This is a genomic window from Bacillus sp. FSL K6-0069 (assembly GCF_038007785.1).
GTDB lineage: Bacteria > Bacillota > Bacilli > Bacillales > Bacillaceae_G > Bacillus_A > Bacillus_A mobilis.
In genome coordinates, this window is sequence record NZ_JBBOXN010000001.1 from 495,515 (window position 1) to 540,000 (window position 44,486).

The 44,486-nt window shown below is 36.0% G+C and carries 44 protein-coding genes (1 of these 44 cut by a window edge); 30 read left to right on the forward strand and 14 right to left on the reverse strand.

Annotated features, from left to right (window positions below):
• The first annotated feature begins 228 nt into the window (after window positions 1–228).
• From MHB74_RS02515 to MHB74_RS02525, 3 genes are all read left to right on the forward strand, one after another.
• Entirely contained in the window at window positions 229–483 is a 255-nt protein-coding gene (locus MHB74_RS02515; protein WP_000859483.1) for a biotin/lipoyl-containing protein, read from the forward strand.
• Between the two features lie 98 nt (window positions 484–581).
• Window positions 582–2,003, forward strand: a complete 1,422-nt coding sequence (locus tag MHB74_RS02520) for an amino acid permease (RefSeq protein WP_061676728.1) — start codon at window positions 582–584, stop codon at window positions 2,001–2,003.
• Between the two features lie 108 nt (window positions 2,004–2,111).
• Window positions 2,112–3,386 (forward strand): acetylornithine deacetylase, encoded by a 1,275-nt coding sequence (locus MHB74_RS02525; protein WP_061676729.1) that lies wholly within the window; start codon window positions 2,112–2,114, stop codon window positions 3,384–3,386.
• A gap of 99 nt (window positions 3,387–3,485) precedes the next feature.
• Here MHB74_RS02525 and MHB74_RS02530 read toward each other — a convergent pair whose 3' ends face one another.
• A complete protein-coding gene (locus tag MHB74_RS02530; RefSeq protein WP_061676730.1) occupies window positions 3,486–4,139 on the reverse strand; it encodes a DUF1232 domain-containing protein in 654 nt (217 codons plus the stop codon).
• Window positions 4,140–4,268: 129 nt separating this feature from the next.
• Here MHB74_RS02530 and ytaF point away from each other — a divergent pair, with 129 nt between their 5' ends.
• Window positions 4,269–4,880, forward strand: a complete 612-nt coding sequence (ytaF, locus tag MHB74_RS02535) for a sporulation membrane protein YtaF (RefSeq protein ID WP_061676731.1) — start codon at window positions 4,269–4,271, stop codon at window positions 4,878–4,880.
• Between the two features lie 122 nt (window positions 4,881–5,002).
• On the opposite strand, the gene MHB74_RS02540 is transcribed toward ytaF, so the two are convergent.
• Window positions 5,003–5,344 carry a DUF3969 family protein gene (locus tag MHB74_RS02540; RefSeq protein WP_000766602.1) on the reverse strand — a complete coding sequence of 114 codons (342 nt, stop codon included), beginning with the start codon at window positions 5,342–5,344 and terminating at the stop codon, window positions 5,003–5,005.
• 174 nt (window positions 5,345–5,518) lie between these two features.
• Entirely contained in the window at window positions 5,519–6,448 is a 930-nt protein-coding gene (glsA, locus tag MHB74_RS02545; RefSeq protein ID WP_061676732.1) for a glutaminase A, read from the reverse strand.
• A 69-nt stretch (window positions 6,449–6,517) separates the two neighbouring features.
• Here glsA and MHB74_RS02550 point away from each other — a divergent pair, with 69 nt between their 5' ends.
• From MHB74_RS02550 to MHB74_RS02610, 13 genes are all read left to right on the forward strand, one after another.
• Window positions 6,518–6,631, forward strand: a complete 114-nt coding sequence (locus MHB74_RS02550) for a transcriptional regulator (RefSeq protein ID WP_071724377.1) — start codon at window positions 6,518–6,520, stop codon at window positions 6,629–6,631.
• Between the two features lie 141 nt (window positions 6,632–6,772).
• Complete coding sequence (gene nagE, locus MHB74_RS02555; protein WP_061676733.1) at window positions 6,773–8,266, forward strand: N-acetylglucosamine-specific PTS transporter subunit IIBC; 1,494 nt, start codon at window positions 6,773–6,775, stop codon at window positions 8,264–8,266.
• A gap of 262 nt (window positions 8,267–8,528) precedes the next feature.
• A complete protein-coding gene (locus tag MHB74_RS02560) occupies window positions 8,529–9,770 on the forward strand; it encodes a serine hydrolase domain-containing protein (protein ID WP_061676734.1) in 1,242 nt (413 codons plus the stop codon).
• Between the two features lie 190 nt (window positions 9,771–9,960).
• The gene (locus MHB74_RS02565; RefSeq protein WP_061676735.1) at window positions 9,961–10,776 is read left to right on the forward strand and encodes a hypothetical protein; all 816 of its coding nucleotides are present in this window, start codon (window positions 9,961–9,963) and stop codon (window positions 10,774–10,776) included.
• Window positions 10,777–10,943: 167 nt separating this feature from the next.
• Window positions 10,944–11,345: a hypothetical protein gene (locus MHB74_RS02570; protein WP_000335520.1), complete on the forward strand. Its 402-nt coding sequence runs from the start codon at window positions 10,944–10,946 to the stop codon at window positions 11,343–11,345.
• Between the two features lie 16 nt (window positions 11,346–11,361).
• Window positions 11,362–11,556, forward strand: a complete 195-nt coding sequence (locus MHB74_RS02575; RefSeq protein WP_002166988.1) for a hypothetical protein — start codon at window positions 11,362–11,364, stop codon at window positions 11,554–11,556.
• Window positions 11,537–13,117, forward strand: a complete 1,581-nt coding sequence (locus tag MHB74_RS02580; protein WP_179885526.1) for a glycosyltransferase family 2 protein — start codon at window positions 11,537–11,539, stop codon at window positions 13,115–13,117. The genes MHB74_RS02575 and MHB74_RS02580 overlap by 20 nt, the downstream gene beginning before the upstream one ends.
• Window positions 13,107–14,351, forward strand: coding sequence for a nucleotide sugar dehydrogenase (locus MHB74_RS02585; protein ID WP_061676736.1), 1,245 nt, complete (start codon window positions 13,107–13,109; stop codon window positions 14,349–14,351). The genes MHB74_RS02580 and MHB74_RS02585 overlap by 11 nt, the downstream gene beginning before the upstream one ends.
• Window positions 14,348–15,313 carry an NAD-dependent epimerase/dehydratase family protein gene (locus MHB74_RS02590; protein WP_061676737.1) on the forward strand — a complete coding sequence of 322 codons (966 nt, stop codon included), beginning with the start codon at window positions 14,348–14,350 and terminating at the stop codon, window positions 15,311–15,313. Before MHB74_RS02585 ends, MHB74_RS02590 begins: the two co-directional genes overlap by 4 nt.
• Entirely contained in the window at window positions 15,306–16,853 is a 1,548-nt protein-coding gene (locus MHB74_RS02595; RefSeq protein WP_061676738.1) for a glycosyltransferase family 2 protein, read from the forward strand. The genes MHB74_RS02590 and MHB74_RS02595 overlap by 8 nt, the downstream gene beginning before the upstream one ends.
• Window positions 16,854–17,193: 340 nt before the next feature.
• Window positions 17,194–19,443: a formate C-acetyltransferase gene (pflB, locus tag MHB74_RS02600; protein ID WP_061676739.1), complete on the forward strand. Its 2,250-nt coding sequence runs from the start codon at window positions 17,194–17,196 to the stop codon at window positions 19,441–19,443.
• A gap of 68 nt (window positions 19,444–19,511) precedes the next feature.
• The gene (gene pflA / locus MHB74_RS02605; RefSeq protein ID WP_061676740.1) at window positions 19,512–20,243 is read left to right on the forward strand and encodes a pyruvate formate-lyase-activating protein; all 732 of its coding nucleotides are present in this window, start codon (window positions 19,512–19,514) and stop codon (window positions 20,241–20,243) included.
• 412 nt (window positions 20,244–20,655) lie between these two features.
• On the forward strand, window positions 20,656–21,822 hold the full coding sequence (locus tag MHB74_RS02610; protein WP_061676741.1) for a diglucosyl diacylglycerol synthase: 1,167 nt from the start codon (window positions 20,656–20,658) through the stop codon (window positions 21,820–21,822).
• 371 nt (window positions 21,823–22,193) lie between these two features.
• Here the strand turns inward: MHB74_RS02610 and MHB74_RS02615 are convergent, their stop codons facing one another.
• The 4 genes from MHB74_RS02615 to MHB74_RS02630 all read right to left on the reverse strand — a co-directional run bounded on the left by MHB74_RS02615 (window position 22,194) and on the right by MHB74_RS02630 (window position 25,399).
• Entirely contained in the window at window positions 22,194–22,313 is a 120-nt protein-coding gene (locus MHB74_RS02615) for a YfhE family protein (protein ID WP_000358484.1), read from the reverse strand.
• Between the two features lie 110 nt (window positions 22,314–22,423).
• Window positions 22,424–22,981 (reverse strand): GNAT family N-acetyltransferase, encoded by a 558-nt coding sequence (locus MHB74_RS02620; protein ID WP_000914737.1) that lies wholly within the window; start codon window positions 22,979–22,981, stop codon window positions 22,424–22,426.
• Window positions 22,982–23,222: 241 nt separating this feature from the next.
• Window positions 23,223–24,353 carry an amidohydrolase gene (locus MHB74_RS02625; RefSeq protein WP_061676742.1) on the reverse strand — a complete coding sequence of 377 codons (1,131 nt, stop codon included), beginning with the start codon at window positions 24,351–24,353 and terminating at the stop codon, window positions 23,223–23,225.
• 140 nt (window positions 24,354–24,493) lie between these two features.
• Window positions 24,494–25,399 carry a TIGR01777 family oxidoreductase gene (locus tag MHB74_RS02630; protein ID WP_061676743.1) on the reverse strand — a complete coding sequence of 302 codons (906 nt, stop codon included), beginning with the start codon at window positions 25,397–25,399 and terminating at the stop codon, window positions 24,494–24,496.
• Window positions 25,400–25,480: 81 nt separating this feature from the next.
• Between MHB74_RS02630 and recX the strand changes: the two genes are divergently transcribed.
• A complete protein-coding gene (gene recX, locus MHB74_RS02635; RefSeq protein ID WP_061676744.1) occupies window positions 25,481–26,299 on the forward strand; it encodes a recombination regulator RecX in 819 nt (272 codons plus the stop codon).
• Between the two features lie 10 nt (window positions 26,300–26,309).
• Window positions 26,310–26,627: a YfhH family protein gene (locus MHB74_RS02640; protein WP_061676745.1), complete on the forward strand. Its 318-nt coding sequence runs from the start codon at window positions 26,310–26,312 to the stop codon at window positions 26,625–26,627.
• A gap of 64 nt (window positions 26,628–26,691) precedes the next feature.
• On the opposite strand, the gene MHB74_RS02645 is transcribed toward MHB74_RS02640, so the two are convergent.
• Together MHB74_RS02645 and MHB74_RS02650 are read right to left on the reverse strand one after the other, a co-directional pair.
• Complete coding sequence (locus MHB74_RS02645) at window positions 26,692–26,844, reverse strand: YpzG family protein (RefSeq protein ID WP_000122093.1); 153 nt, start codon at window positions 26,842–26,844, stop codon at window positions 26,692–26,694.
• 37 nt (window positions 26,845–26,881) lie between these two features.
• Complete coding sequence (locus tag MHB74_RS02650) at window positions 26,882–27,040, reverse strand: small, acid-soluble spore protein K (RefSeq protein ID WP_000517891.1); 159 nt, start codon at window positions 27,038–27,040, stop codon at window positions 26,882–26,884.
• A 122-nt stretch (window positions 27,041–27,162) separates the two neighbouring features.
• Between MHB74_RS02650 and MHB74_RS02655 the strand changes: the two genes are divergently transcribed.
• A complete protein-coding gene (locus MHB74_RS02655) occupies window positions 27,163–27,429 on the forward strand; it encodes a YfhJ family protein (RefSeq protein WP_061676746.1) in 267 nt (88 codons plus the stop codon).
• Between the two features lie 24 nt (window positions 27,430–27,453).
• Here the strand turns inward: MHB74_RS02655 and MHB74_RS02660 are convergent, their stop codons facing one another.
• Window positions 27,454–28,434: a metal-dependent hydrolase gene (locus MHB74_RS02660; RefSeq protein WP_061676747.1), complete on the reverse strand. Its 981-nt coding sequence runs from the start codon at window positions 28,432–28,434 to the stop codon at window positions 27,454–27,456.
• 150 nt (window positions 28,435–28,584) lie between these two features.
• Between MHB74_RS02660 and mutY the strand changes: the two genes are divergently transcribed.
• Window positions 28,585–29,682 (forward strand): A/G-specific adenine glycosylase, encoded by a 1,098-nt coding sequence (gene mutY / locus MHB74_RS02665; RefSeq protein WP_061676748.1) that lies wholly within the window; start codon window positions 28,585–28,587, stop codon window positions 29,680–29,682.
• 187 nt (window positions 29,683–29,869) lie between these two features.
• Here mutY and MHB74_RS02670 read toward each other — a convergent pair whose 3' ends face one another.
• Window positions 29,870–30,094 carry a hypothetical protein gene (locus tag MHB74_RS02670; RefSeq protein WP_061676749.1) on the reverse strand — a complete coding sequence of 75 codons (225 nt, stop codon included), beginning with the start codon at window positions 30,092–30,094 and terminating at the stop codon, window positions 29,870–29,872.
• 125 nt (window positions 30,095–30,219) lie between these two features.
• Between MHB74_RS02670 and MHB74_RS02675 the strand changes: the two genes are divergently transcribed.
• The 4 genes from MHB74_RS02675 to MHB74_RS02690 all read left to right on the forward strand — a co-directional run bounded on the left by MHB74_RS02675 (window position 30,220) and on the right by MHB74_RS02690 (window position 33,546).
• Window positions 30,220–30,501, forward strand: coding sequence for a gamma-type small acid-soluble spore protein (locus tag MHB74_RS02675; RefSeq protein WP_061676750.1), 282 nt, complete (start codon window positions 30,220–30,222; stop codon window positions 30,499–30,501).
• Window positions 30,502–30,688: 187 nt separating this feature from the next.
• On the forward strand, window positions 30,689–30,949 hold the full coding sequence (locus MHB74_RS02680) for a YgaB family protein (protein ID WP_000997582.1): 261 nt from the start codon (window positions 30,689–30,691) through the stop codon (window positions 30,947–30,949).
• Between the two features lie 251 nt (window positions 30,950–31,200).
• Complete coding sequence (ntdP, locus tag MHB74_RS02685) at window positions 31,201–31,731, forward strand: nucleoside tri-diphosphate phosphatase (protein WP_061676751.1); 531 nt, start codon at window positions 31,201–31,203, stop codon at window positions 31,729–31,731.
• A gap of 54 nt (window positions 31,732–31,785) precedes the next feature.
• Window positions 31,786–33,546, forward strand: coding sequence for an ABC transporter ATP-binding protein (locus MHB74_RS02690; RefSeq protein ID WP_061676752.1), 1,761 nt, complete (start codon window positions 31,786–31,788; stop codon window positions 33,544–33,546).
• A 15-nt stretch (window positions 33,547–33,561) separates the two neighbouring features.
• Here MHB74_RS02690 and MHB74_RS02695 read toward each other — a convergent pair whose 3' ends face one another.
• The 3 genes from MHB74_RS02695 to hemL form a co-directional block, all read right to left on the reverse strand.
• Window positions 33,562–34,650: an aromatic acid exporter family protein gene (locus MHB74_RS02695; RefSeq protein ID WP_061676753.1), complete on the reverse strand. Its 1,089-nt coding sequence runs from the start codon at window positions 34,648–34,650 to the stop codon at window positions 33,562–33,564.
• Window positions 34,651–34,908: 258 nt separating this feature from the next.
• Window positions 34,909–39,345, reverse strand: a complete 4,437-nt coding sequence (locus MHB74_RS02700; RefSeq protein WP_061676754.1) for a glutamate synthase-related protein — start codon at window positions 39,343–39,345, stop codon at window positions 34,909–34,911.
• A gap of 199 nt (window positions 39,346–39,544) precedes the next feature.
• Window positions 39,545–40,843, reverse strand: coding sequence for a glutamate-1-semialdehyde-2,1-aminomutase (gene hemL / locus MHB74_RS02705; protein ID WP_061676755.1), 1,299 nt, complete (start codon window positions 40,841–40,843; stop codon window positions 39,545–39,547).
• Window positions 40,844–40,970: 127 nt separating this feature from the next.
• Between hemL and MHB74_RS02710 the strand changes: the two genes are divergently transcribed.
• The 5 genes from MHB74_RS02710 to bcp all read left to right on the forward strand — a co-directional run.
• The gene (locus MHB74_RS02710; protein ID WP_061676756.1) at window positions 40,971–41,984 is read left to right on the forward strand and encodes an ABC transporter ATP-binding protein; all 1,014 of its coding nucleotides are present in this window, start codon (window positions 40,971–40,973) and stop codon (window positions 41,982–41,984) included.
• Entirely contained in the window at window positions 41,977–42,768 is a 792-nt protein-coding gene (locus MHB74_RS02715; protein WP_000521523.1) for an ABC transporter permease, read from the forward strand. Before MHB74_RS02710 ends, MHB74_RS02715 begins: the two co-directional genes overlap by 8 nt.
• A gap of 4 nt (window positions 42,769–42,772) precedes the next feature.
• On the forward strand, window positions 42,773–43,558 hold the full coding sequence (locus MHB74_RS02720; RefSeq protein ID WP_061676757.1) for an ABC transporter permease: 786 nt from the start codon (window positions 42,773–42,775) through the stop codon (window positions 43,556–43,558).
• Window positions 43,559–43,630: 72 nt separating this feature from the next.
• Window positions 43,631–44,035, forward strand: a complete 405-nt coding sequence (locus MHB74_RS02725) for a potassium channel family protein (protein WP_061676758.1) — start codon at window positions 43,631–43,633, stop codon at window positions 44,033–44,035.
• 44 nt (window positions 44,036–44,079) lie between these two features.
• Window positions 44,080–44,486, forward strand: the 5' portion of a protein-coding gene (gene bcp / locus MHB74_RS02730) for a thioredoxin-dependent thiol peroxidase (RefSeq protein ID WP_000633720.1). Its footprint extends 49 nt past the window's final position; 407 of the gene's 456 nt are visible here — the first part of the coding sequence; it begins with the start codon at window positions 44,080–44,082; the stop codon falls past the right edge of the window.

The following is a 44,486-nucleotide window of genomic DNA, read 5'->3' on the forward strand; positions in this document are numbered from 1 at the left end:
ATTTTATTAAAATTCTTATAAAATCGCAAAATTTTTTTGCTATTTTCCTTTTAAAACTTCTCAAATGATAGAAAAATTTTGCGGTTATAAAGATTTTTTTTTGAGAAACCTTCATTTTAAATAGGAATTGAAGATTGGTACGCATTTTGCATAAATAATAGTTGAAATCTCTAAAGGAGGGATATGCAACGTTTCAGTAGCGATTAATAAGAAGGAGGAGTTTATAAAGTGAAGACGGTTATAGAAGGCGTGTATAGTCCTTGTTACGGGAAAGTAGAGAAGCTATTTGTTGCGGAAAGCTCATACGTATACGAGTGGGAGAAATTAGCGTTGATTGAAACAATAGATAAACAGAAAGTAGAAATTAAGGTAGGAATCAGTGGGTATATCGAATCATTAGAAGTAGTAGAAGGACAAGCTATCGCTGATAAAAAGTTATTAATAACAGTGAGGGATGATCTTTTAATAACAGGTAGTGATTAATCTATGTATTTTGCTCTTTTCAATAATTATTTTTAATATGAATGATTTTAAAAACGCTTACATGGAGCGGGTTTCCAAAGGGAAAAGGGGGGATTTATATGATGGATCAAAACCAAGGGTTAAAACGGGAATTGAAAAGCAGGCACATATTTATGATTGCACTTGGAGGAGTTATTGGTACTGGTCTTTTTTTAGGATCTGGGTATACAATTCATGAAGCTGGGCCTGGAGGAGCGATTGTAGCTTATCTTGTTGGAGGATTTGTTATGTATTTAACGATGCTCTGTCTTGGAGAGTTAGCTGTTGCGATGCCCGACGCAGGATCTTATCAAACGTATGCTACAAAGCACATTTCCCCTGCAGCGGGTTATGTAGTCGGATGGATGTCGTGGCTAAACTGGTCTGCTACGATAGGTATTGAACTGATTGCAGTTAGTATTTTAATGAAACGATGGTTTCCTGATGTACCGTCATGGATTTGGTGTGTAGCATTTGCGGTGCTTCTCTTTGCTATCAATGCATTATCTTCAAGAAGTTTTGCAGAAGTTGAATTTTGGTTTGCAAGTATTAAAGTCATTACAATTATTGCATTTATTATTTTGGGCGGGGCAGCGATGTTTGGTTTTCTAGATATGAAAGGAAATGAACCAGCACCGATGTTCTCCAGCTTTACTGATTATGGTGGGTTATTCCCAAATGGATTATCAGCTATTTTAATTACGATGATTGCAGTTAATTTTTCTTTCCAAGGCACGGAACTAGTTGGTATTGCGGCTGGAGAGAGTGAAAATCCAGAAAAAACGATCCCGAAGGCAATTAATAATACAGTTTGGCGTATACTGGTGTTCTTTGTATTATCTATTTTTATTCTTGCAGGACTATTCCCTTGGCAGCAAGCGGGAGTAATAGAAAGTCCATTCGTAGTTGTATTTGATAAAATTGGTATTCCTTATGCGGCTGATATTATAAATTTCGTTATTATTACAGCAGTTCTATCTGTTGCGAATTCAGGGTTATATGCAACTTCTCGTATGCTATGGTCTATGTCTAATCAAGGAATGATTAGTCCAATTTTCGGTAAGTTATCTAAAAATGGTGTTCCTATTTATGCATTGATTGTAAGTACAATTGTAGGTTGTCTTTCATTACTATCAGGTATTTATGCGGAAGATACAGTTTATTTATGGCTACTTTCTATTGCCGGATTTGGGGCAATATTAGTTTGGGCATCTATTGCTCTATCTAACTTATTAGCTAGAAGGTCATATATTAAGCAGGGTGGGGATGTGAAGGACTTGAAATTTAAAACCCCGCTATATCCATTCGTACCACTCCTTGCATTAACATTAAATGTAACAGTTATAGTTGCTATGGCTTTTATCCCAGAGCAAAGAATGGCGTTATATTGTGGAATTCCATTTATGATTGTTTGTTTACTGTTTTACCGTGCGACAAAGAATAAGGGAAGCAAGATAGAACATGTTGAAAAAGTAAATACAACAGAAGCAGAAAGTTTATAAATATATTAGAAACTTATGCTGAAAAAAGAGACTGTAAAATTGTAAACAGTCTCTTTTTTTGTGACAATAAAGCTGCAAATATACTATGTATGCAAAGGGGAATTAGCGATGAATCAAGAAGTTTCACAGCTATTAGAACAGATTGATTTACGAAAAGACGAGTTACTAGAGCTTACAAAGAATTTAATCCGTTTTGAAACACCAGCACCGCCGGCGAGAAACACAAATGAGGCACAAGAATTTGTTGCGGATTTTCTAAGAAAACGAAATTTTAGTGTTGATAAATGGGATGTATATCCGAATGACCCGAACGTTGTTGGGGTGAAAAAAGGGATAGAAAGTGACACACATAAAAGTCTTATTATTAACGGACATATGGATGTAGCTGAAGTGTCAGCAGATGAGGCGTGGGAGACTAATCCGTTTGATCCGTTTATAAAAGATGGTTGGCTAGTTGGACGTGGTGCGGCAGATATGAAAGGTGGACTGGCTGGAGCGCTATTTGCTATTCAGATTTTACAAGAAGCAGGCATTGAATTACCTGGAGATTTAATCTTTCAATCCGTAATTGGGGAAGAAGTTGGAGAGGCAGGTACACTTCAATGCTGCAAAAGAGGTTATGATGCTGATTTTGCAGTCGTAGTGGATACGAGCGATTTACATATGCAAGGACAGGGCGGCGTAATTACTGGATGGATTACTGTGAAAAGCCCTCAGACGTTTCATGATGCAACACGCAGGCAAATGATTCATGCTGGAGGGCGTCTATTCGGAGCGAGTACAATTGAAAAAATGATGAAAATTGTGCAAAGTTTACAAGAATTAGAGCGTCATTGGGCAGTTATGAAAACATATGAAGGTTATCCATTTGGAACAACAACAATTAACCCAGCTGTTATTGAAGGCGGACGGCATGCAGCGTTTATTGCGGATGAGTGCCGGTTATGGATAACAGTGCACTTCTATCCAAATGAAACACATGAACAAATAATAAAAGAAATTGAAGAGTATATTGGGAGAGTAGCAGCAGCCGATCCATGGTTAAGTGAAAATCCACCACAATTTAAATGGGGCGGAGAATCAATGATTGTGGATCGTGGCGAAATTTTTCCTTCTTTAGAAGTAGATAGTGAACATGCAGCAGTAAAAAAACTTAGCTCAGTACACGAATCCATTCTATCTAAACATGCAATTTTAGATATGTCTGCAACGGTAACGGATGGTGGTTGGTTTAGTGAATTTCATATTCCAGCCGTTATTTACGGACCAGGTACATTAGAAGAAGCCCATTCAATAAATGAGAAAGTTGAAGTAGAACAGTTAATTGAATTTACAAAAGTAATAACAGCATTTATGTATGAATGGTGTCATACAAAAAAATAGATTAGTATGTTGAAATCGTACAAGTATGTATACTTGTACGATTTTTTAGTGAACTATTTCAGAGTTGAACAAAAACAACTGAAATAGTTCTTTGTTTTTCTATGTCTTTCGTTTTAGTTCGATTAATTTCTCTTTCGCTAATTCAACAGCAATTGCATCATCTAAATAGCCAATTGGAAAGAGATAATCAGGGATAATGTCTGTTGATAAAATGAAATACAGTAATGCGCCTCCGAGAACCGCACGTTCCTCGTTTGAAATAGTCTCATTGCAAAATTGTTGATACATATCTGTTAATTGTTCAATAAAAGGGCCAGCGCTATCAATTTGTTCTAATTTACTTGCAAAACTTTCATGAATACGTTTCTCACCTTCTGTTGTTTGAGCATAGCGTTCATAGTTTTCAAGTTCTTGTTTTACGCGCGTTGTTGTATAGTCGAAATCGAATAAATTAGAGGATTGCAGCGTTTGCTGAATGGTATCAAGAGATGTGTACATATCCGTCTTTTCTTTATTTATGTGAGGGGAATCAGGATACATTTCATCAAATAATAATTGGGGTGGAACTTGCAAACAGTCTGCAAATTTTTGTAGATGTTTTTGTTTTGGCGGTTGTTTACCATTCATAATTCTTGAGATTGTTGCGGGATCAATATTTGTATGCATTCCTAATTGGCGCATGGATAAGGCACGTTCTTTTAAAAGTTTTTTTATTAATATACTAAGCCGCTCATTGGGATTTTCTTTAGGCATAGTGAAGGCACTCCTTTTTATTGTTGAAAGAATGTTGAGCATTTATTACATGTATATGAAACAGACAGGCACAGTTGCTCAACATTTTCATAAGATGCATGGAAAAGTGAGAAAAAGGGGTGGCTGTTTATGAGTACGGCAGGTCTATTTTCAATTTTTTTAATCGGAATTGCTTCTAATTTAGATAATGCAGGTGTTGGGATTGCTTATGGCATTCGTAAAATTCGAATTTCGTGGTTTAATAATTTTATAATTGCATTTTTTGGATTTTTATTTACTTTATTGGCTGGATTTTTTGGGAATTGGATTGCATTATTTATTTCAGATTTTACGGCAAATTTGATTGGGGCAATTGTTTTAGGAATAATTGGGGTGTTTATTTTATGTCAGCCTTTCTTGAGTAAAAAAGAGACCGTAGACTCTAAAGATGATAGTGTACTTATTGGAATTTTACGTGATCCAGAAAAAGCAGATTTTGATGGATCTAAAACAATTAGTTTTTCTGAAGCAATTGTTTTAGGCGTTGCGTTGTCTATTAATAATATCGCAGGTGGATTTGATGCTGGGGTAACAAACTTGAATCTGTGGCTTACGGCGTGTATTTCTGGGGTGTTTAGTTTTATTTGTATTAGTGGTTTTGCGTATGTAGGAAAACGATTTTTAGCAGCATACTTAGGGAAATGGGCTACTGTTATTGCGGGCGTGCTATTAATTCTTATTGGGATAGATCAGTTATTGTAACATACAACGTTCGAGCATTTCCTCGGAAATACTCGAATGAATTGCATATATCGACATCGGATGCGCAATTACCGAAACGTTACTGTTTTTATAAATATGAAAGCACCTACATAGGTGCTTTTTTAACGTATATCTTCAATTAATTGTTCCGATTCTTCATGCATACTGTACTCACTTAAAACTTGAATACAGAGCCACTTTAGTTCTTCGATAGTATGTTCAAGTTCTTCAGGAAGCACGTGATGAATGTCTTCAAGTCCCATTCCGAAATGAATAAGTTCAAGCACTTGATCATCGATGTTCCGATCCATGAGTAGTTCAAGTACTTCTAAATTGAATATGTATCGGTGAGCTTCATCGAGTGAAACCACTTTTAACTTCAAGCTTTCTACAATACTTAATATAAAGAGAAGAATTGTTTTTTCAAGAACAGGCTGTTTTTCCATTTGAAATATTAGTTTCATCTTTCACACCTCCACATATAGCGCTAGGTTGTACTATATTATTCAGGAGGGGGGAGCAAATATGCATGATATAGAGAAACTTTTGTACGGTTTTTGTGAAGGGACGGATAGCTGATACAGTTGAGTGTTTTATGAAATGAAAAAATCCTGCTAGTATAGCAGGATAACTCAGAATTAAAAAATGCTCCATCCTTCTTGAGCAGAAAGAAGTTCAAGAATTTTAAAACCAGCGATACTATTTCCGTTTGCATCTAAAGCTGGTCCGAAAATACCAATTCCCATTTCTCCTTTTACGCAGCCGAAAATGCCACCAGCTACACCACTTTTTGCTGGAATACCAACGCGGATCGCAAATTCCCCAGACTCGTTATACATACCGCATGTAACCATAAATGTTTTACAGATTTTTGTAATATGTTTAGGGATAATTTGTTTTTTCTTATATGGATCATATCCATCCATCGCAAAAATTAAGCCGATACGCGCTAAATCGATACAGTTTACTTCAACTGCACATTGACGAGTGTATAAATCCATAAGTTCTTCGATGTCACAATCGATAATTCCGTTTTGTTTCATATAGTAACAAAGTGAACGATTTAAGTAAGCTGTCTCTAATTCTGAATTGGCAACTTTAGAAGAATAATTAATAGTAGGATTATCTGTTATTTCACGTACAAAATGAAGGATACGCTCCATTTTTTCTTCATTATCTTTTCCTGTTAACATGCTTGTAATGGCTAGTGCTCCTGCATTAATCATTGGATTAAGTGGCTTAGAGGGACTTGTCGTTTCTAACTTAATAATAGAATTAAATGGATCACCAGTTGGTTCCATTCCAACTTTAGAAAATACATATTCTTCACCACGATCTAAAAGGGCAAGTGCAAGTGTAATTACTTTTGAAATACTTTGAAGAGTAAATAGTGTTTGTGAGTTGCCAGCATGGATGTATTCTGTTTCTTTATGGAAAATGGCAATCCCTAAATCATCTGGATTTGCATTTCCTAGTTCGGGGATATAAGTAGCAAGATTTCCTTTTTTCGTATATGGTTTTACTTGTTCTAACAACTGTTGTAAGTTGTTTGTCTCAATGCACTGCATAGTACCAACGCTCCTATTTCGAATTAACTAAGTTTACTTTTCCCGATATGCTCGGAAATAAATAATAACATGAAAAAGTGGAATGATAAAACGAAAGTTACATGTTCTATAGTAGGTATTTCGTTTCGAGTATTCTATATTGAAAAAGGAGAATTTCCCTTTTATATAACAGTTTGGAAATAGGAGATTTATCCATAAAAAATTCGAAAATAAAAACTACACATCTATACAACTATATGTTATTATGGTTATGTAAATAGAAAGCGTTTTCTAAGGCGTACTTATAATGATAACGATTTCATAAATTTGATAGGGGGAATTAAAATGTTGCAGTTTCTACAACGTATTGGTAAAGCGTTAATGCTTCCAATCGCCGTACTACCAGCAGCAGGATTATTGCTTCGTTTAGGACAAGAAGACGTATTTAACATTCCTGTTATGGCACAGGCCGGTGCAGCAATTTTTGATAATTTAGCACTTATTTTTGCAATTGGTGTTGCAATCGGTTTGTCTATTGATGGTAGTGGAGCAGCTGGACTTGCCGGAGCAATCGGATATCTTGTTTTACAAAATACAACGAATGCTCTAAGTAAGACATATTCAGCAGCAGAGTTAAATGATAAATTAAAAAGTGTTCAAGATTTAGTCGGTTCAGTAGATCCAACTAAATTAGCAGATACAATGACAAAGGTTTCAAAAGCAGCGGCGTTAACGCCGAAAATTAATATGGCCATACTCGGTGGTATTATTGCAGGGGTTGTTGCTGGGTTACTATACAACAAATTCCATAAAATTAAACTACCAGAATGGTTAGGATTCTTTGCAGGAAAACGTTTCGTACCAATCATTACTTCAATCGTAATGCTTCTATTAGGATTAGTATTCGGTCAAATTTGGCCAACAATTCAAAGTGGTATTGATGCAGTAGCACATGGTATCGTGAACTTAGGTTCAATTGGTGCTGGTTTATTCGGATTATTAAACCGTTTATTAATTCCAATCGGTTTACACCACGTAATGAACACATACTTCTGGTTCGTACTTGGTGACTTTACAAATGCAGCTGGCGATATCGTTCATGGTGATATTGCACGCTTCTTTGCAAAAGATCCATCAGCAGGTATGTTTATGACTGGTTTCTTCCCAATTATGATGTTCGGTTTACCAGCGGCATGTTTCGCAATGATTGCAGCTGCTAAACCAGAAAAACGTAAAATGGTTACAGGTATGTTAGGTGGTCTAGCATTAACTTCATTCTTAACTGGTATTACAGAACCAATTGAATTCTCATTCATGTTCTTATCACCAGTATTATATGGAATTCATGCTGTATTAACAGGTCTGTCTCTATTCATTACAACAACACTCGGCATTCACGATGGTTTCTCATTTAGTGCCGGGGCAATCGATTACTTCTTAAACTTCGGTATTGCAACAAAACCATTGTTACTAGCAGGTATCGGTTTAATTTACGCAGCAATTTACTTTGTAGTATTCTACTTCTTAATTAAGAAGTTCGACCTAAAAACTCCTGGTCGTGAAGACGAAGAGGAGCTAGCTGAAGGTGAAGAAGCTCCAGTTGCAGGTTCAATTGGTGAAACTTACGTAGCAGCTTTAGGTGGAAAAGAAAACTTAACAGTTATTGATAACTGTGCAACACGTCTACGCTTACAAGTGAAAGATGCTGGTCAAGTAAACGAAGCAGCATTAAAACGCGCTGGTGCAAAAGGTGTTATGAAATTAAGTAACACGAGTGTCCAAGTTATCGTAGGTACAAATGTTGAATCTGTTGCCGATGATATGAAAAAACACGTATAAATAATGAGATAAGAGGATATCCAAAAAGATTGATAACATCAATTTTTAGGGGATATCCTCTTTTTTATATTAAAATTTTAACAGCAATCTTACTTTTGTAAATTTTCTTTTTCTTTTTTATACATATAGGTTGGTAATATGTGCAGTGCGTGATAAAGTAGGGATGACGTCGAATGGAATGTCGAAAATCTATGAAAAAGATCCGAAATGAATCTTGTGTAGTGGAATTAAATTATCGGTAAATAAGGGGAAAAAAGCAATCATGGATCAGGAAAAAATTAATGCGAATGGGAAAGCACGTCGGCCGATTGTATACATAAAAAGAACAATCATTCTCGTCTTACTATTTTCAGTTGTATATTTCATGTATACAAAAATTGTTGCAGATAATAAGAAAGAAGAAACTTTAAAAGCAGCAGCAGAAATGAAGAAACAAGAAGAGCTAAAAAAGAAAGAAGAAAAAAAGAAGCAAGAAGCACAAAAACAAAAAGAGCAGGAAGAACAAGTGAAGCAAGCGCAAGCTGTGGAGAAGCCTGCCGAGGGACCACCTCAAGAAATTAATGAAAACGCTCAATTAGATCAATATTTACAAAACGCAGGATTTAGCGGGACAGCTGTTATTGTGAAGAACGGAAAAGTTCTTTTGAATAAAGGATACGGTATGGCGAACAAAGAGAAACAAGTACCGAATAATTCAGAGACAACTTTTTATATTGGATCTATTTCAAAGGCGTTTGTAGCAACTGCTATTATGCAATTAAAAGATCAAAATAAGTTGAACGTAGAGGATACGGTTGCAAAGTATATTCCAGATTTCCCTCAAGGTAATGGTATTCAGTTAAAACATTTACTAACACATACATCAGGAATTCCAGAGTATGAGCAGGGAACAGAGGATATTTCTCATGAAGAATTGATAAAACGAATAGGAAAGCAAAAGCGTATTGGGAGTCCAGGAGAGAAATGGAAGTATTCTGATTCGAACTATTCGATACTGGCCTACATCGCTGAGAAGGTAAGTGGACAACCGTTAGAAGAGTATATTAAACAACATATTTTTGCTACTGCGGGTATGAAGCAGTCTGGTTTCGGCAAAGCGCTAGAGCAAACAAGATTTCCATCGACAGGTTATAAAATAGTAAATAACAATATGACAACACCTAATATTCCAAGTATGTCACAACTATATGGTTGTGGTGATATATATACAAGTGCACATGATTTATATTTATTTAATGAAGCACTCTTCTCTGGAAAGTTAATTTCAAAAGAGAGTTATGATCAAATGTTTACAGCCGTGAAAAAGGATTACGGATTTGGTTGGTATGTAGACCCAGGAAGTTATTCGAATCACGGTGTAATGCCAGGATGGAATTGTTTGAATGGATTTAGTAAAAACGGAAGTGTGTATGTCGTTTTATTATCTAACATTCAAAACAACATTAAATCATTTGGTAAAGTGAATAACGACATTTACACGATGTTGCGAAATGTTGAAGTGTAAGAGACTATCCTTTTGGATGGTCTTTTTTTATTGAGGACGTGTATGTGCAATGAGATAATGAAATAAAGTGAAACTTTAATCAGTGGGGGTATTCTTCATCCCTCACCTAACTTCTTTGCTTTCGCTGAATTTTGAAGTGGGGGTCTTACTGCCCGGCGAATAGCGGGATAAATGGAAAAGGGGGAGGGATATGGGTATACATAAGCATCACGCACGTAACGCGAAACGCATTTTTTTTGTAGCTGTCATCGTATGGATTATTGTCGCAATTGGATTAGTAATGGAATATAAAAAAGGGATGCTATTCACTTCGGAGAAAGAAAATCTAAAATTAATAGGTGTTGTACTACCAGCATTTGGATTATTAATATATAGCTTTATAGAAAAAAGAAGATCGAAAATGCTTAAGCAGGAAATTTATAATATAGAGGCTTCTGAATTATTAGAGCAACGAAAATTTGTTGTTCGCAAAGAGGTAGGGATATTTCAAGTAATAACATACTTTGGGTTAGATGGCAGTGCAGTAGGGTTTTTAAAAGAAGAGTATGATTTTGTTATGCAACGTGTATGGCAAGCTGTACTTTCTTTTTTTGTTAAGGGACTACATAAGCAACAATTTTATTTATATAATCACTCGGGAGAAAGATTGTTGCGTGTTCAAAAGAAGATGGGAGTACGCCATTTCTATATTTTTTCCGATGTAGAGGGAAAGAAAATTGGAGAATTGAAACAAGTACTAAGTTTAACAAAGTGGGAATGGATTTTTTTAGGGTTGGATGGTAAAGAATATGCTAAAGTGATTGGGGACCTTTCAGCAACAATGCAGAAAATAGACTGGCGAGATGGAACGCATATTGATGTGAAAGAGGATGGTATTCCGTTAGAAGCTGTTAAGTATTTTTCAGCAAGCGGTGGTTCACTTGTTACAGCTTCTATAAGTGAACAGGCAGAATTGCCACGAGCGGTTTATTACAGTATCTCTGCCATAATTACAATTAAAAATTAAAATATATATAAAGATAGATGGGATACCATCTATCTTTTTTTGTGTTTAGAACATATTGTTTCGTTGAAAAATGTATGTCTTACCTATCACAAAAAAAGCCTGCTTTGTATACATTAAGATGTATAGATGTATTTTGTATACTTTAAAAATAATAGGAGGAGAAGTGTATGTGTCTGTTCGGTAAGTATTGGAAAAAGTTATCGAGATTGTTTAATAGGCAATTGGATTATTTTTTAGATAATAAGTTATTACCTGCTGTGGAAAGACTGTTATTTTCGCAAAACTTTGCAAGGTTTATTCAAAGAAACTCTAAGCAAGCTACGGAAGAATTTATTGAATCAAGTAGATTTCAATCTATTATTTGTAACATTTTAAAAGAATGTAATACATCACCTTTTAAAGAAATTGCAGAGCAGTATTTGGGTAAAAACGTAGAAATTACTGTAACGGTTGGACAGTTAACGGGTGTGATTGTAGCAGTTGGTGATGATTTCTTAACACTACAAGAAGGAATAGGAACGGAAGTTTTATTACCATTTACAAGTATTATATCAATTAAAGAGGCGTAAGAAAGGAGACTTATATATGTTATTTACTGATGAATTACGTAATCATGTTGGTGAGTTAGTGCAAGTTGTGACAGCGGTCGAAATTGTTGCAGGTATTCTGTTATCTGTGACAGACGGGGCAGTAAGTGTTCGTACTTCTCCTTCTTATGGACCACCGGAAGATGTAGTTGTACGTATCCCTATTATTTCTTATGTTCGCTTGGAAGGGTAAGCGTGATACAAGTATGAGAGTATCAGTTGTTATTCCAGTGCATAATGAAGCAAGTACTGTATCACAAGTTTTAGTAGAAGTAGAGAAATTGAAACCTTATGAAATTATCGTAGTAGATAATGGATCGACAGATGGGACAAAAGAAATAGCGTTACAACACCATTGCCGAGTAATTTATTATAAATATTCTCTTGGCAATGATGTTGGACGGGCGATTGGAGCAAGGGAAGCGAAGGGTGACATTGTTTTATTTTTAGACGGTGACATCGTTATTGATAATAAAGAATTGCAACGTTTCATAAAAGGAATTCAGCAAGGTCACCAAATTGTTGTGAATAATTTAACATGGTCCGTTTATTTAAAGATGAGGCCGCATTATACGACAGTTGGAAAGTTTATGTTGAATCGTTATTTGGATAAAAAAGAGCTTGTTGTTGGTTCTTTAATCGCAATTCCACATGCAATGAGTAGAGAAGTTATTCAGAAATTTGGTTGGTGGAATTTAGCCGATCCCGCACTGTTTCAAGCAATGGCGATGTCTAGAGGAGTAGATATTGTCGATATGGCTTCGGTCGATGTTATTCATACAAATAAAGTGCGCCCTGTTCATACTGGTACATCTCCCGGTTCGCCTTATCCGAAAGCGACTAGTCGTATTATGGGAGATCATTTACGTGCTTTGCAATACGTAATCGAAACCTATGGTAAGCGTGGTGGTTTTTCGGAAGGAACTAGGGATAGAGAGTTTGTAGGAAAGTATAAACCAGTTGTATTACAAAAGAAAAAAGCAAAATATAGTGCTATTATCCCTGTATCAGAAGAAAAAATGACCATAAGATCTGTTATACAAGAAGTAAAAAAAGCAGGAGTAGATGAAATTATAGTGGTTGCGAATGGAGCTGATATGGAGACAATTAAACAAGCAAAGTTAGAGCATGTTATCGTTATTGAATTTGAGGAAGCACTCGGACATAATGTGGCCCGAGCGATAGGAGCTATGCATGCCACGGCCGATATTTGTTTATTTGTCGACGGTGATTTTGTTATTCCGGGAAAAAAATTAATTCCATTTTTACATGCGATTGAAGATGGGCATGATGTGGCATTAAATGATTTACAGTGTTTATTAGATATGTTTCATCCGGCAGATCCAATTAGCATGGGAAAATATTTTGTGAATTTGGTAGCGAAACGACCAGATTTATGGAATAACTCATTAACGGCAGTACCACATGCTATGCATAAAAAGGTAATAGAGAAAATAGGATATGATTCTCTTATCATTCCGCCACTAGCTCAAATGAAAGCTATTTTGGAGGGATTCTCTATTACAGCGGTAGAGTTTGTAGATGTTATAAAAACAAATCGTGTACGTCCAGAGCAACATGGATTTGTAAATGGACGTATTCCAGCATTTGACCGTATTTTCGGTGACCAACTTGAGGCAATTGCATATTTATTGCAATCCACAGATGAACGCGGGAGTTTTACAGATGGAGAGCGGGATAGAAATATAATTCAACAATTGAGAAAGGAAGAAGAGAATACAGATGAATGTTAGTAGTACAGTTGCTATTATCGGATTAGGATATGTTGGCCTTCCTTTAGCAGTTCATTTTGCAGAGAGAGGACATACAGTAATTGGATTAGATAAAGATACTAGAAAAATAGAATCAATTATAAAAGGAGAAAGTTATATTCCAGATGTTTCTTCTAAATTGTTACAAAGTTTATTGGCTAAAAAAAAATTAATAGTAAATACACCGGATCAAGGTATTGCTGATTTTCAAAATAGTGATTATGTTATTGTCACTGTTCCGACTCCAATTAATGAAAAAAGAGAACCAGACTTAAGTGCCCTCATTTCAGCCTCGCATTATATACAACAACACCTTCAAAAAGGACAAACCTTCATTTTCGAAAGCTCCACATATCCAGGTACGCTCGAGGAAGTTATCATTCCGATTATTTCTCAAACAGGAAAAAAGGTAGGAGAAGATTTCTATATCGGATATTCCCCTGAGAGAATTGATCCGGCTAATAGTCACTATTCCGTTCAAACGATTCCAAAAGTTATTAGTGGACAAACAGAAAAGTGTAAACAAAAAGTACAGGAGTTATATAGCACTATATTTGATGTAGTTGTTCCAGTTAGTTCTCCGAAAGTAGCGGAAATGTGTAAGTTATTTGAAAATATTCAGCGTCTAGTCAATATTTCATTAGTAAATGAGTTAAACACACTATGTGAAAGTTTAGGAATTGATTTTTACGAGGCACTTGAAGCTGCATCTACAAAACCGTTTGGATTTACCCCATATTGGCCAGGGCCAGGGATAGGGGGACACTGCATTCCAGTAGACCCTTTATATTTTCAATGGAGAATAAAAAAGAATGGAGCAATTAGTCAATTAATTGAGGCGGCACATGTAATTAATGAAGAAATGCCAGAGAAAATAGTTCGGAAAGTAAAAGACATGGTGCAATCACCTGCATCAGTTTTAATTGTAGGAATTGCGTATAAGAAAGATGTAAATGACTTAAGAGAATCACCAGCGTTGCCAATTATTGAATTGTTAATACAAGAAGGATATGAGATAGAATATCATGATCCATATATTTCTTCTGCAAAATTTGGAGATAAGGTGTACCAATCTGTTTCTTTGGATGAACAAGTCATTAAACAAGCCGGTTGTATTTTAATTTTAACTGATCACTCTAATATCGATTGGAAGCTTTTTAAAGGAATGAAGCGAGTAATAGATACACGTGGAATTGTAAAGAAGGTGAGTGTATGAGTAAGAAATGTTTAATTACAGGTGGAGCAGGATTCATTGGATCGCATTTAGCTGAAGAATTGGTGAAAAGAGGTTATGGGGTCACAATCGTTGATAACTTCTATAAAGGAAAAAATAAATATCATGATGAGTTAATGAAAGAAATTCGGGTTATTCCAATAAGCATTTTAGATAAAAGCTCAATTTATGAATTAGTAAATCAACATGATGTAGTGTTTCATTTAGCAGCAATTTTAGGTGTGAAAACGACAATGGAAAAGAGTATAGAGCTGATTGAAACGAATTTTGATGGAACGAGAAACATTTTACAAGCAGCGCTAAAAGAAAAGAAGAAAGTAGTCTTTGCGTCTACTTCAGAAGTATATGGTAAAGCAAAACCACCCTTCTCTGAAGAGGGGGATCGATTATACGGGGCGACTTCTAAAATACGTTGGAGTTATGCAATTTGTAAAACATTAGAAGAAACATTATGTTTAGGATACGCTTTAGAAGGTTTACCTGTAACGATTGTTCGTTATTTTAATATTTATGGTCCAAGAGCGAAAGATGGTCCGTATGCAGGGGTAATCCCACGATTTATCAGTGCGGCTCTGCAAGGAGAAGACATTCTCGTATATGGAGATGGAAAGCAGACACGTTGCTTTACGTATGTAAGTGATGCCGTAGAGGCAACGATTCGGGCAATGGATGAGAAGGTAAATGGTGAGATTATTAATATAGGTTCTGAGAATGAAAAGAGTATAAAACAAGTAGCAGAAGTAATTAAAAAGCTAACGAAATCTTCTTCAAGGATTGTCCAAGTTCCTTTCGAAGAGGTATATCCACATGGCTTTGAAGAAATTCCAAATAGAAGACCAGATGTAACGAAATTAAAAGAACTTGTGCAGTTTGAAGCGATAGTAACGTGGGAACAAGGATTGAAAGAAACTATTAAATGGTTTCGTGAAGAAAACAATGGCTAAGTCGCTATCAATTATTATACCTGTATGTAATGAAGCGGATACGATTTCAGACGTTATTCAATCGGTAAAAGGATTAAATCCAGTAGAGATTATTGTAGTAGCAAACGGTTGTAACGATGGTACAGAAGAGGTTGCCAGTCGTTTAGGGTGTAAAGTAATTGAGTATACAGAGCTACTCGGGAACGATGTTGGACGTGCAGTCGGCGCAAAACACGCGATAGGTGATGTACTACTATTTATAGATGGAGATTTTGCTATTCAAACTTCAAAATTACAATTATTCCTGAATCCAATTTTACATGATCAGGCCGACATCGTTTTAAATAATTTGGACGCACTATTTTTAAAGAAACAAAAACCGCACTCCGTGACAGTATGGCGCCAAATATTAAATGCAATGTTAGAGCGTGAAGAGTTAAAAATTGATTCTTTATTATCTGTACCTCATGCGTTGACGAAAGAAGTTGTTCAAAGCATTGGATATGAATGTTTTGTGAATCCTATTGTAGCTCATTTACGCTTAGCACAAAGCAAATGGAGAATTAGTCGTCATTGTGCAATAGATGTTATTACGCCAAATAAATTTCGGCCAACCGAGCATGCTGCGTATGGCACGGGTCTTTCTCAATCTGAAAAACGGATGATAGGTGACCATATAGAAGCTGTAGCGGAGCGAATAGCAGGCAGTGATGAGCGCGGAGGGTATTATGATGGAAATAGGAAAAGAGAGTGTGTTTATCATACTTTAAGTTTCGAAGATTTTTATCAAGGATGGGGCGTCACATCTAAGTTGTATAAAGGAAAGCAATTATCGGTCATTATTCCTGTACAAGATGAAGAGAAAACAATTGGAAACGTTATAGAAGAGCTCCGCAAAATTGAACCTTTTGAAATTATCGTTGTTGTAAATGGTTCGTCTGATCAAACAGCAACGATTGCAAAAGACAAGGGAGCAACAACAATTGTATATAAAGAAGCACTTGGAAATGATGTGGGGCGTTCACTTGGAACTTATTTTGCAAAAGGGGAAATTGTATTATTTATAGACGGTGACTTTGTTATTCCAGCTAGGGAATTATATCCTTTCGCAAAAGCTATTGCAGATGGAATGGATGTCGCCTTAAATGATCTAAATCATTATTTAGATTTAAGAGTACCGCTTCATCTTGTAACTGCATTTAAATATGCATTAAATTTAGCTTGTGATAGAAAAGATCTAGGAGTAGGCTCTCTTATCGCTGTACCGAATGCGTTTAGTCGTAAGTGTTTGAAAGAAATCGGATATAGATCTTTACTTTCACCTTGTGTAGCTCAAGTGAAAGCTATTCTGTCGGGATTCGAGATTGCATGTGTAAGTCGTGTAGAGGTTGATAAGATGAACCGCATTCGTCCCAGTGAACATTTTGCAAAAATAGGTCACCCTCCAGCCGTCTTGCGAATTATAGGTGATCATATAGAAGGATTAGAGCAATTAATTGTATTAGAAGGTAGTCGTGGTGGATTCTATGATGGGAATAGAAAAAGAGATGTTTTAGAGTAGTAACAAAAAAAGTGTACAACATATGTACACTTTTTTGTTCTGTTATAAAAACTATAACAGATTAGGAGATAAGAGTATTACAGCTCTACAATGGGTATTGTTTTTTATATTACAAAATAGGACTCGTATATAAGGATACCAAAAAAATACAATTAAGGAAAGGGTTAATTATAAAGACTTTTAAGTGAAGTTAACACTATGCATATAGTAGATTGCTCAATATTTCACAAACATGTCACAACTATTTCGTTCACTTTCGCCAAAAAGTAGTATTCTAAGTGTGTAAGCTGTTATATAAAAAATCTTAGTCCTGTACTAATCAAAAATGGAGGAGATTAGGATGACTCAAGTATTAGAAAATGTTAAAAACGCATGGGAAAACTTTAAAGGTGAAAAATGGAAAGCAGAGATTGATGTTCGCGATTTCATTTTAAATAATGTAAACGTTTTCGAAGGAGATGAATCTTTCTTAGCGGGAGCAACTGAAGCAACGAAACAACTTTGGGATCAAGTAATGGATTTAACAACGAAAGAACGTGAAAACGGTGGCGTTCTTGATATGGATACAAAAATTGTTTCTTCTATTACATCACATGAACCAGGATATTTAAATAAAGATATTGAAAAAGTAGTCGGTTTCCAAACTGAAAAACCATTTAAACGTTCTTTACAGCCATATGGTGGTATTCGTATGGCGGAACAAGCTTGTGAATCTTATGGATACGAAATGGATAAAGAACTTAGTCGTATTTTCAGAGATTGGAGAAAAACGCATAATCAAGGTGTATTTGATGCATACACACCAGAAATGAAAGCGGCTCGTAGATCAGGTGTAATTACTGGTCTTCCAGATGCATACGGACGTGGACGTATTATCGGTGACTACCGACGCGTAGCATTATATGGTATTGATCATTTAATTGAAGTGAAAAAAGCTGATTTGAATTTAACTGGCGGTGTAATGAGCGAAGATACAATGCGTTTACGCGAAGAGTTATCTGAGCAAATGCGTGCCCTTCAAGAGTTAAAACAAATGGCTGCTTCTCATGGCTTTGATATTTCTAAGCCTGCAACAAATACACAAGAAGCATTCCAATGGTTATACTTCGCATATCTTGCAGCAATTAAAGAGCAAAACGGAGCTGCGATGAGTCTTGGACGTACTTCTACATTCTTAGATATTTATATTGAAAGAGATTTAGCAAATGGTACTTTAACAGAAGAAGAAGTACAAGAAATTGTGGATCACTTCATTATGAAATTACGTCTTGTGAAATTTGCAAGAACACCTGATTATAATGAATTATTCTCTGGTGACCCAACTTGGGTAACTGAGTCTATCGGTGGTATGGCATTAGATGGTCGTCCTTTAGTAACAAAGAACTCATTCCGTTTCTTGCATACATTAGATAATTTAGGACCAGCTCCAGAGCCAAACTTAACAGTTCTTTGGTCTAAACAATTACCACAGAACTTTAAAAACTACTGTGCGAAAATGTCTATTAAAACATCAGCAATTCAATATGAAAATGATGACATTATGCGTGCTGACTACGGCGATGATTACGGAATTGCTTGTTGTGTATCTGCAATGAGAATTGGTAAACAAATGCAGTTCTTCGGCGCACGTGCAAACTTAGCAAAAGCATTATTATATGCGATTAACGGTGGTAAAGATGAAAAATCTAAAGCACAAGTTGGTCCTGAGTACGCACCAATTACTTCTGAAGTATTAGATTATGAAGAAGTTATGCATAAGTTTGATATGACAATGGAATGGTTAGCGGGTCTATACTTAAACACATTAAATGTTATTCATTACATGCACGATAAATATAGCTACGAACGTATTGAAATGGCACTTCATGATACAAATGTTCTTCGTACAATGGCAACAGGTATCGCGGGTCTATCTGTAGTAGCAGACTCTTTAAGTGCAATTAAACACGCAAAAGTAAAACCAATTCGTGATGAAAACGGAATTGCAGTTGACTTTGAAATCGAAGGAGATTTCCCTAAATACGGTAACAATGATGATCGTGTAGATGAAATCGCTGTAAATCTTGTAAAAACATTTATGAATAAACTTCGTAAACATAAAACATACAGAAATTCTGTTCATACAATGTCGATCTTAACAATCACATCTAACGTTGTATACGGTAAGAAAACTGGTAACACTCCAGATGGTCGCCGTACTGGAGAACCATTTGCACCAGGTGCAAACCCAATGCATGGCCGTGATACAAAAGGTGCATTAGCTTCATTATTATCTGTAGCTAAATTACCATATGAAGATGCACAAGATGGTATTTCTAATACATTCTCTATTATTCCAAAAGCACTTGGTAAAGAAGATGATGTACAAGTACGTAACTTAGTATCAATGCTTGATGGTTATGCAGTAAAAGAAGGTCATCACTTAAATATTAACGTATTTAATCGTGAAACATTAATGGATGCAATGGAACATCCTGAAAAATATCCACAATTAACAATTCGCGTATCTGGTTACGCTGTAAACTTTATTAAATTAACTCGTGAACAACAAATCGATGTAATTAACCGCACAATGCATGAAAGTATGTAAGTGAAAAAGTGTCCCTCTGCTTTATATAAATAGCAGAGGGAGGCTGCTTCAATAAAGGAGGAAGTAACATGGTAAAAGGAAGAATTCATTCTGTAGAGTCTTGTGGTACTGTCGATGGCCCAGGAATTCGTTATGTCATATTTACACAAGGGTGTTTATTACGTTGTCAATATTGTCATAATGCTGATACGTGGGAGATTGGTAAAGGAAACGAAATAACAGTTGAAGAAGTAATGCAGGATGTGACATGTTACCTTCCGTTTATTGAAGCTTCTGGAGGCGGTATAACAGTTAGTGGTGGTGAACCATTATTACAGCTAGATTTCTTAATTGAATTATTTAAGAAATGTAAGAAAGCTGGAATTCATACAACAATTGACTCTTCGGGTGGTTGTTATTCTGAAGAACCAGAATTCCAAAATAAGCTAGATATTTTAATGGATTACACAGATTTAGTTTTATTGGATTTGAAACATATTGATTCAAAGAAACATCGTAAATTAACAGGAAAACCAAATGAACATATTTTACAATTTGCTCGTTATTTATCGGATAAAAATAAACCGATTTGGGTACGACACGTATTAGTTCCTGGTATTACGGATAATGAAGAGGATCTACAAAAATTATCTAGCTTTATTCAAAGTCTGTCTAATGTTCAGAAAGTCGAAGTGCTACCGTACCATAAGCTTGGTGTATATAAATGGGAGGCACTTGGACATAAGTATCCACTTGCGAATGTAGAACCACCTACTGAAAAAAATGTAGAACAAGCAAGACATATTTTACAAGCAGTCTAATCCAAATATTGGGTTAGGCTTTTTGCTTTCTTCACAATAAAACCTAGAGTATGTATATGGAAAAGAGTATACTGAAAATAGAATATCCATATTTTTGTAAGGAATAAGTGGAGAAATTTACATAATTGTAAAGGGAAATCAAAATAGTAAAAAGAATTAAGAAGTAAAAGAGTGAGTATCATGGAATAGAGAACATTTGTAAGTTATTGCGAAAGCTCTTATAGGAAAGTATAATGTAAAGATATGAGCACAGATAGGATTAAGGGGTCAATCTTATATGCTTTGCATATCCACGACAGGTACATAGCTGAAAGAGAAGTATTAGAATCTGTTTATGTAATTTTTAAGGAAAATGTTTTTCCTATTGTCGTATATGCAATATGGAGAAACAATAAGCTAGGAGTGGATTTGTTTGATAAAAAACCCCAAGGTTTTAATATTAACTGCACATTACGGTAATGGTCATGTGCAAGTAGCGAAAACATTAGAACAAACATTTCGCCAAAAAGGAATTGAAGATGTAATTGTATGTGATTTGTTCGGAGAATCACATCCAGTTATAACCGATATTACAAAATATTTATATTTGAAAAGTTATACAATAGGAAAAGAATTATACCGCTTGTTTTATTACGGCGTAGAAAAAATTTATGATAAAAAAATAGCATCTTGGTATGCGAACTTTGGAAGAAAACGTTTGAAATTACTTTTACAAGCAGAGAAACCGGATATTGTTATTAATACTTTTCCGATCATAGCTGTACCAGAGTTGAAAAAGCAAACAGGTATTTCAATTCCTGTGTATAACGTATTAACGGATTTTTGTGTGCACAAAATATGGATTCATCGGGAAGTAGATCGTTATTTTGTAGCAACTGATCACGTGAAAAAAGTTATGGTTGATATCGGTGTGCCTGCGGAGCAAATTGTTGAAACTGGAATTCCGATTCGTAGTAGTTTTGAACTAAAGATCAATCCAGACATTATATATAATAAATATCAGTTATGTAAGAATAAAAAGATTTTACTAATTGTAGCAGGTGCTCATGGGGTATTAGGAAGTGTAAAAGAACTATGCCAATCCTTTATGTCAGTACCTGATTTACAAGTAGTTGTCGTTTGTGGGAAAAATGAAGCGTTAAAACAGGATTTATTAGGGTTACAGGAAAAGAATCCTGATGCATTAAAAGTATTTGGTTATGTAGAAAATATTGATGAATTATTCCGTGTTACTTCTTGTATGATTACGAAGCCAGGCGGTATTACGTTAAGTGAAGCGGCAGCATTGCAAGTACCTGTCATTTTATATAAGCCTGTTCCAGGACAAGAAAATGAAAATGCGATGTACTTTGAAAGAAAAGGAGCTGCAGTTGTCATTCGTGAGGATAGTGAGGTTTTTGCAAAGACAGAGGCATTATTACAAGATGATATGAAGCTTCTTCAAATGAAAGAAGCGATGAAAAGCATTTATCGTCCGGAGCCAGCTGGTCATATTGTGGATACAATTTTGGCAGAAAATCATGTAGAACCGAATCATATACCTATTAAATCACCTGCTCTTGCACAATTATTTACTTAATATGAAACCCTCTTTTATATGTTTAAAGAGGGTTCTTTGTTGTTTTATACGATAAAGTATTAACTTATCCACATGAAGATTACGCTTTCATTAAACAGTAAAGTCGAAATATTAACAACTATATCCACATTATCCACAATTTTTAGAAAAAATATCCACAATTCTAACATTTACTATGCGTTACAATATATAAACTTGTGAAGGGTTTGCGGAATTTATGCACAATTCTATATATTGTGTGGATAACGTTATCCACACAAAAAAAGTTCCTCATTTATAAGGAACCTTTTTTGTCTATTCTATCACGTAGAAAAAATATGTAATGAGAATGAATAATTAGGGGGGAAAACTTCTAATTATTCATTCTCACTTTAAATACTTTTCGAGCGATAACCCGCTGCGCGATCTGCTTTGCGAAATTCTCGTTGGTAGAGAACCTCTTGTGTACTAGATAATGTGTTTTTTGCTTTGTCACGTTTCTTTTTATCCATTACAAATCACCTCGTGTCCTAAAGTCACTATCTATCGTTTCCAAAGACATGGGGCGATATACTTATATGGCAAAATGTTAATGGTTAATTGTTTTTTCTAAAAATTTAGATTATGCTTCTTTTAATTGGTGAGCATCTTGGAACGTTGTATCTCGCATTGTAGCAAGTGTATATTGATCTTTTGGAATTTCATATAAGTTATATACTTCTTCATTTGCGTTAATTTCATCATAAACGGCTTTTCTTGTTTCGTTTGCTAGATTTACATATTGTAGTTTTTCGGCAGCTTTAATAGAACGAATATTTATTTTGCGGATACGCATAAAAATTGTTTCAATATCTAATTCATAGAAAAGTTCGCTAAAAAATGAATCTTTCGCCAATTTATTATAGCCTTTTCCATGATAGGGTTTGCCAAGCCATGTTCCGAGAAATCCGGCTTTTTCTTGCACATCAAATAAAGTAATTGTTCCGATAGGGTTACCCCATTCATCTAAAATTGTGCGTGAAATTAATTCCCCACGCTCTTCAGCTTCAATCGTTTGTTTTGTTAAAAATAAATACTCCTCATAAGAATAAGCCTTTTGACGCACAAAAGGGAAGACAGCTGGATCCACCATTAACTCGTATAGAACGTGGCTGTCGTGTAAGTCGCGTTTTTTCAACATACTAACTCCTCCTCACACGAGGGTAGCATGACGAAAAAGCACCCCACCCTCGAAATTTTTATATCAATCTTTAAAAAATTTCGGGGTGGGAATCGAACCCACTAGAACCAGTTTCTAACGCTGGTGGCGCACCATTTGCCTTCCCCATTCATCAATTTGAAAATGATAATCACGACACAAATTGATTATGGTTTCATTCAGTTTATAATCGTATAATACTTTATCTAGTCAAAAAAATAAACTAGTTTTTTTTATTTTTTTTGTAAATTATTTTTCCATCAATCATGGTTAGTACAGGCTTGGCTAAATAATGGAAAGGATGATGAGTCCATAACACGAGATCAGCGTCTTTTCCAACCTCAATGCTGCCAATTCTATCCTCTAAACGTAAATTTCGTGCTGGAAATATAGTGATTCCTTCTAGGGCAGTTTTTTCGTCTAATCCTTCTCTTACTGCGACAGCAGCACAAATATTTAAATATTGAATTGGTGTATAAGGGTGATCTGTTGTTATAGAAACTTCCACTCCATTTTTCGATAATATATGGTAAGTATCCCATGTTTTGTTTTTAAGTTCGATTTTAGAGCGGCGTGTAAGAGTGGGGCCAACTGAAACCTTCAAATTGTGTTTTGAAAGCTCTTCAACAATAAAGTGTCCTTCTGTACAATGTTCAATGCGTAAATCGAGGTTGAATTCTGTTGCAAAGCGTAGAGCTGAACTAATATCATCTGCTCGGTGAGCGTGGATACGTACAGGTATTTCGCGGCGTAATGCTTTTAAGATAGGCAGCATTCGAAAATCAGCTTCATGCCCGTAGTGCTGTGCTTCATAGAATGATTCCCGAAGTAATCCCATAATTCCCATACGTGTAATGGATTCTTTTGTTCCATTACTATGGACCTTTTTAGGATTTTCTCCAAAGGCAATCTTTAAGCCGGCAGGTTCTTGGATAATCATTTGATCAATACAAGTTCCAGCTGTTTTTATTACACAAGTAGTACCACCGATAATGTTTTGACTTCCTGGCATAACGTGAACAGTTGTGATTCCGTTTTGTACAGCATCTTGAAATGCAATATCAAAAGGGTGGATTCCGTCCAAAGAACGGATATGTGGTGTTGAAACTTCAGATGTTTCATTTGCATCATTGCCAGCCCAACCAGTACCTTCATCATAGAGACCAAGATGAGTATGAACATCAATAAATCCAGGTAAAAGATGAAGAGCGCGAGCGTCTATAACTGTCATATCTTGTGTAGGTTGAATGGAAGGTTTGACCTCGGCAATTCTTTCTCCTATAACGAGTACATCCCCTTGAAATTTTTGGGATGTAATAGGGTAGACAATGGCTTGTTTGAGCAATATTTTCATAGGTACCTCATTTCTGTTACTTTACAATATTAATGGAATTTAAGGGAAAGTAACTGAAAGGTTATTTGTGTAATAATGCTCCGGATTCTAGAACATGAAAGTTTTGAAAGGGGCCCCTGTAAAACTGTGTTTTAGAAGTACTACATTGTATGCGAAAGTATATTTTGTAATGCATGGTCTATTGCCGGAAATGTGTATGGATACCCATGTTTAATTGCTTTACTAGGTAATACGTGTTGTCCTTCTAGTACAAGTATACTCATCTCACCCAATAAAGCGTGAAGCATAAATGAAGGGACAGGTAACCAATGAGGTTTTTTCATTATAGTTGCAATGGTTTCTCCAAATTCCTTCATTCTTATAGGTAGGGGAGCTGTAATGTTAAAAGGTCCATCAATTTCTTCTTTGTGTATGATGAAATCAATAAGGTGAACGACATCGTCTATATGAATCCATGATAACCATTGGTTTCCAGATCCAATTGTACCTCCGATATAGAATTGATAAGGGAGTAGCATTTTGGGAAGAGCTCCTCCGTCTGCGCCTAATACAACTCCGAGTCTAGCGTAGATTGTTCGCATTCCGAGAGAACGAGCTTTAGATGCTTCTTGTTCCCATGAATATACTGTATTTGCTAAAAAGTCATTTCCAGGAATCTCATGCTGTTCTGTAAAAGACTCAGTTTCAGACGTTCCATAGTAGCCAATAGCACTTGCGTTAATAAATGTGTTTGGTTTTGTATTTAGTTTTTGCAATTGTTTAATGAGTCCTTTTGTTGTTTGAATTCTACTGTTTAAAATGGAGTCTTTTTGTTTCTTTGTCCATCTACTATTAATAGACTCTCCAGCTAGATTAATAACTACATCAATAGAAGAGAGGGGGAATGTTTGTAAATCTGGTGTCCATTGTACGTATTGAAGGTTAGGGTGGGAAGTTTCAATAGTTTTGTTTCGAGTAAGAATGTAAACATTATATCCTTTTTGAATAAAAAAAGTAGAAAGGTATTTACCGATAAAGCCGGTACCACCAGAAATTGCGATTCTCACAATTATTTCCTCCTCATTATATATATTCTTGAAAAGCAAAAACGTTCCTTGACTATGTTAAAATAATAGAGAGGTGAGAGTATGGCTGTCATTACAAAAATAGAAGTGCAAAAACGATCGAAAGAACGGTTTAATATTTATATTGATAAAGGTAAAGGTCAAGGTGAAGAGTACGGGTTTAGTGTGAATGAAGTAATCTTAATAAAACACGGATTACAAAAGGGCTTAGAAATTGATGAAATAGCGTTAGGAAATATTTTGTACAATGAAGAGGTACAAAAAGCATATTTACAAGCAGTCTCCTATTTATCCTATCAAATGAGAACGAAACAAGAAATAGAAGATTTTTTACGAAAAAAAGAAGTGGGACAGGCCATCATCTCTGAAGTCGTTTCGAAATTATTACATGACCGATATATTAATGATAAAGAGTACGCTGTTTTATATACGAGAACGCAAAGTAATGTGAATCGAAAAGGTCCCACTGTTATTAAAAGAGAGTTGTTAAATAAGGGTGTTCAGGATCTAATTATTACGCATAGTTTACAAGAATATCCGAAGGAAAAGCAAATTGAGAATGCTTTAATTCTTATAGAAAAGAAGAAAAGGTCTTATCAAAAGCACTCCTTTTTACAAATGAAGCTAAAGTTAGACGAAATGCTCGTTCGTAAAGGATATTCTAGAGATGTGATTCAAATTTGTTTGGAAGAATTGAAAGACGAAAAAGATGACGAACAGCAACAAGAAGCGTTACACTATCATGGGAATAAATATTATGAGAAATATAAGAAGTATGATGGATGGACATTCGAAAATAAGATGAAACAAGCGTTATATCGCAAAGGATTCTCTATTGATGAGATAGAGATATTTTTGCAGATGAAACGCGAAGAGGGATGAGGGGAATAAGATGAATATGCCAAAGCGCTACAGTGAAATGACGCCACATGAGCTAAGGGAAGAAATTGGCCTTTTGAAAGAGCAAGCGATAAAGGCTGAGCAGCTTGGAATTGTAAATGAGTTCGATGTATTAATGAGAAAGATGGCAATGGCTCGCGCTTATATGACTGACATAAATAAATTCCATATTGGTGAGACATATGAATTGGTAGAAGAACCTGGTATATTATTTAAAATTACGTATTTCAATGGGGTATTTGCTTGGGGATATAAGCAAAATGATAATGAAGAGATTGGAATACCGATTTCCTTATTGCAAGAAAAATGAAAACCAGAGAGCGAATATCTCTCTGGTTTTCATCTTTGGTAGGCGTTACAGGAGATAGGAGATTCTAAAATTGGCGCTTTTTACATTCATTCGCCAATATAATGAGAGACTGGGTTTGTTGCGTCTGTCCGTTAACTTGCGCTTTCGCATGTTTCGGACGAGTCCACGTATGGTTAAATAATTCAGAACGACTATCTAAGCGATCACGGTAGCTCATCTTTATCACCTCGTGTAGGAAGTTAATTTAATTTGTACTACTCTTCCTGCTGATTTGCAGCACGCATACGTTCTTGTGGGTGCGTGTTAATTGTGCCGTTAGGTCGTTTCGAAGCGAAGCGTGATTTCGCTTTCGGCTGACCGTCGATTTTGCTGTTGTTTTTTGACTCAGACCAAAATTCGGCTTGTTTACCCATTGCGAACGCCCTCCTCATCATCAGTTGATACCTCTTTAAGAAGTATCAATTATAGAATGTGCAAAATAGAAGAAACTATCCTTTAGAAATGAAGGGATAATTAGGTAAAAGGAGATTAGAACATGAATGATATGTATGAAGTATTAACGAAAGAATTATTAGACAAAAATGACAATCTTTCTTACGCGCAGGCCCGTGCGTGGGTTGAATTACTGTGGGAAGATTTTCAAACAACTTATGCGAAGTCAGGTCGTTATCAAGGAGAAGAAATGACTGAACAAGTGGTAAGAACATGGATTAATAATCATGGAGCGCGTCTTCATGAAATGCGTACAAATAATCCGAAATATAGCCATTTAATCAATCAAGAAGATCATTTGAAACATTAAAAAAAGCGACTTAAGTCGCTTTTTTTAATGTGGAAGTAACTCCAGCTTTTTTCGGAGTTTTTCTTCACTAAAAATCCATCCTGTATAGGAACTAATAATATTTAAATTATGATCGAGTTGAACGATTGCAACGAATGGATAATAATCTTTACTGCGATATCGCAAATCAATGAATCGAACTTCGTAATAATGATCATAATCGAAAACGTCCCAGCGATACACAGGGGAGAAAGATAGAAATGCTGAGATGTTTTCATCTTGTTTCGCTGCGCGCATAATAGCGTTATCTGGGAATGGTACCCGGTCGAACTTATCATAGACCATGATGTTACCACGATGCCATCTAGCAACGTAGTAATAATCAGTTGTAACGATTGCTAAATGATAATGATAAAATCTGTAAGAAGGGGAAATGATTATCTTCTCAACGTTATTGAAACGTTTATATACGACGCTACGTATGTTTCTATGCATCATAATCCGTCCGATATAGTAAACGATCATCAATATATACGCTGCTAAGGCAGTATACCCTTTATGGGAACCTACGAGCATACATGCAATAGCGAGTAGATGAATAAAGAAAATGACGGTATCGAATGTATTAATGATACCGAGTGCTACCCATTTTTTTGTGAAGGGTCGTAATGCCTGTGTACCGTAGGCATTAAAAATATCTACAAAGACATGAAGAAAGACAGCAATAAATGACCAAAGTAGTAGGTGCAAATATGGGGCGTCTAAAAAGAAGGCGAAAGAGATGCCACTTATAAGGAATGACCAAAGAATCACTGCAGGAATGGAATGAGTAATCCCGCGATGATTTCTTATATATTTAGCGTTATTACGCAATTTTAAAACTGTATCGATGTCAGGAATATTGGAACCGGCAATTGTAGCAAGCATAACTGCTTGTGGTCCAATATCACTTTGTGCTATGGCTGGATCTAACGTTGCCAAACTGCCTAGAGTAACGCCCATAACAAGGTGAGTGGCTGTGTCCATAGAAATACACCTCCGTTTTTTTATTAATGTAACTCTTTTTATTCGATACCTCAAGTCCTTTGCCTTCTATTTCCTATGTCATCTTACTTAAATTTTTTCCTAAAATCTTTATAATAGTACTTATATGCAAAAAAATGAGGGGGATCAAGTTTGACACTTGAAATATTAAATAATTTTAACATAGAGCAGTTTCAAAATGATTTAATTGGTTGGTTTGAAAAAGAGCAACGCGACTTACCGTGGCGTAAAAATAAAGATCCATACCGCGTCTGGGTTTCAGAAATTATGTTGCAGCAAACAAGGGTAGAAGCTGTAAAACCATATTACGCGAATTTTATGGGGAAGTTTCCTACTCTAGAAGCTTTGGCAAACGCTGATGATGAAGAAGTGTTAAAAGCGTGGGAAGGTTTAGGGTATTATTCTAGAGCACGAAATTTACATGCGGCCGTAAAAGAAGTAAAAGAAGTATACGGCGGGATTGTACCGAGTGATGTAAAGAAGATCGAAAAATTAAAAGGAGTCGGTCCCTATACAAAAGGTGCTATTTTAAGTATCGCATATGGTATACCAGAGCCGGCAGTTGACGGAAATGTTATGCGTGTATTATCCCGTATTTTATCAGTATGGGATGACATTGCAAAACCGAAAACTAGAAAAGTGTTTGAAGAGATTGTACGTGAAATTATTTCGGCTGAAAATCCATCTTATTTTAATCAAGGTTTGATGGAATTAGGTGCACTAATTTGTATTCCAAAAAATCCATCTTGCTTACTTTGTCCTGTACGTGAGCATTGCCGAGGATATGCTGAAGGCGTTCAAAAGGAGTTACCAGTAAAAAGTAAAGCGAAGGCTCCGACAATGGTACCGATTGTTGCAGGGGTACTTCAAACGGAAGATGGTCGTTACGTCATTAATAAACGTCCAAGTACCGGGTTATTAGCTAACATGTGGGAGTTTCCAAATGCTGAACTTGGCGAAGGGATTCGGAACCAGAAAGAGCAGCTTACAGATTATATGAAAGAAAAATTTGAGCTCTCGATTTCTATTGAAGAATACGCAATGAATGTGCAACATACGTTTACACATCGTACTTGGGACATATTTGTATTTTACGGAAAAGTAACCGGTGATATTGTTGAAACAGATACATTGAAATTTGTATCGAAAGAAGCATTTGAGCAGTTACCTTTCTCGAAATCGCATCGTACAATTTATGAGAATTGCGTTGAGAAAATTACGATGCAATAAAGTGAAACTTTAATCAGTGGGAGTTTTCTTCATCCCACACTGATTATCAGCCCTCACTAATCGGACTTTAATGGGCAGCCCGACCCCCACCTAAATTCTTTGCTTTCGCTGCATTTTGAGGTGGGGGTCTTACTGCCCATTAAAGCGGGATAAATAAAAAAGTGTTCCCTATATTGGGAACACTTTTTTAATCGTAAGAAATTTTTGTCCCATGAGTCCAACTAGCCTCACCTTCTTGTAAGCCGCCTCTTGTTTCAATTTCTATTACAATTTCTTTGTAAATACTTTGACCTTCTGCATTTAAATAAGGCAGAATCTGTTGTAATGAATGATGAAAATAAGCCAATTCATCTTCTTGCCATTCACTTTTTGAAACCATCGTTAGTTCAGTCATATCGCGTCCTATATACATATTTCCACCTCCATTTTCTATAGTTTGAATGGGTGATGAGAGATATATACAAAATTTTTTCAAAAGAAAATGACGGATAGCTTCTAAAGGAATTGGTTACATTATTGATTGTGGAGGTGAGAAAGATGGGTAAAAAACAACAAGGTTATAACAAGGCAACTTCTGGCGCTAGCATTCAAAGTACAAATGCTAGTTATGGTACAGAGTTTGCGACTGAAACAAATGTACAAGCAGTAAAACAAGCAAACGCACAATCAGAAGCAAAGAAAGCGCAAGCTTCTGGTGCACAAAGTGCAAACGCTAGTTATGGTACAGAATTTGCAACTGAAACAGATGTGCATGCTGTACAAAAACAAAATGCAAAATCAGCTGCAAAACAATCACAATCTTCTAGTTCAAATCAGTAATGAAAGAAAAACACTTCTCTAACTCAGGAGAAGTGTTTTCTTTGTGTTTGGGTCATGGTAATGAAAAAAAGTGAACGACATAACTTCTAATAAGTCAACAAATGTAGTCAAAGGAGAAGGAAGTTAAAGATTAGAAATATGTAATGAGGAATAATAACTGATAAATAAGTCCAAAAGGGGGTAAGTAATGAACGATTTTGATAAGTTGGTAGGAGAGCAATTGGAAACGATGGATGAGTTGTTAAAGTTACAAGCTCATCTAGAGAAGTATCAGCAAATTGAAATGAGCGAAAAGGATACGTGCGATAAAAAGGAATTACATTTTATCCGCCAAGAAATATATAGAACAGAATTAGCGTTAAAACTGTTACATGAGAAATTTGAAGAGCAAACAAATAGTGTGATTCAATCTTTTGAAACTGAAAAAATGATTTCGAATTTAGGATAAGACATATTGTTACCTTTCGGTGAAAGGTCCTTCTTTAGAGAGAAATAAGGAAGGGCTTTTTCTATTCTCACTTCCTCGTGTCTAAATAATGTAGCGAAGGATCTAGCCCCTAAGAAGCTTAGAGATATGGTATGCAGTGTGAAAAAACAGAGTCTTGTCGCTTTAGTTTTAAAATTTCGACAAAAAAGTTATAATAGAAAAAAAGTGGATGCAGTTCAAAGGGCATTTGCAGTTGAAAGAAGGGAGCATATATGGGATTTCCCAAAGAAGGAGAAAGAGTACAAATACATAGTTATAAACATAATGGCTCCATTCATAGAATGTGGGAAGAGACAACAATTTTAAAAGGGACACAGAGTCTTGTGATCGGAGCAAATGATCGTACAGTAGTGACAGAATCAGATGGCCGAACATGGATTACTCGTGAACCAGCAATTTGTTATTTTCATGCAAACTATTGGTTTAATGTGATTGGGATGTTAAGGGAAGAGGGAGTATATTATTATTGTAATTTAGGCTCACCTTTTGCATATGATTCTGAAGCATTGAAGTACATTGATTATGATTTAGATATTAAAGTGTATCCAGATATGACATATACGCTTTTAGATGAAGATGAGTATGAAAAGCATAGTCAAATTATGCAGTACCCACCTGTTATTGATACTATTTTAAAACGAAATGTAGCACAATTAACACAATGGATTCATCAGAGAAAAGGGCCGTTCGCGCCTGATTTCGTGGATATGTGGTATGAAAGATATTTAATGTACAGAAATTAAAACAAACCTGCAGGGGATTTCCCGGCAGGTTTGTCCTATTAGAGGGGGGATTATGTGCAAGGTATAAAAAGATATTTGCAATTTGTTAAACCATATCGATGGCTTATTGCTATTACGATTATGATTGGTCTCGTAAAATTCGGCATCCCGCTTATTATGCCGTGGTTATTAAAATATATTATCGATGATGTGATTCAAGGCGGAGGGTCACTTCAAGATAAAACATCCCAATTAGTAACAGCTGTTGGGATTGCCTTTTTTATTTTTGCAGTAGTAAGACCGCCGATTGAATATTATCGTCAATATTTCGCGCAGCGTATCGCGAACACAATACTATATGATTTGCGAAAACATATTTTTGGTCATTTGCAAAAGTTGAGTTTACGCTATTATTCGAATACAAAAACAGGAGAGATTATTTCACGTGTCATTCATGATGTAGAACAAACGAAGGATTTTGTAATTACTGGTTTGATGAATGTTTGGTTAGATACGGCAACAATTGCTATTGCTATTATTGTTATGTTTTCTATGAATGTAAAATTAACATTTGTTGCGTTATTAATTTTACCTATTTATGTAGTGGCAGTGAAATATTTTTTCGGACGTCTTCGGAAATTGACGAAAGGGCGTTCACAAGCTTTAGCAACGATGCAAGGTTATTTACATGAACGTATTCAAGGAATGCAAGTGACGCGTAGCTTTGCATTAGAAGAGTATGAGGGTAAGCAGTTTGAAAAAAGAAATAATGAATTTTTAACGAAAGCATTAACACATACGAGTTGGACGGCAAGAACATTTTCGGCAGTGAATACGTTAACAGATTTAGGACCGTTACTTGTGATCGGTTTTGCAGCGTACGAAGTGATTCAAGGGCAATTAACATTAGGGACTATGGTTGCCTTTGTTGGATATATGGATAGTTTGTATAGTCCGCTTCGCCGACTTGTTAATTCTTCTACGACATTAACGCAGTCTTTCGCATCGATGGATCGAGTGTTTGAATTGTTAGATGAGAAATACGATATTGTGAATGTGCCAAGTGCGGTACAAACGAAAAAATTAAACGGTGAAGTGATATTTGATAATGTATCTTTTCGTTACAATTCAGATGAAAGAGAGGTATTACATAACCTTTCGTTAACTATGGTGCCAGGAGAAAAGGTAGCGCTTGTAGGAGCAAGTGGGGGAGGGAAGTCATCTCTTGCTAGTTTAATCCCGCGTTTCTATGATGTCTCTTCAGGTGCAGTGTATGTAGATGGGATAGATGTTAGAAAGTATGATATGAGAAATTTACGTAGTCATATTGGAATTGTACTGCAAGATAATTTGTTATTTAGTGATACAATCGGGGCAAATATTTTATATGGAAATCCGAAAGCTACAGAGGAAGAAGTGATTGTAGCTGCCAAAGCTGCGCAAATTCATGATTTTATTATAGAGTTACCTGATGGTTATGATACGGTCGTTGGGGAACGCGGTGTGAAGTTATCTGGTGGGCAAAGGCAACGTGTAGCGATTGCACGAGTGTTTCTAAAGAATCCATCGTTACTTATATTAGATGAAGCGACATCCGCTTTAGATTTAGAAAATGAACGGTATATTCAAGAGGCGCTTCAGACGTTAGCTGCTGATCGAACGACGATCATAATCGCACATCGATTGGCGACGATTACGCATGTGGATACGATTATTTATATTGAAGATGGTGAAATTAAAGAAACAGGTTCTCATGAAGAGTTAATGAAAAAAAGAGGGTTTTATTACAATTTATATCAACTTCAACATATAACAGAAACAGCTCCTTTAGCGTAAAAGGAGCTGTTTTCTTTATTCGTCTTCTTTTTTATCTTCGATTTGGAGTTCTGCTTCTGGTTTATGGTATGTGTAGAAGCTATCCACAAGTAAATCTAAATGCTCTACTTCTTCACTATAGTTAATAATGGCAGAAATTAGAGGGAAGAGGTGTAGCCATGTTTTATACGCTTCCTCATCGTCTTTGTTTTGATAATCCATAAAGATATCAATTAATTCTTGTTTACCTGTTTCAACTTCATCAAGCATTTCAACGGATTGTTGTTTTTTTGCTTTGCCAATAAATTTTAATAGCACTTGTTCATGATAATGCGTTAATGAATCAAGTTCGTTTTGGATAGATTCCTGAAATTCTTCTGGCATATAGCGCAGTTCATTTTCAGTACGATGTAATGATTTTAGCGTACTTAAAGCACGGCTTGTCGTCGCTAACATTTGTCTGAATAAAACGAGTTTACGAATTTTAGCGAACTGTACTTTTTTCGTGTAGCTTCTTTCTTCTTTATACAGCAAATAGTAATGGTTTAGTTTGATCATTTTTTCTTTCATACGATCAATATCAGTTTTTAGCGTTGTAAAATCAGAAGCTTGCCTGCTATTCATTCGAATCCACTTTACAATTTCTTCTGTATTATCAACGATACGATGATACAATTTTGTTTCGTATTTTGGCGGCATAAACACTAAATTTACAAGTGAAGCCGCAATAATTCCAATCATAATCGTCGCAAAGCGAAGTAAGGCAAAACTGAAGAAATCTTCGCCTTGATACTCCATAATGGCGATAACTGTTACTAAAGCAATTGATATTGTGTTTTCTAATCGTAATTGTAACGTAAGCGCAATTACTAATATACATGTTAATCCAATAATAAAAGGATTATGTCCAAAAGCAGTAGCAAATACGATAGCGAATACCGCGCCAATGACGTTTGCTTGAATTTGCTCAAGAGCAGTTAAATACGAGCGGTATACAGACGGTTGAACAGCGAATATAGCTGAGATTCCCGCAAATACCGGACTCGGTAATTGAAGTAAAATACAAGCAAATAAAGCTAATGTGATGGCAATACCCGTTTTTAAAATGCGAGCACCAAGTTTCATACCCTTAATAAGATCCTTTCTCTTGTCATAATGAATGTACAACATGATACTATACATTCATTACAATATGTTAGCAAGTGATATTTTAGTGACGTTAATAAGAAATTAAGATTCATTTATACTTTTTCCTAATTCTTTTTAAACATCAATTTTTAGTAAAAAAACCTGCTGAATTTCAGCAGGTTTCAAATTGTTACTATAGATTACTATGAGAAGTGTACTTCGTCAATTTATTCTTGAAAATGAAAGTTAGGTATATCACTCTGTTGAGATAGATGGATCAGCCTGCTCTTTTTTCGGGATAATTTCAAAAAACTGTTGCTGCATATCATCGAGTAACGGTGTTAATAAAGCAACTTCCTCGTATTGCTCATGCTCATTTAATACACGAATATAATCTAGCAGTAACTCAGTTACATCTTGCACACCATTTTTACTAATTGGTTGTAATGTAACATTTGCTCCTTTTGCGATTCTTCTTTTTAAAGCCTGTTCAGTTAAACCTAAGCTTGAATCATGACGTAAATATACAACACCGCCAGTCATACCAGCACAGATCCATGGACCAGGATCCCCTAAAACAAGCGCTCGCCCATTTGTCATATATTCAAAAGCGAAACCTTTAATATTAGAGTATGCCCCTATATTCCCTTGCTCTCTTTCACGGAGTGGCTTTGTCATACGCCCTCCAATTATCATGTCTGCTCCAGAGAGGCGGATACCAGCGCGAGCATCAGCATTACCTTGAACGTATAGCGCTCCTTTTTGTGCACCGTATCCAAAACCTTTTCCGACAGAACCGTTATAATATATGCCGTCTTTTCCTTTTGCTTTCGTTATATAAATACCACCACCAAAGGAGGTTTTACCAATGCCATCTTGTGCACCGCCATTTACGTGTATAAATAAGTTCTCGCTATTGTAAGCGCCTAATCCATTTCCAGGAATAGAACCATTCGTATACTTTAATGTAAGTGGTTCAAGCTTCGTGTCTTCATATAATTTACTACGAACGCGATAGCAAGATTCTAGACCACCCATAACGCGTTGCTCTACGCCAACTCCTACTAATTCTTTCGAATGAGGGGAATGAACTGTTTCAAATTGTTTTTCCGGTACGTATTCTGTTTGTGTAACAGATGGATGTTCTATCGTTTGTAGTAAATTACATAAGTCTAATGAATTTTCGCCTCGAACTTGTTCTAATAAATCGGAACGTCCGACAATTTCTTGTAAATTTGTATAACCAAGATTTCCTGTTAATCGTTTTAGTTCTACACCAAAAGTGGTGAATAAATGTAATAATCCAGCAACGGCGCTTTCTAATTCGCGTGGGACGAAGCGGCGTAATCCGTGTTCTTTCGCCTGAGCTTCAGACTCAATTTGTGTTGCAATTCCAACGTGACAAGTATCTAGATGACATCCGCGGCAAGTTGTACAGCCGATTGCAATCATGGATAATGTACCAAATCCAATACGGTTTGCCCCAAGAAGCATGATTTTCAAGGCGTCATTCACACTTCGAATACCACCGTCTGCCCAAATTTCTACCTTGTGTCTCATATTTGCTTCTAATAAAGCATTGTGAGCGGCTTTCACACCGATTTCTACAGGAAGGCCTACATGTTGCAATGCGTGAATACGTGCAGCTCCTGTACCGCCATCAAATCCGCTAATGTTAATAAAATCAGCGCCAGCTTTTGCGATACCGACAGCAATTGTTCCAATGTTAGGGACAACAGGAACTTTTACAGCTACTTTCGCAAGTTGATTGGCGGTTTTAATTTCTGTAATCATTTGAGCTAAATCTTCAATGGAATAAATATCATGGTTGTTAGAAGGTGAAATTAAATCTGAGCCAATTGTAGCGTTACGTGCTTCAGCGATTTTGGCTGTTACTTTTGAACCTGGTAAATGTCCACCTTCACCAGGCTTTGCACCTTGACCAATTTTTATTTCAATTAAGTTTGATGAATTTAGTAGTTCGGCGTTTACACCAAATCGCCCAGATGCAACTTGTTGTCCGCGTGTATGTGGATACTTTCCGATCATGTCTTTAATTTCGCCGCCCTCACCGTTCAAACTGATCATATTTAGCTGGTCAGCTGCTTCTGCATACGAACGAAAGGCAACTTCATTTTGAGAACCGAATGACATGGAACTAATAATAAATGGTAAATCATGATTTTGAATGCTGATGGATACTTCTTCAGCGGGAACTACATGTTTTGCTTGTTTCGTTTGAACTAGGTGTCTAATTGCAATTGGGTTATTTTCTTCTAATTCACTTAACTTGTCACGGTAATCATCATAAGAGTTTCCTTTTGCGACATCGCCGATTGCTTTCCAAATTCGCGGGAATATATGAAAAGATTTTCGCATTCTAACTTTAGGATCGTTGTAATCATCTGCGCGCATTTGTGCATCTTCAGCAAGTGAAGCAAGCGAAAAGGCTAAATTATTTGAACCGAAGAAATTCGTAATTTGTAATATATTTGCGATTTCCTCATGTAATCCGATAGAAGAATAGAGGCGACCGTAACCGCGTAATTCATGAATTCCAATTGTTGAAATGACTTTTTCCAGCCCTTTATTAAGAGCGTGATATAAATTCGTAATGGGTGTTTTTGTCCCATCATTTACGGTTGCAAATAATAAATATGGATTAATACTATCTGCTCCTAATCCATACAGTGTGACGATATCATGTAAGGAACGAAGGGCACCAGAACGTATAACGAGAGAGCAGTTTCGGCGTAATTTATTTTCGCTTAATACTTGATGTACTTTAGCGGTAATTAAATGCGGATCAATCCATAACCGTTCATTTAGATGAGCGTCGGCATCGTCTATTAATAGTAGGGAAGCTCCATCGTTCACGGCTGTTATCGCTTCAGAACTAATTCGATTTAAGGCGCATTGTAAAGTTTCTGCCGGACTGAATGTAGCAGAGATTGTAGCGATAGAGCTATGAGTATTGAATAGCTGTATAAGTTGTTCGTACGTAATTGTTTGTAATTCCTCTGTAATAGATTGTGCTACACTTCCTTCTAAAATAACGGGGGAAAGCATTTCAACTACAAATGGTTGTTTAGCACCGCTTAATAAACTTGGGCGTTCTCCAAGTATCGTTCGTGTGGAGAAGTGTTCGACCTCTCGATCGCGATCGATTGCTGGATTTGTAACGACAGCTACACTTTCCTTAATGAAGTCAGCGATATTTCGTCTATCAGTATCGAGTGCGGCAAGTGGTGAGTCATGCCCAAGTGAGCGAATTGGCTCAACGCCTTTTGTTGCCATCTGTTCAAGAAGTTGAATATGCTCTCGATCCCATCCAAAAGCAACATATTGCTTCGTCTCAACTTGCATAGAATCACATAGTCCCGAGGTTTCTTTCGTTTCAGGGATAGATAAGTTTAAATGATAACCTTTCGTATCCACTCGTTTTTTAAAACGGTTATATACTTGAGTTTGGTAGTCATCGTATTCGTAGAGTACAAGCTCATCTTGTTCATTCCACTTTAGGCCGACTTTTTCTCCAGGAGCGAGTGGTTTCGGTTCTGCTACATATTCAGTTGGTGATACAACTCCAGGTTCAGAAGAGAAAATATAAGAGCTTTCTGTTTCAACTTTCCATACTGGTCGTAGTCCAAGGGAATCAACGCTGAAAACAGCTTCATCTTTATAACGTGAAATAATGCCAGCTGGACCTTGCGCAAAATGGCCCCAAGCTTCACGTATATACGTATATAAATCTTGTAAATGTGGTTCATAAAGTTTAATTTCATTAATAATTGGTGGAAATAGTATGTCCATTGCTTCAAATAAACTGTAGTCGTATTGAACAAGTAGAGTTTCTAAGGTGCGGTTTAAATCTTGGGAGTCACTGCCCCCAGCAGTAAGTGGAACATGGATCATTTCAGCTTGATCGCGTAATTTTGCAATTGTGTTAATTTCACCATTATGTCCGAGAACGCTAAATGGTTGTACACGAAAAAAATTAGATAATGTATTAGTAGAATAGCGATTATGTCCAAGTGTCATAGTTGAAGCGATAAGTGGGTGTTGTAAATCATTGTAATAGGCGACAAGTGTATCCCCAGCACCTAGAACTTTATATACAACATGGTCACGACTTAAAGAAGCAACATGAATCGCTTCGTTTTCCTCTATTTTGATCGTTACTGAAAATAATGTTTGCTCAATATGTTTAACTTCATTTTCCGCGATAAGAGCAACTTGCCAAAATAAAGGTTCTTCCTGTTTACCAAGTGGACCGAGCGCATCGTAATTTGTTACGTCGTCACTTTCGAAAATCATAGTGAAATTTTCGTTATTTAATTGCGTACGAATATGATTCTTTAAATTAACTATATTTGCATTTTTGTTTAGAAAAAAATGTCCAACGATAAAGTGGGGATGATCCACGATCGTTGGATTATATCCGCTACTTTTTAGTTTTTCATTCCAAAGTGCTTTTGGGACATCAATGTGAATGCCGATTCCATCTCCTTCACCATTAATGAAGCCAGCCCGATGATTCATTTTGACTAGTGATTGTATACAAAGGTCAATGTTTTCTTTTGTAGGAATTTTTCGTTTCTCCATAACGGAAACGATTCCACACGCATCGTGTTCTGCATTTTTATAACCTCGAAATAAAGACGGTGTCCATGTATTTGTTTTATTGAGCATCCGTCAATCCCCCCTCTTATTGAAGTTTGAATAATCTTACTATTTAAGGCGTGAGCAGCCTTGTATACAAGGATAGTAAGGATATAAAAGAAAAATTAAACAGATAATTATGAATAATTATACTATTAATGAGGGATTTATGAAATAGAAAAAAGGAAAAAAGAAAGATGTGCTTTCTTTTTTCCTTGTAATGACGGGATTATTTATTCTCCGCTAAAGCAGCAAATGCTCTGCCTACAGCTTCGATTGTATATTCAATATCTTCTTTTGTATGTTCTGTCGTTAAGAACCATGCCTCATATTTCGAAGGTGCTAAGTTAACGCCTTCTTGCAGCATAAGCTTGAAGAATTTACCGAACATTTCACCGTCTGTATCTTGTGCTGCATCGTAATCTTCAATTGTATTTGTTGTGAAGTATACAGTTAAAGCACCTTTTAGTCGGTTTAATGTAATATCGATATTATGTTTTGTAGCTTGCTCTAAAATTCCCTTTTCAAGCATCGCACCAAGTTCATCTAATTTCTCATAAAGCCCTTCTTGTTGAAGAACTTCTAGACAAGCAATACCAGATGCCATAGAAGCAGGATTTCCTGCCATTGTACCAGCTTGATATGCAGGTCCAAGCGGGGCAACTTGTTCCATAATTTCTTTCTTACCACCGTAAGCACCGATCGGAAGTCCGCCGCCGATAACTTTACCAAGCGCTGTTAAGTCTGGTGTTACGCCAAGTAAGTCTTGAGCACCACCGTACATGAAGCGGAACGCAGTAATAACTTCATCATAAATTACTAGTGCGCCAGCTTCGTGAACAAGTTCATTCACTTTCTCAAGGAAGCCAGGTTTTGGCTCTACAATCCCGAAGTTTCCAACAATCGGTTCTACAAGGATAGCTGCTACTTCATGTCCCCATTTATCTAATGCTTCTTTTAAAGTTTCTACATTATTAAATGGAACGGTAATAACTTCTTGAGCGATACTTTGTGGTACACCGGCTGAGTCAGGAGTTCCTAGTGTAGAAGGGCCTGATCCAGCTGCTACAAGTACTAAATCAGAATGACCGTGGTAACAACCAGCGAATTTCATAATTTTTGTGCGGCCTGTGTAAGCACGAGCGACACGAATTGTTGTCATTACTGATTCAGTACCAGAGTTTACGAAGCGGACTTTATCTAATGCAGGCATTGCTTCTTTTAACATTTTTGCAAATTTTACTTCTAGCGCTGTTGGTGTTCCGTAAAGTACACCATTTTCAGCAGCTGTTGTAATTGCTTTTGTAATGTGCGGGTGAGCATGTCCAGTAATAATAGGACCGTATGCTGCTAAATAATCGATATATTTATTTCCGTCTACATCCCAGAAATAAGCACCTTTTCCACGTTCCATAGCAACAGGAGCGCCACCGCCAACTGCTTTAAAAGAACGAGAAGGACTATTAACGCCGCCAACAATATGTTCTAAAGCTTCTTTATGTAATGCTTCTGATTTTGTGAATTTCACTACAATTCATCTCCTTACAAAAATCTATGTATTATTCTAACATGTTTTTCGAAAAGACGTATTGTTTGTGATAGAGAAGGCAGTTGGGTAAACTATTCGTTGTGACATTTAGGAAGGGGGTCCGGTTATGAAATCGGTAATTGAGGTACAAGGATTACGTAAAGAGTTTACAGCCTATTCAAGTCGTCCGGGTTTAAAGGGTGCATTTCGCGATTTATTAAATCGTAATTATAAAATAGTACCAGCAGTAAATGACGTATCTTTTACTGTGAAACAAGGTGAAATGGTTGGGTATATTGGTGAGAATGGTGCCGGTAAATCAACGACAATTAAAATGCTTACGGGGATTTTGACTCCGACATCAGGAGAGATTTTAGTAAATGGGATGAACCCACATAAGCAGAGAGAAGAATTTGTAAGAACAATTGGTGTTGTTTTCGGTCAACGCTCGCAACTTTGGTGGGATATTGCTGTACAAGAATCGTTTCGTTTATTAAAAAAGGTGTACGGTGTATCAGACGCTCAGTATAAAGAGCATATGGAGCACGTAATTGAAACGTTAGATATTGGTCCTTTATTAGATAAGCCAGTTCGAAAGTTATCTCTAGGTCAAAGAATGCGTTGTGAATTAGCGGCAGCATTAATTCATAATCCGCCGTTATTATTTTTAGATGAACCTACAATTGGGTTAGATGTTCTTGTGAAATTGAAAATACGTGAATTTTTAAAAGAAATGAATGAGCGTTATAAAACAACAATTTTATTAACAACCCATGATATTACTGATATTGAAGCTTTATGTGAGCGCGTTATCATGCTGGATGAAGGAAATATTATGTATGACGGTTCTTTAAATAATCTTCGTACGCAGTGGGGAGCGGAGAAGGAAATACATTTTCAATTTATTGCACCAGTTTCCTATCAGGCTTTATCAATGGTTATGCCAGATAGTCATGTCGTTTGGGCGAAAGCAAAAGAGGAAAACGCGTGGGTTGCAAAAATACCGAATGAAGAAGTTATCATTTCAATGCTTATTTCTAAAGTAGTACAAGCATTTCAAATTAAAGATTTAAAAATTAATGAAGTGTCTACAGAGGAAATCATTCGTAACATTTATGAAGAAGGTATTAAACATGGGTAAGTACATTGAAATGATTCGGATTCGCTTTTTAATGATGCTTGCGTATCGTACAAACTATTATAGCGGGATTTTAATTTATACAATTAATATCGGTGCGTATTATTTTTTATGGCAAGCAATTTATAGCGGAAAAGAGAATATTGAAAGTTTATCTATTTCGCAAATGACTACGTATATCGCAATTGCGTGGATGGCACGTGCCTTTTATTTTAATAATATAGACAGGGAAATTGCGATGGAAATTCAAGAAGGGCGTGTAGCGGTAGAACTGATTCGTCCATATAACTATTTAGGGATGAAAGTAATGCAAGGTCTCGGTGAAGGGATATTTCGTTTTGCCTTCTTTTCCATTCCGGGTATGGTTATCGTTACCTTATTATTTTCATTGCAAATTACAACGAATTTTCAAACGTGGTTATATTTCTTCTTATCTTTAATATTTAGTTTTATTATTAATACACAAATTAATTTAATGACGGGAATGCTCACGTTCTTCCTATTTAATAATAGTGGAATTATGTATGCAAAACGTGTTGTTATTGATTTATTTTCAGGTCTATTATTACCAATTAGCTTTTATCCGTTATGGGCTCAGAAGGCAATGGTATTTTTACCGTTTCAGGCCATTAGTTATATTCCGAGTATGATTTTTTCAGAAGGTATACAAGGAAGTAAATTGTATGAGGCATTATTATTCCAAGTAATTTGGGCAATTGTACTTATTATTCCAATTGTACTCATGTGGAGAACGGCGAGAAAACGTCTAATTGTACAAGGGGGATGATGAGATGATATATATAAACCTATTTTTACAATATGCAAGCCAATATATAAAAACAAAATTGGAGTATCGAGGCGATTTTATCGTTGGGTTACTTTCTGATTTATCACTGCAGGCTGTGAATTTAATTTTTATTCTCGTTGTGTTTGGACATACGCAAGCATTAAAAGGCTGGAGTAGAGAAGAAGTCATCTTTATTTATGGTTTCTTTTTAGTGCCGTTTGCCATTTTCTCAGCTTTCTTTAACATATGGGACTTTAATGATCGTTACATTATTAAAGGGGAAATGGATCGTATATTAACAAGACCAATTCATAGTTTGTTTCAAATTATATTAGAAAGAATGGAGCTTGAATCTTTAATTGGAGCGATTACAGGAATAATTGTAATGGGCTACGCAGCGGTGGAGTTGCAATTATCTTTTTACTGGTACGATTTCTTCTTATTCTTACTGATGGTAGGAGGAGGAGCTCTTGTATACGGAGGGATATTTGTTACGCTTGCAAGTCTTGGTTTTTGGTCGGATGCGAAAAGTTCAATTATGCCGCTAATGTATAACATAGGTAACTATGGTCGCTATCCTGTTAACATTTATAACCGTGTGATTCGTTTCATTTTAACGTTTGTTTTACCATTTGCGTTTGTCGGAGTGTATCCAGCAGCATACTTTTTAAGAAAAACAGAGTGGAATAGCTATGCATTTGCAACACCATTCGTTGGTGTTATCTGTTTTACGATTGCAATTACTCTTTGGAATCAAGGGGTAAAAAGGTACCGTGGTGCTGGGAATTAATTATAGAAGCTTGTTTGTTTCTAAGGGATAAATCCAATGGCTGTCTCATACATATAAAATGAGGTGGAGGACATGTTATGGGGATTTATTCTATTAATTGTAGCAATTGCTATTTTGAGAAGTGTCCAATTGTTATGGAGTTCATATTCAGATTCTAGGCGTTTCTTTTCGCTTTATAATTTAGCCTCCTTATTTTTAATTTATACAACGGTATTGATTGCGTTTGGGTTAAGTTATGTTGTATTAGAAGAAATGGGTTTTGCAGTTTTGAAAGAAGATGGAGAAAGCTTGCATGCCCAATCTTTTCAACTTGTAGAAATTTGCTTATATTTTAGCGCAGTTACTTTATTGTCCGTTGGGTATGGTGATATAGCTCCGATTGGAATAGGGAGATGGATTGCAATTGCAGAAGCGTTAATTGGATATACATTACCGTTTGCTTTTGTCATGAGGTCTGTAATAGACAATGAAAAATAAGATAGCATTTGATATAGTAAAAGAAAAGAGTAGGAGTGATAACAATGATCACAGTAGGAGAAATGGCTCCAGAATTTACATTAGAGGGAAGTAACGGGGAACAAGTTCGCTTAGCTGATTTTCGTGGTAAAAATGTAGTTCTATATTTTTATCCGAAAGATATGACTCCAGGGTGTACAACTGAAGCGTGTGATTTTCGAGATGCATATGGGTTATTCCAAGAAAAAGATACAGTTATTCTTGGTGTAAGCCCTGATTCAGCGAACAGACATCTGAAATTCATTGAGAAGCATGAACTTCCATTTGTGCTTTTAGTAGATGAAGATCATAAGGTAGCAGAATTGTACGATGTTTGGAAATTGAAAAAGAACTTTGGGAAAGAGTACATGGGAATCGAGCGTTCTACATTCCTTATTAATAAAGACGGTGAGCTTGTAAAAGAATGGCGTAA

Bases quoted from the DNA above. Each gene is read 5' to 3' on its own strand.
- ytaF (WP_061676731.1), top strand. From the start codon at position 4,269: ATGAGTACGGCAGGTCTATTTTCAATTTTTTTAATCGGAATTGCTTCT.
- MHB74_RS02590 (WP_061676737.1), top strand. From the start codon at position 14,348: ATGAGTAAGAAATGTTTAATTACAGGTGGAGCAGGATTCATTGGATCG.
- MHB74_RS02580 (WP_179885526.1), top strand. From the start codon at position 11,537: ATGTTCGCTTGGAAGGGTAAGCGTGATACAAGTATGAGAGTATCAGTT.
- MHB74_RS02680 (WP_000997582.1), top strand. From the start codon at position 30,689: ATGAACGATTTTGATAAGTTGGTAGGAGAGCAATTGGAAACGATGGAT.
- MHB74_RS02655 (WP_061676746.1), top strand. From the start codon at position 27,163: ATGAATGATATGTATGAAGTATTAACGAAAGAATTATTAGACAAAAAT.
- ntdP (WP_061676751.1), top strand. From the start codon at position 31,201: ATGGGATTTCCCAAAGAAGGAGAAAGAGTACAAATACATAGTTATAAA.
- MHB74_RS02675 (WP_061676750.1), top strand. From the start codon at position 30,220: ATGGGTAAAAAACAACAAGGTTATAACAAGGCAACTTCTGGCGCTAGC.
- MHB74_RS02700 (WP_061676754.1), bottom strand. From the start codon at position 39,345: ATGCTCAATAAAACAAATACATGGACACCGTCTTTATTTCGAGGTTAT.
- MHB74_RS02715 (WP_000521523.1), top strand. From the start codon at position 41,977: ATGGGTAAGTACATTGAAATGATTCGGATTCGCTTTTTAATGATGCTT.
- MHB74_RS02615 (WP_000358484.1), bottom strand. From the start codon at position 22,313: ATGGATAAAAAGAAACGTGACAAAGCAAAAAACACATTATCTAGTACA.
- MHB74_RS02695 (WP_061676753.1), bottom strand. From the start codon at position 34,650: ATGAAACTTGGTGCTCGCATTTTAAAAACGGGTATTGCCATCACATTA.
- pflB (WP_061676739.1), top strand. From the start codon at position 17,194: ATGACTCAAGTATTAGAAAATGTTAAAAACGCATGGGAAAACTTTAAA.
- MHB74_RS02725 (WP_061676758.1), top strand. From the start codon at position 43,631: ATGTTATGGGGATTTATTCTATTAATTGTAGCAATTGCTATTTTGAGA.
- MHB74_RS02650 (WP_000517891.1), bottom strand. From the start codon at position 27,040: ATGGGTAAACAAGCCGAATTTTGGTCTGAGTCAAAAAACAACAGCAAA.
- MHB74_RS02575 (WP_002166988.1), top strand. From the start codon at position 11,362: ATGTTATTTACTGATGAATTACGTAATCATGTTGGTGAGTTAGTGCAA.
- MHB74_RS02625 (WP_061676742.1), bottom strand. From the start codon at position 24,353: ATGAAAATATTGCTCAAACAAGCCATTGTCTACCCTATTACATCCCAA.
- MHB74_RS02585 (WP_061676736.1), top strand. From the start codon at position 13,107: ATGAATGTTAGTAGTACAGTTGCTATTATCGGATTAGGATATGTTGGC.
- recX (WP_061676744.1), top strand. From the start codon at position 25,481: ATGGCTGTCATTACAAAAATAGAAGTGCAAAAACGATCGAAAGAACGG.
- MHB74_RS02645 (WP_000122093.1), bottom strand. From the start codon at position 26,844: ATGAGCTACCGTGATCGCTTAGATAGTCGTTCTGAATTATTTAACCAT.
- MHB74_RS02660 (WP_061676747.1), bottom strand. From the start codon at position 28,434: ATGGACACAGCCACTCACCTTGTTATGGGCGTTACTCTAGGCAGTTTG.
- MHB74_RS02570 (WP_000335520.1), top strand. From the start codon at position 10,944: ATGTGTCTGTTCGGTAAGTATTGGAAAAAGTTATCGAGATTGTTTAAT.
- MHB74_RS02710 (WP_061676756.1), top strand. From the start codon at position 40,971: ATGAAATCGGTAATTGAGGTACAAGGATTACGTAAAGAGTTTACAGCC.
- MHB74_RS02540 (WP_000766602.1), bottom strand. From the start codon at position 5,344: ATGAAACTAATATTTCAAATGGAAAAACAGCCTGTTCTTGAAAAAACA.
- MHB74_RS02595 (WP_061676738.1), top strand. From the start codon at position 15,306: ATGGCTAAGTCGCTATCAATTATTATACCTGTATGTAATGAAGCGGAT.
- pflA (WP_061676740.1), top strand. From the start codon at position 19,512: ATGGTAAAAGGAAGAATTCATTCTGTAGAGTCTTGTGGTACTGTCGAT.
- MHB74_RS02520 (WP_061676728.1), top strand. From the start codon at position 582: ATGATGGATCAAAACCAAGGGTTAAAACGGGAATTGAAAAGCAGGCAC.
- MHB74_RS02640 (WP_061676745.1), top strand. From the start codon at position 26,310: ATGAATATGCCAAAGCGCTACAGTGAAATGACGCCACATGAGCTAAGG.
- MHB74_RS02530 (WP_061676730.1), bottom strand. From the start codon at position 4,139: ATGCCTAAAGAAAATCCCAATGAGCGGCTTAGTATATTAATAAAAAAA.
- nagE (WP_061676733.1), top strand. From the start codon at position 6,773: ATGTTGCAGTTTCTACAACGTATTGGTAAAGCGTTAATGCTTCCAATC.
- MHB74_RS02525 (WP_061676729.1), top strand. From the start codon at position 2,112: ATGAATCAAGAAGTTTCACAGCTATTAGAACAGATTGATTTACGAAAA.
- MHB74_RS02550 (WP_071724377.1), top strand. From the start codon at position 6,518: ATGAAAAAGTGGAATGATAAAACGAAAGTTACATGTTCTATAGTAGGT.
- MHB74_RS02565 (WP_061676735.1), top strand. From the start codon at position 9,961: ATGGGTATACATAAGCATCACGCACGTAACGCGAAACGCATTTTTTTT.
- MHB74_RS02670 (WP_061676749.1), bottom strand. From the start codon at position 30,094: ATGTATATAGGACGCGATATGACTGAACTAACGATGGTTTCAAAAAGT.
- MHB74_RS02720 (WP_061676757.1), top strand. From the start codon at position 42,773: ATGATATATATAAACCTATTTTTACAATATGCAAGCCAATATATAAAA.
- MHB74_RS02560 (WP_061676734.1), top strand. From the start codon at position 8,529: ATGGATCAGGAAAAAATTAATGCGAATGGGAAAGCACGTCGGCCGATT.
- MHB74_RS02620 (WP_000914737.1), bottom strand. From the start codon at position 22,981: ATGTTGAAAAAACGCGACTTACACGACAGCCACGTTCTATACGAGTTA.
- glsA (WP_061676732.1), bottom strand. From the start codon at position 6,448: ATGCAGTGCATTGAGACAAACAACTTACAACAGTTGTTAGAACAAGTA.